General features: G+C 63.4%; 54 protein-coding genes, 1 other RNA gene and 1 pseudogene (1 of these 56 cut by a window edge). 36 read left to right on the plus strand and 20 right to left on the minus strand.

The annotated features are described in order from the left end of the window. On the plus strand, positions 1-1,472 hold the 3' portion of the coding sequence (locus RHIZ70P_RS07015) for a methyl-accepting chemotaxis protein (RefSeq protein WP_115669683.1). The gene continues 562 nt to the left of window position 1, outside the view; only the last 1,472 of its 2,034 coding nucleotides appear in the window; the start codon falls outside the window, past its left edge; the stop codon is at positions 1,470-1,472. Between the two features lie 167 nt (positions 1,473-1,639). After that, positions 1,640-2,884, plus strand: coding sequence for an SAM-dependent methyltransferase (locus RHIZ70P_RS07020; protein WP_115669684.1), 1,245 nt, complete (start codon positions 1,640-1,642; stop codon positions 2,882-2,884). Positions 2,885-2,893: 9 nt separating this feature from the next. On the opposite strand, the gene RHIZ70P_RS07025 is transcribed toward RHIZ70P_RS07020, so the two are convergent. From RHIZ70P_RS07025 to RHIZ70P_RS07040, 4 genes are all read right to left on the minus strand, one after another. Then, a complete protein-coding gene (locus tag RHIZ70P_RS07025) occupies positions 2,894-3,535 on the minus strand; it encodes an FMN-binding negative transcriptional regulator (RefSeq protein WP_115669685.1) in 642 nt (213 codons plus the stop codon). A gap of 204 nt (positions 3,536-3,739) precedes the next feature. After that, positions 3,740-3,898, minus strand: a non-coding RNA gene (gene ssrS / locus RHIZ70P_RS07030) — 6S RNA. A 79-nt stretch (positions 3,899-3,977) separates the two neighbouring features. Beyond that, on the minus strand, positions 3,978-4,364 hold the full coding sequence (locus RHIZ70P_RS07035; protein ID WP_115669686.1) for a cell division protein ZapA: 387 nt from the start codon (positions 4,362-4,364) through the stop codon (positions 3,978-3,980). A 62-nt stretch (positions 4,365-4,426) separates the two neighbouring features. Further along, positions 4,427-4,699 carry a DUF4164 domain-containing protein gene (locus RHIZ70P_RS07040; RefSeq protein ID WP_115669687.1) on the minus strand — a complete coding sequence of 91 codons (273 nt, stop codon included), beginning with the start codon at positions 4,697-4,699 and terminating at the stop codon, positions 4,427-4,429. A 337-nt stretch (positions 4,700-5,036) separates the two neighbouring features. On the opposite strand from RHIZ70P_RS07040, the gene tkt reads away from it, so the two are divergent. The 6 genes from tkt (at position 5,037) to RHIZ70P_RS07070 (ending at position 13,305) form a co-directional block, all read left to right on the plus strand. Continuing rightward, positions 5,037-7,019 carry a transketolase gene (tkt, locus tag RHIZ70P_RS07045; protein WP_115669688.1) on the plus strand — a complete coding sequence of 661 codons (1,983 nt, stop codon included), beginning with the start codon at positions 5,037-5,039 and terminating at the stop codon, positions 7,017-7,019. 84 nt (positions 7,020-7,103) lie between these two features. Then, positions 7,104-8,114: a type I glyceraldehyde-3-phosphate dehydrogenase gene (gene gap, locus RHIZ70P_RS07050; RefSeq protein WP_115669689.1), complete on the plus strand. Its 1,011-nt coding sequence runs from the start codon at positions 7,104-7,106 to the stop codon at positions 8,112-8,114. Positions 8,115-8,381: 267 nt separating this feature from the next. Continuing rightward, positions 8,382-10,202 carry a potassium/proton antiporter gene (locus RHIZ70P_RS07055; protein WP_115669961.1) on the plus strand — a complete coding sequence of 607 codons (1,821 nt, stop codon included), beginning with the start codon at positions 8,382-8,384 and terminating at the stop codon, positions 10,200-10,202. An 87-nt stretch (positions 10,203-10,289) separates the two neighbouring features. Then, positions 10,290-11,492, plus strand: coding sequence for a phosphoglycerate kinase (locus RHIZ70P_RS07060; RefSeq protein ID WP_115669690.1), 1,203 nt, complete (start codon positions 10,290-10,292; stop codon positions 11,490-11,492). Between the two features lie 249 nt (positions 11,493-11,741). Then, entirely contained in the window at positions 11,742-12,638 is an 897-nt protein-coding gene (locus tag RHIZ70P_RS07065) for a fructose bisphosphate aldolase (RefSeq protein WP_115669691.1), read from the plus strand. Between the two features lie 223 nt (positions 12,639-12,861). After that, entirely contained in the window at positions 12,862-13,305 is a 444-nt protein-coding gene (locus tag RHIZ70P_RS07070; RefSeq protein ID WP_115669692.1) for a PACE efflux transporter, read from the plus strand. 47 nt (positions 13,306-13,352) lie between these two features. Here RHIZ70P_RS07070 and RHIZ70P_RS22940 read toward each other — a convergent pair whose 3' ends face one another. Continuing rightward, a complete protein-coding gene (locus RHIZ70P_RS22940) occupies positions 13,353-13,508 on the minus strand; it encodes a hypothetical protein (protein WP_181903965.1) in 156 nt (51 codons plus the stop codon). 178 nt (positions 13,509-13,686) lie between these two features. On the opposite strand from RHIZ70P_RS22940, the gene RHIZ70P_RS07075 reads away from it, so the two are divergent. The 3 genes from RHIZ70P_RS07075 to RHIZ70P_RS07085 all read left to right on the plus strand — a co-directional run bounded on the left by RHIZ70P_RS07075 (position 13,687) and on the right by RHIZ70P_RS07085 (position 16,063). Beyond that, a complete protein-coding gene (locus RHIZ70P_RS07075; RefSeq protein WP_115669693.1) occupies positions 13,687-14,991 on the plus strand; it encodes an MFS transporter in 1,305 nt (434 codons plus the stop codon). Further along, a complete protein-coding gene (locus RHIZ70P_RS07080; protein ID WP_115669694.1) occupies positions 14,988-15,182 on the plus strand; it encodes a DUF1192 domain-containing protein in 195 nt (64 codons plus the stop codon). Before RHIZ70P_RS07075 ends, RHIZ70P_RS07080 begins: the two co-directional genes overlap by 4 nt. Before the next feature lie 365 nt (positions 15,183-15,547). Next, on the plus strand, positions 15,548-16,063 hold the full coding sequence (locus tag RHIZ70P_RS07085) for a DUF1465 family protein (RefSeq protein ID WP_115669695.1): 516 nt from the start codon (positions 15,548-15,550) through the stop codon (positions 16,061-16,063). Positions 16,064-16,212: 149 nt separating this feature from the next. Here RHIZ70P_RS07085 and rpmE read toward each other — a convergent pair whose 3' ends face one another. Then, complete coding sequence (rpmE, locus tag RHIZ70P_RS07090) at positions 16,213-16,434, minus strand: 50S ribosomal protein L31 (protein WP_115669696.1); 222 nt, start codon at positions 16,432-16,434, stop codon at positions 16,213-16,215. 177 nt (positions 16,435-16,611) lie between these two features. On the opposite strand from rpmE, the gene RHIZ70P_RS07095 reads away from it, so the two are divergent. Continuing rightward, on the plus strand, positions 16,612-18,426 hold the full coding sequence (locus RHIZ70P_RS07095; RefSeq protein WP_115669697.1) for an ABC transporter transmembrane domain-containing protein: 1,815 nt from the start codon (positions 16,612-16,614) through the stop codon (positions 18,424-18,426). A gap of 26 nt (positions 18,427-18,452) precedes the next feature. Here RHIZ70P_RS07095 and RHIZ70P_RS07100 read toward each other — a convergent pair whose 3' ends face one another. From RHIZ70P_RS07100 to RHIZ70P_RS07130, 7 genes are all read right to left on the minus strand, one after another. Further along, positions 18,453-20,096, minus strand: a complete 1,644-nt coding sequence (locus RHIZ70P_RS07100) for an FAD-binding dehydrogenase (protein ID WP_115669698.1) — start codon at positions 20,094-20,096, stop codon at positions 18,453-18,455. 98 nt (positions 20,097-20,194) lie between these two features. Continuing rightward, positions 20,195-21,226 carry a peptidoglycan -binding protein gene (locus RHIZ70P_RS07105; RefSeq protein ID WP_115669699.1) on the minus strand — a complete coding sequence of 344 codons (1,032 nt, stop codon included), beginning with the start codon at positions 21,224-21,226 and terminating at the stop codon, positions 20,195-20,197. Positions 21,227-21,228: 2 nt separating this feature from the next. Beyond that, positions 21,229-22,266, minus strand: a complete 1,038-nt coding sequence (locus RHIZ70P_RS07110; protein WP_115669700.1) for a flagellar motor protein MotA — start codon at positions 22,264-22,266, stop codon at positions 21,229-21,231. Positions 22,267-22,367: 101 nt separating this feature from the next. Continuing rightward, a complete protein-coding gene (locus RHIZ70P_RS07115; protein ID WP_115669701.1) occupies positions 22,368-23,168 on the minus strand; it encodes an inositol monophosphatase family protein in 801 nt (266 codons plus the stop codon). 146 nt (positions 23,169-23,314) lie between these two features. Then, on the minus strand, positions 23,315-24,583 hold the full coding sequence (locus RHIZ70P_RS07120; RefSeq protein WP_115669702.1) for an MgtC/SapB family protein: 1,269 nt from the start codon (positions 24,581-24,583) through the stop codon (positions 23,315-23,317). Positions 24,584-24,610: 27 nt separating this feature from the next. Further along, positions 24,611-25,771, minus strand: coding sequence for a tetratricopeptide repeat protein (locus RHIZ70P_RS07125; RefSeq protein WP_115669703.1), 1,161 nt, complete (start codon positions 25,769-25,771; stop codon positions 24,611-24,613). Between the two features lie 8 nt (positions 25,772-25,779). Next, the gene (locus tag RHIZ70P_RS07130; protein ID WP_115669704.1) at positions 25,780-26,433 is read right to left on the minus strand and encodes a thiamine phosphate synthase; all 654 of its coding nucleotides are present in this window, start codon (positions 26,431-26,433) and stop codon (positions 25,780-25,782) included. A gap of 105 nt (positions 26,434-26,538) precedes the next feature. Here RHIZ70P_RS07130 and RHIZ70P_RS07135 point away from each other — a divergent pair, with 105 nt between their 5' ends. Both RHIZ70P_RS07135 and RHIZ70P_RS07140 read left to right on the plus strand, forming a co-directional pair. Continuing rightward, a complete protein-coding gene (locus RHIZ70P_RS07135) occupies positions 26,539-27,309 on the plus strand; it encodes a sulfite exporter TauE/SafE family protein (RefSeq protein ID WP_115669705.1) in 771 nt (256 codons plus the stop codon). 76 nt (positions 27,310-27,385) lie between these two features. Then, positions 27,386-27,646 carry an ArsR/SmtB family transcription factor gene (locus RHIZ70P_RS07140; protein ID WP_115669706.1) on the plus strand — a complete coding sequence of 87 codons (261 nt, stop codon included), beginning with the start codon at positions 27,386-27,388 and terminating at the stop codon, positions 27,644-27,646. Between the two features lie 157 nt (positions 27,647-27,803). Here RHIZ70P_RS07140 and RHIZ70P_RS07145 read toward each other — a convergent pair whose 3' ends face one another. Then, positions 27,804-27,980 carry a YdcH family protein gene (locus tag RHIZ70P_RS07145; RefSeq protein ID WP_037172923.1) on the minus strand — a complete coding sequence of 59 codons (177 nt, stop codon included), beginning with the start codon at positions 27,978-27,980 and terminating at the stop codon, positions 27,804-27,806. A 237-nt stretch (positions 27,981-28,217) separates the two neighbouring features. On the opposite strand from RHIZ70P_RS07145, the gene RHIZ70P_RS07150 reads away from it, so the two are divergent. From RHIZ70P_RS07150 to RHIZ70P_RS07175, 6 genes are all read left to right on the plus strand, one after another. After that, on the plus strand, positions 28,218-28,421 hold the full coding sequence (locus tag RHIZ70P_RS07150) for a YdcH family protein (RefSeq protein ID WP_115669707.1): 204 nt from the start codon (positions 28,218-28,220) through the stop codon (positions 28,419-28,421). 19 nt (positions 28,422-28,440) lie between these two features. Next, positions 28,441-28,941, plus strand: a complete 501-nt coding sequence (purE, locus tag RHIZ70P_RS07155; RefSeq protein WP_115669708.1) for a 5-(carboxyamino)imidazole ribonucleotide mutase — start codon at positions 28,441-28,443, stop codon at positions 28,939-28,941. Further along, a complete protein-coding gene (locus RHIZ70P_RS07160) occupies positions 28,938-30,005 on the plus strand; it encodes a 5-(carboxyamino)imidazole ribonucleotide synthase (RefSeq protein WP_115669709.1) in 1,068 nt (355 codons plus the stop codon). Before purE ends, RHIZ70P_RS07160 begins: the two co-directional genes overlap by 4 nt. Before the next feature lie 177 nt (positions 30,006-30,182). Continuing rightward, on the plus strand, positions 30,183-30,308 hold the full coding sequence (ykgO, locus tag RHIZ70P_RS07165) for a type B 50S ribosomal protein L36 (protein ID WP_003497670.1): 126 nt from the start codon (positions 30,183-30,185) through the stop codon (positions 30,306-30,308). Positions 30,309-30,427: 119 nt separating this feature from the next. After that, positions 30,428-31,039 (plus strand): tetratricopeptide repeat protein, encoded by a 612-nt coding sequence (locus RHIZ70P_RS07170; protein WP_115669710.1) that lies wholly within the window; start codon positions 30,428-30,430, stop codon positions 31,037-31,039. Positions 31,040-31,119: 80 nt separating this feature from the next. Beyond that, positions 31,120-32,163 carry an alpha/beta fold hydrolase gene (locus RHIZ70P_RS07175; protein WP_181903982.1) on the plus strand — a complete coding sequence of 348 codons (1,044 nt, stop codon included), beginning with the start codon at positions 31,120-31,122 and terminating at the stop codon, positions 32,161-32,163. A gap of 82 nt (positions 32,164-32,245) precedes the next feature. On the opposite strand, the gene pyk is transcribed toward RHIZ70P_RS07175, so the two are convergent. Then, positions 32,246-33,685, minus strand: a complete 1,440-nt coding sequence (pyk, locus tag RHIZ70P_RS07180; protein WP_115669711.1) for a pyruvate kinase — start codon at positions 33,683-33,685, stop codon at positions 32,246-32,248. Further along, positions 33,685-34,098, minus strand: coding sequence for a DUF1036 domain-containing protein (locus RHIZ70P_RS07185; protein WP_115669963.1), 414 nt, complete (start codon positions 34,096-34,098; stop codon positions 33,685-33,687). The genes pyk and RHIZ70P_RS07185 overlap by 1 nt, the downstream gene beginning before the upstream one ends. Before the next feature lie 225 nt (positions 34,099-34,323). Here RHIZ70P_RS07185 and RHIZ70P_RS07190 point away from each other — a divergent pair, with 225 nt between their 5' ends. Both RHIZ70P_RS07190 and RHIZ70P_RS07195 read left to right on the plus strand, forming a co-directional pair. Continuing rightward, positions 34,324-35,160, plus strand: coding sequence for an N-formylglutamate amidohydrolase (locus RHIZ70P_RS07190; RefSeq protein ID WP_115669712.1), 837 nt, complete (start codon positions 34,324-34,326; stop codon positions 35,158-35,160). 186 nt (positions 35,161-35,346) lie between these two features. Further along, positions 35,347-35,613, plus strand: a complete 267-nt coding sequence (locus RHIZ70P_RS07195; protein WP_028736531.1) for a DUF2312 domain-containing protein — start codon at positions 35,347-35,349, stop codon at positions 35,611-35,613. Positions 35,614-35,726: 113 nt separating this feature from the next. On the opposite strand, the gene RHIZ70P_RS07200 is transcribed toward RHIZ70P_RS07195, so the two are convergent. After that, complete coding sequence (locus tag RHIZ70P_RS07200; RefSeq protein WP_235842168.1) at positions 35,727-37,583, minus strand: DUF882 domain-containing protein; 1,857 nt, start codon at positions 37,581-37,583, stop codon at positions 35,727-35,729. A 188-nt stretch (positions 37,584-37,771) separates the two neighbouring features. Beyond that, positions 37,772-39,322, minus strand: a complete 1,551-nt coding sequence (locus RHIZ70P_RS07205) for a sigma-54-dependent transcriptional regulator (RefSeq protein WP_115669713.1) — start codon at positions 39,320-39,322, stop codon at positions 37,772-37,774. Between the two features lie 238 nt (positions 39,323-39,560). On the opposite strand from RHIZ70P_RS07205, the gene RHIZ70P_RS07210 reads away from it, so the two are divergent. The 13 genes and pseudogenes from RHIZ70P_RS07210 to RHIZ70P_RS07270 all read left to right on the plus strand — a co-directional run bounded on the left by RHIZ70P_RS07210 (position 39,561) and on the right by RHIZ70P_RS07270 (position 52,056). Then, entirely contained in the window at positions 39,561-41,414 is a 1,854-nt protein-coding gene (locus RHIZ70P_RS07210) for a M3 family oligoendopeptidase (RefSeq protein ID WP_115669714.1), read from the plus strand. Positions 41,415-41,436: 22 nt separating this feature from the next. Next, positions 41,437-42,594: an aminodeoxychorismate synthase component I gene (locus tag RHIZ70P_RS07215; RefSeq protein ID WP_115669715.1), complete on the plus strand. Its 1,158-nt coding sequence runs from the start codon at positions 41,437-41,439 to the stop codon at positions 42,592-42,594. Then, positions 42,579-43,208, plus strand: a complete 630-nt coding sequence (locus RHIZ70P_RS07220) for an aminotransferase class IV family protein (RefSeq protein ID WP_115669716.1) — start codon at positions 42,579-42,581, stop codon at positions 43,206-43,208. Before RHIZ70P_RS07215 ends, RHIZ70P_RS07220 begins: the two co-directional genes overlap by 16 nt. Beyond that, positions 43,208-43,492: a YciI family protein gene (locus RHIZ70P_RS07225; protein WP_115669717.1), complete on the plus strand. Its 285-nt coding sequence runs from the start codon at positions 43,208-43,210 to the stop codon at positions 43,490-43,492. The genes RHIZ70P_RS07220 and RHIZ70P_RS07225 overlap by 1 nt, the downstream gene beginning before the upstream one ends. Before the next feature lie 68 nt (positions 43,493-43,560). Then, positions 43,561-43,743 (plus strand): annotated as a pseudogene (locus RHIZ70P_RS07230) (type II toxin-antitoxin system HicA family toxin). Positions 43,744-43,764: 21 nt separating this feature from the next. Continuing rightward, positions 43,765-44,163 carry a type II toxin-antitoxin system HicB family antitoxin gene (locus RHIZ70P_RS07235; RefSeq protein WP_115669718.1) on the plus strand — a complete coding sequence of 133 codons (399 nt, stop codon included), beginning with the start codon at positions 43,765-43,767 and terminating at the stop codon, positions 44,161-44,163. A gap of 19 nt (positions 44,164-44,182) precedes the next feature. After that, positions 44,183-45,082: a heme-dependent oxidative N-demethylase family protein gene (locus RHIZ70P_RS07240; RefSeq protein ID WP_115669719.1), complete on the plus strand. Its 900-nt coding sequence runs from the start codon at positions 44,183-44,185 to the stop codon at positions 45,080-45,082. A gap of 114 nt (positions 45,083-45,196) precedes the next feature. Then, complete coding sequence (locus tag RHIZ70P_RS07245) at positions 45,197-46,642, plus strand: homospermidine synthase (RefSeq protein ID WP_115669720.1); 1,446 nt, start codon at positions 45,197-45,199, stop codon at positions 46,640-46,642. Between the two features lie 209 nt (positions 46,643-46,851). Then, a complete protein-coding gene (locus tag RHIZ70P_RS07250) occupies positions 46,852-47,220 on the plus strand; it encodes a hypothetical protein (protein WP_115669721.1) in 369 nt (122 codons plus the stop codon). 214 nt (positions 47,221-47,434) lie between these two features. After that, positions 47,435-49,312 carry a 5'-nucleotidase C-terminal domain-containing protein gene (locus tag RHIZ70P_RS07255; RefSeq protein ID WP_115669722.1) on the plus strand — a complete coding sequence of 626 codons (1,878 nt, stop codon included), beginning with the start codon at positions 47,435-47,437 and terminating at the stop codon, positions 49,310-49,312. Between the two features lie 123 nt (positions 49,313-49,435). Beyond that, entirely contained in the window at positions 49,436-50,470 is a 1,035-nt protein-coding gene (gene hemH, locus RHIZ70P_RS07260) for a ferrochelatase (protein WP_115669965.1), read from the plus strand. 110 nt (positions 50,471-50,580) lie between these two features. Then, on the plus strand, positions 50,581-51,594 hold the full coding sequence (locus RHIZ70P_RS07265) for an SPFH domain-containing protein (RefSeq protein ID WP_115669723.1): 1,014 nt from the start codon (positions 50,581-50,583) through the stop codon (positions 51,592-51,594). 3 nt (positions 51,595-51,597) lie between these two features. After that, entirely contained in the window at positions 51,598-52,056 is a 459-nt protein-coding gene (locus RHIZ70P_RS07270) for an NfeD family protein (protein WP_115669724.1), read from the plus strand. On the opposite strand, the gene RHIZ70P_RS07275 is transcribed toward RHIZ70P_RS07270, so the two are convergent. Continuing rightward, a complete protein-coding gene (locus RHIZ70P_RS07275) occupies positions 52,057-53,052 on the minus strand; it encodes a KpsF/GutQ family sugar-phosphate isomerase (protein WP_115669725.1) in 996 nt (331 codons plus the stop codon). It abuts the gene before it with no gap. Positions 53,053-53,262: 210 nt separating this feature from the next. Here RHIZ70P_RS07275 and RHIZ70P_RS07280 point away from each other — a divergent pair, with 210 nt between their 5' ends. Next, complete coding sequence (locus RHIZ70P_RS07280) at positions 53,263-54,768, plus strand: outer membrane beta-barrel protein (protein ID WP_235842169.1); 1,506 nt, start codon at positions 53,263-53,265, stop codon at positions 54,766-54,768. Positions 54,769-54,838: 70 nt separating this feature from the next. On the opposite strand, the gene galU is transcribed toward RHIZ70P_RS07280, so the two are convergent. Beyond that, the gene (gene galU, locus RHIZ70P_RS07285) at positions 54,839-55,726 is read right to left on the minus strand and encodes a UTP--glucose-1-phosphate uridylyltransferase GalU (RefSeq protein WP_115669726.1); all 888 of its coding nucleotides are present in this window, start codon (positions 55,724-55,726) and stop codon (positions 54,839-54,841) included. Between the last annotated feature and the right edge of the window lie 92 nt (positions 55,727-55,818).

The following is a 55,818-nucleotide window of genomic DNA, read 5'->3' on the forward strand; positions in this document are numbered from 1 at the left end:
CCGCCGAGATCGACGGCATGGCCAATCAGATGGCCTGGGCAATCGGAATCACCGCCCTCGCCGTCCTGCTCGTCGCAACGGTCCTTGTGGTTTTCATCGCACGGCGCATCATGGGTCCGCTGCCGCAGCTGACGGCGGTCGCCGACGCCATGGCTTCGGGCCGCCTGGACGCCCCGGTGCCGCACAAGGATATGGGCAATGAGATCGGCGCCCTTGCCCGCGCCCTCGACGTCTTCCGCGACAGCGCCCTGCAGAAGATCGAACTCGAACGCCAGGCGGCGGAAAACGCTGCGCTCGGCGAGCAGGAACACAATGAACGCGAGGCCGCCAGGGCGCGCGAAGCGCTCGGCGTTCAGCAGGCCGTCGACGCTCTTGCGGGCGGCCTCCATCGCCTCAGCGAAGGCGACCTCACCGTCCGGCTCGAGCAGACCTTCGGAGGTGGCCTCGACCGACTGCGCACCGACTTCAACCACTCCGTCGAGAAGCTCAACGGCACGCTTGCCCAGTTGCGCACCGAAACGCACGGCATCGAGGCAAGCTCCGGCGAAATGCGCTCCGCCAGCGAAGATCTTTCGAAGCGCACCGAACAGCAGGCCGCCTCGCTCGAGGAGACCTCGGCCGCCCTGGACGAGATCACGGCAACCGTCCGCAGCGCCTCCGCCAAGGCCGACGAGGCCGCCGTGCTGACGAAGTCGACCCGCCAGAGCACCGAGACGTCAAGCCAGGTCGTGTCCCAGGCGGTCGAAGCCATGGGGCGCATCGAGGCCGCTTCCGCCGAAATCTCGAAGATCATCAACGTCATCGACGAAATCGCCTTCCAGACCAACCTCCTGGCGCTCAATGCCGGTGTCGAGGCGGCACGCGCCGGCGAGGCCGGCAAGGGTTTTGCCGTCGTCGCCCAGGAAGTGCGTGAACTCGCGCAGCGCTCGGCCAATGCCGCCAAGGACATCAAGGCGCTGATCACCAAGTCGGGCGACGAGGTCGCCGGCGGGGTGACGCTGGTGCGCAAGACCGGCACGGCGCTGGGCGAAATCGCCCAGCAGGTCGCGCAGATCAACGACTACATCGCGGCGATCGCCACGGCAGCGCGCGAACAGTCGGCCGGGCTGCAGGAGATCAACACCTCGATGAACCAGATGGACCAGTTCACCCAGAAGAACGCGGCGATGGTCGAGGAGACCACCGCGGTCACCCACCGCCTTGCCGACAGCGCGACGGCTCTTTCGGGCCTCGTGGGCCAGTTCCGCACCTCCGGCACGGGCACCGCGCCTGTCGTTCAGCCGCCCGTTCAGTCGAGCAGGCCGGCCGCACGCACCGTCGCTCAGGCGACACCAGCCGCGCTCCGTCCGGCCGGGAATGGCGCACGCGCCGTCCCCTCGCCGGCCCGCAGCATGATGGGCAGTCTGACCAAGGCCTTTTCCTCCGGCAGCGCGAATACGGCAACGGCGGCATCGGACTGGGAAGAATTCTGATCGACCGGCCATGCCGGGCCAGCAGTGAAGCGAACGCCGACGCCTCCCCCCGGACGCGTCGGCGTCTTGCGTTCGGCACCCCAAATCCCTCGGAATTTTTACAGGTGCGGTGCCGCACATTTGCGCTAAACTGGCCGCCTGATCGGTGGTAACGCCATGAGGTGCGCATGTTTCTGCTGTCGCATATGCTCAAGTCCTTCATCCGCAAGGGCCAGTTGACGGTTATCGATGCCGACGGGAAGCGGCATGTCTTCGGTGGCCGGGAACCTGGACCACAGGTGACCATGCAGCTGACCGACCCCAAGCTCTACCGATCGCTGGTGTTCAAGGCGGAACTGACCGCCGGCGAGGCCTATATGGACGGCACCATGCGTTTCGAGGAAGGCTCGACCCTGCGCGACTTCCTCAGGCTTTTCTCGGTCAACCGCCTGTCCCTCGGATCCTATCCGATCCAGAAGGTGCTGCGGGCCATCAAGATGCGCTTTCGCAAGAGCATGCAGTCGAACCGCAAGGGCGAGGCCCAGCGCCACGTCGCGCACCATTACGATCTCGGCAACGATTTCTACAAGCTCTTCCTCGACGACCACATGCTCTATTCCTGCGCCTATTTCCGCGAGGAGGGCGAAACGCTGGAACAGGCGCAGCGCAACAAGCTGCGCCTGCTGGCCGTCAAGCTGAATCTCAAACCGGGCATGAAGGTTCTCGACATCGGCTGCGGCTGGGGCGACCTGGCGCTTTACCTCGCCCAGCTGGAAAATGTCGAAGTGGTCGGGGTGACATTGTCGAAGGAACAGCATGCGCTGGCAACCCGCCGCGCCGAAGCTGCCGGCCTTGCCAATCGGGTTCGGTTCGAGCTCAAGGACTACCGCGATGTGAAGGAGAGCTTCGACCGCATCGTCTCGGTCGGCATGTTCGAGCATGTCGGCGTGCGGCACTATGACGAATTCTTCAAGAAACTGAATGCGCTGATGCCGGATGACGGCCTCGCCGTCATCCACTCGATCGGCCATATGAGCCCGCCCGGCATGACCAGCCCCTGGCTGCGCAAGTACATTTTCCCCGGCGGCTATTCGCCGGCCCTCTCGGAGGTCGTCGCCGTCACCGAGCAGAACAGCCTGTGGGTGACCGACATCGAGGTGCTGCGCCTTCACTACGCGACGACGCTGGCGCACTGGGGCCAGCGCTTCGAGGCGAACCGCGACAAGGTGGTGGCCATGTATGACGAGCGTTTCGCCCGCATGTGGGAGTTCTACCTGATCAGTTGCGAGATGGCGTTCCGCACCGGCAGCCAAATGGTCTTCCACCTGCAATTGTCGCGCAAGCGCGATGCAGCGCCGATCGTGCGCGACTACGTGACGGACGGCCAACGCGCCTATATCGCGCGGGAGAAGGAACTGGGGCTCGACGTCTGAGACTTGAGATTAGTCGAGCCCGCCGAAGGTCCTGACCAGTTCGACCATCGCGTTTGCTTCCGCGGTCGCCATGTCCGCCAGGCCTTTCGCCACACCCCGGCGATCCGGCTCGCCCCGGTTCTGGCTGACCTTCCACTTGCCGTCGATCGCGGTGATCTCGACCTCGATGCCGACAATGCCCTTCAATTGCGCGGTGATGAAATCGTCCGGCGCATCGCCGACGGCCCAGGGTATCATGCGCTTGCTCTCATGACCGTCGGTCAGCCGGTCGACCTGCGCCCGGATCCACTGGCTGTCCTCGATGACCCGGACCCTGCCCCTAACCTGGACGATGGCATAGTTCCAGGTGGGCACGACCTTGCCGGTCTCGCGCTTGGTCTCGTACCAGGACGGCGTGATGTAGTGATCGGCGCCCTGAAAGACGATCAGCGCCTCCGCGCCCTTGGAAAGCGCCCGCCATTGCGGATTGGCTCTCGCCATATGCGCCTGCAGCGTGCCCAGACCATGGCTCTCCTTCGCCAGCCGGAAGGGGATCGGATTGGCGATCAGCCCGTCCTCGCCGGACGAAATCAGCAGCCCGAGCGGATGATTGCGGATGAGGGCATGCTGAACGTCGAGGCGTTCCTCGCGAAAATGCGGCGGCTGATACATGGAAAGCGTCGGTCCTTAGATGCCTGCGATCCGCCGGCATTTGACGCGGCCGGATTTCTCCGGTCAACCCCAGACCGGTTTGCGGCGATTGGAGGGGCGGGCTCAAGACGCCTGGTCGTTGCCTTCAGCGTCGAACTGCGGCGAAACGGCTGCCTGCTGGCGCAAGTGTCCGCAAGCAGTCAGATTTCTGCGAGAAAAGGTAAAGTGCGATCCACGGCAACCGATGGAGTTTTACGATCCTGGGTGCCTACAAACGTAGGTGGGCGCCGTGTGTCCAAGCCCACGGGCCTGGCCAGGGACAGCTCCCTTTGGATCGAGTATGGCCCCAGGGATTGTGTTTCCTGTCGTGAGGCGCAGACCGCTAGTCAGATATAGATCCAATTCGCGCCGGGCGCCAGTGGCCGCATTCAAACATTCGCACATTGGCGCGAATACCGGTTGGTCAGTGCTCCGGCCGTGCTGCGGGTGCCGGCTTGGCGGTCAGCTTGCGGGTGATCCCGTTCAGCCGCTCGGTCAGTTCGCCCAGTGCCGTCGTCAACATTTCCTCGCGGCGCTGCGCGCCTTCCAGCGCCCCGTCGCGTCCCTCGCGAAAAGCGGAAAGCTCTTTCTCCATTGCCGCCACGCGACGATTGACCTCCGAAAGCTCGTCCATCACCATGATGCCGGACATCACCGTCAGCCTGAGATCGCCGATCTCGCCGAACTGGGCCTTCAGATGGCTGACATAGCGGTCGAACTGCGTGGCGAGATCGATCAGATGGCCTTCCTGGCCCTCCTCGCAGGCCATGCGGTAGGCTTTGCCGTCAATCGTAACCGTGACCTGTGCCATCAATCTTCCCAAGTGCAGCCGAGTGCTCGGCTTCGCAATGCCCTGATCCGAGCGCCCTGTTCCTAACGGTCAAGAACCGCCCGGATCGTTTCCATGGCCGTCACCAGCCGCCGCGAAACCTCGCGATTGACCTCTTCCAGCCGGTTAGCGCGGAATTCCGACTGGTCGAGTTCCTGCGCCAGCCGCGAACGGTCGGCATGCACGCGGCGAACCTCGCCCTCGACCTCGCCGCTCTCGCGCTGCACCTCGATGCGCATGTCGATGGCGTTCTCGAGCCCGGCAATCGCCTGCCTGAGCGCGCCGAGCGCCGCTTCGACCGAATTCCCTGTCGGCATGTTTCCGTTCCGGCTTTGCAGAGGAGGCCGCTCGAATCGACCCTGACGTCCCGCTGCGTTGATGGCGGACAGTAAGCCCCTCGATTGCCACCCGTCAATAAATGCGGGGCTTCGGGAGGTTGCCTAAGCTGTGGACGACCGCTGCCGCGATGCCCATTTTCGGGCGCGCGCGTGCAGTGCACACAGAATAGACAAAAGCATGAATTATCCGGCGACATAAGGTCAGAACAGCCGGCATTTATTGACTCGCCCGATCCACCTGCTATGGATCAGCCGCTTTCAGACGGACCGTGCCGAGTGCCGCCGTCCCTTGAGACCCGGAACAAGCGGAACAGCCATGATCTCTCCCGAAAAACACAACCGGATGGCCAATGCGATCCGATTCCTCGCCATGGATGCGGTGGAAAAAGCCAATTCCGGCCACCCCGGCATGCCGATGGGCTGCGCCGACGTCGCCACCGTTCTCTTCACCCGGTTCCTGAGCTTTGATCCGAAAACCCCGCTCTGGCCCGACCGCGACCGCTTCGTCCTGTCCGCCGGCCACGGCTCCATGCTCATCTATGCCCTGCTCTACCTGACGGGCTACGAGGACATGACCATCGAGGACATCAAGCAGTTCCGCCAGATGGGCGCCAAGACGGCCGGCCATCCGGAATATGGCCACGCCTCCGGCATCGAGACGACCACCGGCCCGCTCGGCCAGGGCATTGCCAATGCCGTCGGCATGGCGATCGCCGAGCGCAAGCTCGCAAACGAGTTCGGCTCGGAACTGATGAACCACCATACCTATGCGCTGGTCGGCGACGGCTGCCTCATGGAAGGCATCAGCCAGGAAGCGATCTCGCTCGCCGGCCACCTGAAGCTCAACAAGCTGATCGTGCTTTGGGACGACAACGGCATCTCGATCGACGGCGCGATCTCGCTCGCCGACTCGACCGACCAGCACGCCCGCTTCAAGGCCTCCGGCTGGAACACGCTGGCCGTCGATGGTCATGATCCGGAAGCGATTGCCGCCGCCATCGAGACCGCCAAGAGGTCTGACAAGCCTACCCTGATCGCGTGCAAGACGGTCATCGGCTTCGGTTCGCCGAACAAGGCCGGCACCCACAAGGTGCACGGCTCGCCGCTCGGCGCCGATGAGATTGCCGCCACCCGCAAGGCGCTCGGCTGGGCCGAGGAAGCCTTCGTGGTTCCCGCCGACGTGCTCGACGCCTGGCGGCTTGCCGGCCTGCGCTCGACCAAGACGCGCATGGACTGGGAAGCGCGCCTCGCCGCCAGCCCAGCCGACAAGAAGGCCGAATTCACCCGCCGCTTCGCCGGCGACCTGCCGGGCAATTTCGCCGCCGCCGTCGACTCCTACAAGAAGAAGCTCGCCGAAACCAAGCCGACGGTCGCCACCCGCAAGGCTTCCGAGGATGCGCTGGAAGTCATCAACGGCGTTCTGGCCGAAACGCTCGGCGGCTCGGCCGACCTGACCGGCTCCAACAACACCAAGACGAGCCAGACCAAGTCGATCACCCCGGACGATTTCTCCGGCCGTTACATTCACTACGGCATCCGCGAGCACGGCATGGCGGCCGCCATGAACGGGATCGCGCTGCATGGCGGCCTGATCCCCTATTCCGGCGGCTTCCTGATCTTCTCGGACTATTGCCGTCCGTCGATCCGCCTCGCCGCGCTGATGGGCATCCGCGTCATCCACGTGCTGACGCATGACTCGATCGGCCTTGGCGAAGACGGCCCGACCCACCAGCCGGTCGAGCACATGGCGGCCCTTCGTGCCATCCCGAACCTCTTGATGTTCCGTCCGGCCGACGCGACCGAGACGGTCGAGTGCTGGCAGATCGCATTGGAAAACAAGCATCGTCCATCGGGCCTTGCCTTGACCCGCCAGAACCTGGTGGCCGCCCGCACCGACTATGAGGAGAAGAACCTCTGCAGCTTCGGCGCCTATGAACTGGTTTCGGCCAGCGACGCCAAGGTATCGATCTTCGCCTCCGGCTCGGAAGTCGAGATCGCGCTGAAGGCCCAGCAGATGCTGGCCCAGAAGGGCATTTCCGCCCGGGTCGTTTCCGTTCCCTGCTTCGAACTGTTCTTCGAGCAGCCGGAAGCCTATCGCCAGGCGATGATCGGTTCCGCTACCGTCAATATCGCCGTCGAAGCCGGCATCCGCCAGGGCTGGGATAGTTTCATCGGCTCGAACGGCACCTTCATCGGCATGAAGTCCTTCGGCGCATCCGCCCCTGCCAAGGAACTCTACAAGCATTTCGGCATCACCCCGGAAGCGGTCGTCGCCGCCGCCGAGGCAAAGCTCGCCTGATAGGTCAAATTGTCGCATGGGCGTTTCCGGACGCCCATTCTTCCCATAATCTGAAGTTCTGATTTGAAACGCGGGAGTGAACCAATGACTGTGAAAGTTGCCATTAACGGCTTCGGCCGCATCGGCCGCAACGTGCTGCGCGCCATCGTCGAATCCGGTCGTACCGACATCGAAGTCGTCGCCATCAACGACCTGGGCCCGGTCGAGACCAATGCCCATCTGCTGCGTTACGACAGCATTCACGGCAAGTTCCCGGCCGACGTAAAGGTCGAAGGCGACACCATCATCGTGGCCGGCGGCAAGCCGATCAAGGTGACGGCGATCAAGGATCCGTCGACGCTGCCGCATGGCGAAATGGGCGTCGACATCGCCATGGAATGCACCGGCATCTTCACCTCTCGCGACAAGGCTGCCATGCACCTTCAGGCTGGCGCCAAGCGCGTCATCGTCTCGGCACCGGCCGACGGCGCCGACCTGACGGTCGTCTACGGCGTCAACCACGACAAGCTGACCAAGGATCACCTGGTCATCTCCAACGCCTCCTGCACCACCAACTGCCTGGTTCCGGTGGTCAAGGTCCTCAATGACGCGATCGGCATCGATCACGGCTTCATGACCACGATCCACTCCTACACCGGCGACCAGCCGACGCTCGACACCATGCACAAGGACCTCTACCGCGCCCGTGCAGCCGCCCTGTCGATGATCCCGACCTCGACCGGTGCAGCCAAGGCCGTCGGCCTGGTCCTGCCGGAACTCAAGGGCAAGCTGGACGGCACCTCGATCCGCGTGCCGACTCCGAACGTCTCGGTCGTCGACTTCAAGTTCGTCGCCAAGCGGAACACCACCGTTCAGGAAGTCAACGACGCCATCAAGGCTGCCTCGAACGGCGCGCTGAAGGGCATCCTCGGCTACACGGAGGAGCCGCTGGTCTCGCGCGACTTCAACCATGACAGCCATTCGTCGATCTTCGCCATCGACCAGACCAAGGTTCTCGAAGGCAACTTCGTCCGCATCCTGACCTGGTACGATAACGAATGGGGCTTCTCCAACCGCATGTCGGATACCGCGGTCGCCATGGCCAAGCTCATCTGATCGCATAAGAATTAGCGCTCGCTTTAAAAAGGCGGACCGGAAACTCCGGCCCGCCTTTTAAATTTTTAAGTTCCGCCCTACTCTGATCACGATTGGAGACGATTGGTTTTTCATCTCGTCTTCCGGCAGTCCTGCCAGATCATTCCACCCCCGTCACCGGCCTTGAGCGCGGGACGAAAGCACCGCCGACACCGCGTCGAGCCGCGCCCGTGGTATGACCTGATCAGGCGTGCCGGACGACGGTGCGGTTGATGAGAGGGGCAAGTGGTGGACGAATTTTACGCTATTACGCTGGTCGCTACGGCGCTCGTTCTCCTGGCCGCATTCTCCAGCCTGATCGCCTTTCGCTTCGGCGCCCCCTTGCTTCTTCTGTTCCTGGTGATCGGCCTCGTGACCGGTGTCGATGGCCTTGGCATCGAATTCTCCGACAATGCCTTTGCCTATGCTCTCGGCTCGATCGCGCTTGCCGTCATCCTGTTCGATTCGGGCTACGGCACGTCCTTGCAGTCCTTCAAGCTCTCGGCATTCCCCGCCCTGACGCTCGCCACGGCCGGCGTGCTGATCACCGCCGGCATGTTCGGCCTGATGGCCCATCTCCTGCTCGATTTTTCCGTGATCGAGGGGCTGTTGCTCGGCTCCATCGTCGCCTCGACCGATGCCGCGGCGGTATTCTTCCTGCTGCGCATCGGCGGGATCAACATCCGCGACCGGGTTCGCTCCACGCTCGAAGTCGAATCCGGCACCAACGATCCCATGGCGATCTTCCTGACCATGGCGCTCGTCCAGTTGCTGGCGAACGGCGATGGCGCCTCGGGCTTCGACATGGAACTTCTGCGCCTGTTCGTCGAGCAGATGGGTCTCGGCCTTGGTCTCGGCCTGATCGGCGGGGCGCTGATCGTCTTCATCCTGAAGCGCATCTCGGTGGAGCGTGGCCTCGCCCCGATCTTCATGCTGGCCATGGCCATGCTGATTTTCGCCTATACCGGTGCGGTCGGCGGCAGCGGCTTCCTCGCGGTTTACGTCGCCGGCATCTATGCCGGCAGCCAGAAGATACCGGCCAGCGGCGCCATCAGGCGCTTCCAGGACGGCATGACATGGCTGGCACAGATCGTCATGTTCCTGGTCCTCGGCCTGCTGGCCACGCCGTCTCAGTTTCCTTCGATCCTGCTGCCGGCCATCCTGCTGGGGCTCTTCCTTGTCTTCGTCGCCCGGCCGCTCGCCGTCTGGGTCTGTCTCCTCCCCTTCGACTTCACCCAGCGCGAAACCGGCTTCATCGCCTGGGTCGGCCTGCGCGGTGCCGTCTCGATCCTTCTCGCCATCCTGCCGATCCTCGGCAAGCTCGAGGACGGCCAGCTCTACTTCAACATGGCCTTCCTCGTGGTGATGATCTCGCTCGTCCTGCAGGGCTGGACCATCAAGCCGGTGGCGCGCAAGCTCGGCCTCATCATCCCCCCGCGCATCGGCGCGATCGACAAGCTGGAACTTGACCTGCCGGGGACCGCCCATCACGAACTTCTCGCCTACCGCGTCGTCGCCGACAGCCCGGTCCTGCGCGGCGAGCGCATTCCGCGCTGGGCCATGCCGTCGCTGGTCATCCGCGACGGCAAGTCGATGCGCTACCAATATGCCGGACGCCTGCGCGAAAGCGATCAGGTCTACCTGTTCATCGCCCCGGGCTATTCCAAGCTGCTCGACCGCCTGTTCGCCAGCAAGGCGCCGGTGGAAGAGGATGACAGCGAGTTCTTCGGCACCTTCGCCATCGCCCCCTCGACCCGGGTCGACGACCTCGACCAGGCCTATGGACCGCTCACCATCAATGATGCCGACCGCGCCAAGACGGTGGCCGAGCTGATCTCGCAACGCCTCGGCGGACAGGCCGACTATGCCGACCGCGTGCGCCTCGGGACAATCGTGCTGATCGTCCGCGATCTCGACGAGACGGGACATATCGCCTCGGTCGGCGTATCGCTCGAGCCCGTGGCCCCGGCCACCAACCTGCCGATCTTCCTCAACATTCGCGAGCTGGCCCATGCGCTCCGCGACTATATGCGCAGGAAACGCGCCAAGGCCGGCGAAGGCAAAAAATGATCCGGTCGCCTTGCGCAGCCGTTCAGGCGGTGTAAGGTCCGACCCCGTCAGCCCCATTCCAGCAACACCTTAACGACGGGTATCCTCATGCCGGCTTTCAAGACACTCGACGATCTCACCGACATCGCGGGCAAGCGCGTGCTTGTGCGCGTCGACCTCAATGTTCCGGTCTCCGACGGCAAGGTCAGCGACACGACCCGTATCGAACGCGTTGCGCCGACCATCAAGGAACTATCCGACAAGGGCGCCAAGGTCATCCTTCTCGCCCATTTCGGCCGCCCCAAGGGAGAGCCGGTCGCCGACCAGTCGCTGTCGCTGATTGCGCCCTCCGTCGAGGAAGTGCTGGACCACAAGGTTGCCTTTGCTTCCGATTGCATCGGGGCGCCCGCCGCCGACGCCATCGCCGGGATGGAAAACGGCGACATCCTGCTTCTGGAAAACACCCGTTTCCACAAGGGCGAGGAAAAGAACGAAGCAGGCTTCGTCGCGGAGCTCGCGAAGAGCGGCGACATCTTCGTCAACGACGCCTTCTCCGCCGCCCACCGGGCGCACGCCTCGACCGAGGGCCTAGCCCACCACATGCCGGCCTATGCCGGCCGTACCATGCAGGCCGAACTCGAAGCGCTGGAAAAGGGCCTCGGCAAGCCGGTCCGCCCCGTTGTCGCCATTGTCGGCGGCGCCAAGGTCTCGACCAAGATCGACCTTCTGTCCAACCTGGTGAAGAAGGTCGACGCGCTGGTGATCGGCGGCGGCATGGCCAACACCTTCCTGGCGGCAAAGGGCATCAATGTCGGCAAATCGCTGTGCGAACATGACCTCGCCGAGACCGCCAAGCAGATCATGGCCAATGCCGAAGCCGCCGGCTGCGCCATCGTGCTTCCGGTCGACGGCGTCGTCGCCCGCGAATTCAAGGCGGGTGCTGCCAACGAGACCGTGGCGATCGACGCCATCCCGGCCGATGCCATGGTGCTCGACGTCGGTCAGAAGTCGATCGAGGCGATCAACGAGTGGATCTCCAAGGCTGAAACACTGGTTTGGAACGGCCCGCTCGGCGCCTTCGAGATCGCCCCCTTCGACACCGCCACCGTGGCTGCCGCCAAGCACGCCGCGGAGCGCACCCGCGCCGGCAAACTGGTCTCGGTCGCCGGCGGCGGCGATACGGTCTCCGCATTGAACCATGCCGGCGTGGCCGACGACTTCTCCTACGTCTCGACCGCCGGTGGCGCTTTCCTCGAATGGATGGAAGGCAAGGAACTGCCGGGCGTGGCCGTCCTGATCGCCGAAAAGTGACTTCTTTGCGATGGCGGGCTTCGCGGCCCGCCATCGTTAGGCATCGACGGATATTTCCAAGACTTTCAAACGATTAAATCAATTTCAATCGTTTCAACATTTTAAGCCGCCATTTTCCTGTCGCGAAACATCTGTTATCCGCCTCATCTATATCCGGGGATTGATCAGTTCGGCGTTGCCGACTGGTCGCAAAGTCAACGAACATAGCTGAGCGCGGACCGCGCGGATTTTTTGGGATAGGAGTGAGATATGGTGGACGCGAAGATGTTGAACAAGATCAGCTCGGCGCCTGGTTTCATTGCGGCGCTGGATCAGAGCGGCGGTTCGACACCCAAAGCGTTGAGCCTCTACGGCGTTTCCGAGTCCGACTACCAGGGTGACGAGGAGATGTTCCGCCTGATGCACGCCATGCGCGTTCGCATCATGAGCGCGCCCGCCTTTACCGGCGACAAGGTTATCGGCGCCATCCTGTTCGAGCGGACCATGGACGGCGACGTCGACGGTCAGGCTGTTCCGTCCTATCTCTGGGAAAAACGTGGCGTCGTGCCCTTCCTCAAGATCGACAAGGGCCTCGACGCCGAAGAGAACGGCGTTCAGATGATGAAGCCGATGCCCGATCTTGACGCGCTTCTGATCCGTGGCCGGAACAAGGGAATTTTCGGAACCAAGATGCGCTCGGTGATCGTGCATGCAGACAGGGCCGGGATTGCCGCCGTCGTTAAGCAGCAGTTCGAGGTTGCGCGCCAGATCATCGGCCAGGGCCTGATGCCGATCATCGAGCCTGAAGTCTCGATCAAGAGCCCGACGAAGGTTGAGGCCGAAGCCATTCTGCGCGACGAGATTGCCCAGCAGCTCGACAAGCTTCCGGCAGGCGAAACCGTGATGCTGAAACTGACGATCCCGACGAACGCCGATTTCTACGCACCTCTGGTCGCTCACAAATCGGTCGTCCGCGTCGTCGCCCTTTCCGGCGGCTACAGCCGTGCCGATGCCTGCGAAAAGCTGAGCCACAATCATGGCATGATCGCCAGCTTCTCACGCGCGCTGACGGAAAACCTGCGCGTCACGATGAGCGATGCCGAGTTCAACGCGAGCCTCGCCGAAACGATCGACGAGATCTACGCCGCAAGCGTCAACAAGGCCTGATCAGGTCCGGAAGGCATCTAAAGGCGGCCTGACCGGCGCCTTTTCATGCCGGTTTCTTGAGCCCCGTCGGCGACGCTGGCGGGGCTTTTTCGTGGCAGCCCGGCCAGCAGCGTCCCTTGCCTTCACCGTTCGGCAGACTATATTGGCGGATGCTGAGGACGACCTCTCCCCACAATGGGCATTTGACCGGGACGACCCGACCTATCCCAGTGGGAGACCAGACATGCGTACGACCCGCGACCGTATCAGGCACGCCATCAGCTTCGAACTCCTCGCGCTGGGCATCGTCGTGCCTCTTGGCGCCTTTGTCTTTTCCTTGCCGCTCTCCGATATCGGCGTGGTCAGCGTCGGCAGCGCGACGATCGCCATGCTGTGGAACTACGTCTACAATATCGGCTTCGACCGCGCGATGGAGCGTCTTGCCGGCAGCACGCTCAAGACGGTTCCCATCCGCGTGCTGCACGCCGTGCTGTTCGAGGCCGGCCTGCTGCTCGTCCTCGCCCCCTTCATAGCCTGGTATCTCGGCGTCGGCCTGTGGCACGCGGTGGTGATGGATCTCTCGTTCGCGCTCTTCTACATGGTCTACGCTTTCGTCTTCAACTGGGGCTATGACCGCCTGTTCCCGATCCCGGAATGGCAGGCGCCGCAAGGACGGGTCGCGAACTGACGATCAGATGAACCAAGCCGTCCGGCGGCCAGCCGCGCCTTCCGGCGTCATGGACGGATGAGCAGGGTGATCGACCAGATGACAAAGGCAATCACGGCGATCTTCCAGAAATCGCTGCGTTTCCTCAGGCCCGGAAGTCCGAGAGGCCGGATCACCTGCACCATCATGGCGAGGATGAGGAGAAGGCCGATCACTTTGGTCATGGATGAATCCTGGCACGCCTGTTTCGGCCCTTGTCACAACGGCGACACTTTTGCCCGCCAGAAAGTTTTCCCGCAAGGGCCCTTGCCCATTCAGGGATCGGTAGGAACCTTGCCTTAATCTGTGACGTTTCAGGAACCTGTTTCCACAGCCTCCCCAACTCCTTTCGATTGCCAGGCCATGCGAAGAAATCTCCTGCCAGTCATGGCGCTCCTTCTCGGCACGCTGTTCCTGTTCCTCGGCAACGGCCTGCACGGGCTGCTTCTGCCGGTGCGCGGTTCGGCGGAGGGCTATTCCAACGAGATCCTCGGCCTGCTCGGCACATCCTGGGCGACGGGTTTCGTCGCCGGCTGCCTGATTGCGCCAAAACTCGTCATGCGGGTCGGCCATGTCCGGGCCTTCTCCAGCTTCATCTCGCTGATTGCCATCATCGCGCTTTTGAGCGGCATCCTGGTCGATCAGTACTGGTGGGTGGCCCTGCGCGCCGTTACCGGCTTCTGCATCGCCGGGACCTCGATGATTATCGAGAGTTGGCTGAACGAACGCGCCACCAACGAGAGCCGCGGCACGATCTTCTCCTTCTATATCTCCGTCACGTTGATCGGCGTGGTCGGCGGACAGATGCTGGTCGGCATCGTCGATCCTTCGACCACCATCCTGTTCATGATCTGCGGCATTCTGTACTGCCTCGCCATGCTGCCGACCACGGTATCGACCGCCGCGACGCCCCAGCCCCTGACCTCCGTCAGTCTCAACCTGCCGCGCCTCTATCGCAATTCTCCCGTCTCCTTCGTCGGCATCCTGATGGTCGGTATCGCCAATGGCGCCTATGGCACGCTCGGCGCCGTGTTCGGCGCCCGTGCCGGCCTTTCGCCCAACATGATCGCCATCATGCTGTCGATCACCATCTTTGTCGGCGCGCTCGCGCAGTTTCCGGCGGGCAAGGCATCCGATCGCATCGATCGGCGCTACGTGCTGGCAGCACTTTCGGCCATCGCCGCGCTGGCCGCCCTCCTGCTGATTATCCTGCGGCCGCAGGACGCCATGATGATGATTGTCCTCGTCGCGATCTATGGCGCCGCCGCCAATGCCCTCTACCCGATCGCGGTTGCCCATGCGAACGACTTCGCCAGTTCCGACGAATTCGTCCAGGTATCCGGCGGCCTCCTTCTGCTTTACGGAATCGGCACCATCATCGGCCCGACCATCGGCGGTCCGGTGATGACGGTGCTCGGCCCCCACGCCCTGTTCGCCGTCACCGCCGTCGCCCATGTCTTGTTGACGGCCTACGCGCTCTACCGGAGCCGCCTTCGTGCCGCCATACCGGCTGCAGAACGCGAGAACGTGCCGAACATGCCGGTATCCGCCTCGCCGATGAGCACCCCGGAAAGCCTCAGTCTCGACCCGCGCGCGGCACCCCTGCCACCCCATACCGAGACGCCCGATTCGGACGAAACGCATCCAACGGGAGAACGGAAAGCATGATCTTCGATGAGGAAAGGCCGAAAAAGCCGGTCGGCCATGACATCGGCTGCGATCTTTCCGCCATGTCGGCGGAAGAACTACTGGCGCGTATCGATCTCCTCCGCGGGGAAATCGAACGGCTGGAGGCCGAACGTGGGCGCAAGGAAGCGGGAAAACGAGCCGCCGACAGTTTCTTCAAACCCAGAGTATAGCCAAGGTATCTTCGCGAAAAGCCGGTCGATTGCGAGAACAGATCGTATTTTCCGCTTCACGTTTACCGAGCGTTAAGCCTTCTATGCGATTGTCAATCATCCGGTTCTGCCGGGTTCAGGCAGTTTCTCCTCGTGATGAAGGTCTGAGTTTTTCTCCCTGTTTTACCTTGAGAGCCGCTTTTGCGGCTCTTTTTTTGTGCCGTTTTAATTCCTATATTCAAAATTGTGGGAATTAACCCTTCTTTAATAAACGGCTTGCGCATTTGGGGTATTGGTAGCATCGTACGGCCATGAAAAGCGGCAGGAACAAGACAGCTTCCACGCCGTTACCCAGTTAAAGTGATGCGTAATTCAAGGGTGAACCGATGTCTGAACTCGGACTGAACACTGTCAGCTTTGCCGGCCGCGCCGCTGCATCGACGCAGTTCAAGGCGACGTATGCCGAGGGGATGGGCCTTGTCGAGGAAACCGCCGCCTATCTCGATGGTCCCGGCCGCTCCGCCGCCAAGGTTTTGCCGCGCATGGCCTCGGTGCTCTATGCGGCCGAATCGATGCGTCTGACGACCCGGCTGATGCAGATGGCGTCCTGGCTGCTGCTGCAGCGCGCCGTCAACAATGGCGAGATGAGCCGTGACCAGGTTCTCTCGGAAAAGAGCAAGGTTCGTCTCGATGACTTCAACGTCGACCGCCAGGCTCCGGGCTGGAACGACCTGCCGGAAGCCTTCCGCGACCTGGTCGAACGCTCGCTGCGCCTGCAGAACCGCATCGCCCTGCTCGACCGCGAAATCTATCGCCCGGCTGACACGCCGGTCGTGCCGGACAACGAGAACAGCGTCCAGGCCCAGCTCGATTTGCTGCGCACGGCGTTCAATCTCAACTGACGTCCCTATTCGTATCGGCACTTAATCGCCCGGCATGCCAACGCATTGCCGGGCATTTCTTTGTTCGCCGGCGACCCGTACAGGCAGAAATCAGGCAACAAAAAAGCCCGGCGAGCCGGGCTTTGATGAAAACGTCGATCGAGGATCGATCAGAGGCCGAGGCCGCCGAAACGCTTGTTGAACTTCGAGACGCGGCCGCCGCGATCCAGCATCTGCTGGTTGCCGCCGGTCCAGGCCGGATGCGAGCGCGGGTCGATTTCGAGGTTCATGACAGCGCCTTCCGAACCCCAGGTGGAACGGGTCTCGTACTCGGTGCCGTCGGTCATGACGACCTTGATGACGTGGTAGTCGGGATGGATATCAGCCTTCATTGCGATTTTCCTGCTGTGCCGGAGGGTCCAAATGTCGCGATTGCGTCATGGAGACCTATTCAATAAACCAAGCCGATGTCCGAACAGGCCACGGCTTCCCAATTCGATGCGGTGCCTATACATGAAGGGCGCAAGGATAACAAGTGCCCTGACACGAAAGCCCGCAAGCGGGGGGAGATGAGAAAATTGTCCGCAGCCACCGAAGCAGAACAGTCGAAGCGTCGCTCACTCAAGCCTCTGTCGCGCCTCCTGCCCTACGTCATGCGCTATCGCAAACTCGTCGCCGGCGCCGTCTTCTTCCTCGGTCTGGCGGCCGCCACCACCCTTGCCTTGCCTCTCGCCGTCCGGCGCATGATTGACCACGGTTTCAGCGCTGCGGACAGCGGCTTCATCAACAATTATTTCGGCATGATGGCCATTCTGGCCGTCATCCTCGCGCTTGCCAGCGCCATGCGTTACTATTTCGTCATCACCATCGGCGAACGCGTCGTCTCGGATCTTCGCCGCGACGTCTTTGCCCATGTGACGAAGCTGTCGCCCGCCTTCTTCGACGTCAACCAGTCCGGCGAGATCGTCTCCCGGCTGACCGCCGACACGACCCAGATCAAGTCCGCCGTCGGCGCCACCGCCTCGCTGGCGCTGCGCAACTCCATCCTCTGTCTCGGCGCCATGGCGATGATGATCGCCACCAGCCCGCGGCTCTCCATCCTGGTGCTCGCCGCCATCCCGATCATCGTCTTCCCGCTCGTCGCCTTCGGCCGCTCTGTGCGCCGCCGCTCGCGCGCCGCGCAGGATACGCTGGCTGAAGCCTCCGCCTTTGCCGGCGAAACGATCGGCGCGGCCCGCACCGTTCAGGCCTTCAACGCCGAGGGCATCGCCACCGAGCGCTACGGCGCCGCCGTCGAGCAAGCCTATGAAGCGGCACGCGCCGCGATCAAGTCGCGCGCACTTCTGACCGGCGTGGCGATCACGCTGGTCTTCGGCAGCATCGTCGCCGTTCTGTGGTTCGGTGCCCAGAGCGTGCTTGCCGGAACCCTGTCGGCCGGCACGCTCGGCCAATTCCTGCTCTATTCGCTGATCGCGGCAGGATCGATGGGAACGCTTTCCGAGGTTTGGGGCGAGCTTTCCCAGGCATCCGGCGCGGCGGAGCGGCTGGGCGAACTGCTGCAGGAAGTTTCTCAGGTCGCCGCCCCTACAAATCCGGTGCCACTGCCCGTCCCGCCACTCGGCCGCGTCAGCTTCGCCGACGTGCACTTCGCCTATCCCTCGAGCATTTCCAGGTCCGCCCTCAAGGGCCTGAGCTTCCGCGTCGAGCCAGGCGAAACGGTGGCGATCGTCGGTCCGTCCGGCGCGGGAAAGAGCACCGTCTTCTCCCTGATCCTGCGCTTCTACGATCCGGTCAGCGGTACCGTGCGGATCGACGACGTCGATATTCGCGAGGCCGATCCCCAGAAGGTGCGCGCCCGTATCGCCATCGTGCCGCAGGACGTCACGATCTTTGCGGCAACGATCCACGACAACATCGCATTCGGATCAACAGGGGCGACGCGCGCCATGGTCGAGGCGGCGGCGGAGGCAGCCCAGGCGACCGAATTCATCCAGCGCTTGGAAAACGGCTTCGACACGCAGGTCGGCGAACGCGGCATCACCCTGTCCGGCGGCCAGCGCCAGCGCATCGCGATTGCCCGCGCGCTCCTGCGCAACGCTCCGCTTCTGCTGCTCGACGAGGCGACCTCCGCGCTCGACGCCGAAAGCGAAACCCTGGTGCAGAAGGCGCTCGACGGCCTGATGAAGGACCGCACGACGATCGTCATCGCCCACCGCCTGGCGACCGTGCTGAAAGCCGACCGCATCCTCGTGCTCGATGACGGCCACATCGCCGAGGAAGGCACGCATCACAGCCTAATCCGCGAGGGCGGTCTTTACGCCAAGCTGGCTCGCCTGCAATTCGAGACCGGCGGCAGCGATTTCACCGCACCCGCCAGCGAATAGCCGAGGAGCGGATCCGTCGTGGGCCGTCAGGCCCCGACGGAACGTCCGGCAATCCGGCCGGAGAACAGGCATCCACCGAGGAACGTGCCCTCCAGCGCGTTATAGCCATGCACCCCGCCCCCGCCGAAACCCGCCACCTCGCCTGCCGCATAAAGGCCGGGCACCGGCTTGTTGGTATCGTCGAGCACGCGTGAGGACAGATCGGTGTGCAGGCCGCCAAGCGTCTTGCGCGTCAGGATGTGGAGACGGACGGCGATCAGCGGCCCGGCATTGCGATCGAGCAGCCGGTGCGGCTTGGCCGTGCGCATCAGCCGGTCTCCCAGAAAGCGGCGCGCGCCGCGAATGGCCGTGATCTGGGCATCCTTGTTGAAGGCATTGACGATCGCGCGATCGCGGGCCTCGATCTGGCGGCGCAGGTGATGAATGCCGACCCGGTGTTCCCCGGTCATCTCGTTCATCCCGACCACCAGATCCTCCAGCGTGTCGCGGACCACGAAGTCCTCTCCCTTGTCCATGAATGCCTGGACTGGGCCGGGCGGGTTCCGGCCCAGCCGCTTCAGCAGCAGGGGAATGTCCTTGCCGGTCAGGTCGGGGTTCTGCTCGGAGCCCGAAAGCGCGAATTCGCGCTTGATGATCGCCTTGTTGAGGACAAACCAGCTATATTCGTCGCCTCGGGCGCGGATCGCCTTCAGCGTGGCCAAGGTATCGAAACCCGGCAGGGCGGGTGGCGGAAAACGGTTGCCGTCGGCGTCACACCAGAAGGACGAAGGGCCGGGCAGGATGCGGATACCGTGGTTCGGCCAGATCGGATCGAAGTTCCTGAGGCCTTCGGTGTAGTGCCACATCCGGTCGCTGTTGATGATGTCGGCGCCGGCCGCCCGCGAAATGGCCAGCATCCGCCCGTCGACATATTGCGGCACGCCCGCGACCATCGATCGTGGCGCGGGGCCGAGCCGCTCGACCGGCCAGTTCTTCCGAACCAGATCGTGATTGCCGCCGATCCCTCCGGAGGTGACGATGACCGCGCCGGCCGATATTTCGAAGTCTCCAGTCACCGCGCGCGATGTGGCTGCACCCCGCGGCGCGGAATCGACCGCCAATACGCTGCCGCTTGCCCCTGTCACTGTGCCGTTGCGCCTTGTGAGCTGGTCGACCTGATGGCGGAACCGGAACACCAGCCGTCCCGCCCGCTCGGCCTTGCGCGCCCTGCGGATGAAGGGCTCCAGCACGGCCGGGCCGGTCCCCCAGGTGATATGGAAGCGGGGAACCGAATTGCCGTGGCCGTCCGCCTGGGCGCCGCCTCGTTCCGCCCAGCCGACAACGGGAAAAAAGCGCATGCCCTGCCGGTGCAGCCAGTCGCGCTTTTCGCCTGCGGCAAATTCGAGATAGGCCTCGGCCCAATGACGCGGCCAGTAGTCCTCGGGGCGATCAAAGCCCGCCGAACCGAACCAATCCTGCCGGGCCAGTTCGAAACTGTCGCGAATGCCGAGACGTCTTTGCTCCGGGCTGTCGACGAGAAACAGGCCACCCAGGGACCAGAACGCCTGCCCTCCGAGGTTCTGCTCGCCTTCCTGATCGAGGACGCAAACCTTCAGCCCCCTGTCGGTTGCTTCGCATGCCGCCACCAGCCCCGCGAGCCCGGCACCGACGATCAGTACATCGCATTCCATCCGTTTCTCTCCCCCGTCGCATCCCCCGCAATCTTACTTTTACGGGCACGTCAAGGGCCGCACAACCCAGCACTTCTGCTAGTAGCCATGCGAAATGGTCAGCGCTCGGTCAATTTGAGCTCGATGCGACGGTTCTGGGCGCGGGCTTCGACACTATCGCCCTCGGCGATCGGCTGATATTCGCCAAAACCGGCAGCGGCCAGGCGATTGGCCGGAACGCCTTTGGAAATCAGGTATTTGACAACCGATATGGCGCGCGCGGACGACAGTTCCCAGTTATCGACATAGCGCCCGGAGCCGCTGAGGGGCACGTTGTCTGTATGGCCGTCGACGCGCAATACCCAGTTGATTTCCGGCGGGATTTCCTTGGCCAGATCGAGCAGCGCCCCTGCAAGCTTCGCCATCTCGACTTCGCCCTCAGGGTTGAGCACGTTGCCACCCGAGGGGAACAGGACCTCCGACTGGAACACGAAGCGGTCGCCGACGATGCGAATGTTCTCCCGGTCGGAGAGAATTTCACGAAGGCGGCCGAAGAAGTCCGAACGGTAGCGGTTGAGTTCCTGGACGCGCTGGGCGAGCGCGACGTTCAGCCGCCGCCCGAGGTCGGCGATCTTGGTCTGCGAGTTCTGGTCACGCGCCTCCGAGGCCTGAAGGGCCTCCTCCACCGCCGCGATCTGGGCGCGCAGCGCGGCAATCTGCTGGTTGAGCAGTTCGATCTGGCTCATCGCCCGTTCGCTCACCTGCTTTTCGGCATCGAGTTCCTGGGTCAGGCGACCGAGTTTCTGGTTGGCGGCATCCGTCGAGCCCGAGCCCTGGTCGAGCAATTGCTGCAGGCGGCTGCGCTCGCTCTCCGACACCGACAGCGACGACTGGAGCGACGCCAGCGTATCTTCCAGATCCTGCTTGCCGCTCTTTTCCAGCGCCAGCAATTGCGTCAGTTCGGCGATCTGGCTGTTCAGGCGGTTGAGCACCTCGTCCTTGCCGGTGATCTCGCGGCTGAGGATGAACTGCGCCAGCACGAAGACGGTCAGCAGGAACATGATCGCCAGAAGCAGCGTCGACAGGGCGTCGACGAAACCCGGCCAATAGTCTACGCCCCTGTCGCGGCGGCGGTTGCGGCCGAGCGCCATGGCTACTTGCCCCCGCCCATCTTCTCGTTCAGCTTTTCGAGCGTCTTGCGCATGGCGCGGGCATCATCCTGCTGCGCCTCGATCCAGTCGCGCAGCATCTGCTGCTCGTTGCGCATGTTCTTGACCAGGCCCTGAATACCCTCGGCAAGACCGGCAATGGCCGCGACCGAACGATCGCTGCCGCCGGCATTTTCCCGGCTGGCGAGTTTGGCCAACTGGTCCACCAGCCGCTTGACGTCCTCCGCCGGCACCCCGGTCAGCCCGCCTGCCGGCGCGGCGATGTCGGAATCGACGTCGGTCACCGAAGACAGCCAGTTTTCCAGTTCCGTATAGAAGCGGTTCTGCGCACGGCCCGCCTGCAGGTCGAGGAAGCCGAGAATGAGCGAGCCGGACAGGCCGAGCAGCGAGGACGAAAACGCCGTCCCCATGCCCGACAGCGGCCCGGTCAAGCCTGTCTTCATCGCCTGCAGCACGTCGGCACTGTCGCCTGCCCCCGGATCGAGCGACTGGATCACCTCGCTGATCGAGGCGATCGTGCCCAAAAGCCCCCAGAACGTGCCGAGCAGGCCGAGGAAAACGAGTAGACCGATGAGATAGCGCGAGGTGTCGCGTGATTCGTCCAGGCGGGTGGCGATCGAATCGAGGATGGAGCGCAGCGCCGTGGTCGAGATCGCCATCGAACGCCGACCGCCGATCAGCGCACGCATCGGTGCGAGCAGCCGCGGATCGCGTCCGACCTTGTCGGCATGGCCGGCGGCGCGGAACGAATTGAACCAGTTAACCTCGGGCTTCAGTGCCAGAACATGGTTGAACACCAGCACGATGCCGACCGCCAGAACGCCGAGGATCAGGCCATTCAGCCCCGGATTGGTCATGAAGGCCGCATGAGCCTGCCGGTAGAGGATGGCAGCGATGAAACCCACGATGATCAGGAAGATCAGCATCGTGGTGAAGAACGGCATCGGGCTGGAGAGCTTGTGGCCATACTCACCGGGGGCGGCTTCCGCCGCCTCCAAATCCGCCAGCTTAACTTTCGCCATGTCGTCTCCAGCCTCCGGTCATCGTGCGCCGGAGGCTAGTAGAAAATTGCGACGAATTGAAGCTAAAAGCCGCCGATCCCTGACGACGGCTGTGTAAAGTCTCAGGCTTTCGGAATTGGCCGGGCAATGACCTCGATCAGTGCCTTGCGGATATATTCGTTGCCGGCGACGACGGTGCCGGTGTGGAACATGTCCTGTCCGTCATGCATGTCGCTGACGAAGCCGCCCGCTTCGCGGATCAGCAACAGGCCGGCGGCGATGTCCCACGGGTTGAGTTCGGCTTCCCAGAAACCGTCGAGACGGCCGGCCGCAACATAGGCCAGGTCGAGAGCGGCCGCACCCATGCGTCGAACGCCGGCAACTTCACCCATGACGTGGCGCAGTTCCACGAGGAACTTGCCGTGCGCCGCGCGGCCAAGATGCGGAATGCCGCAGCCGACGACGCAGTCGGACAGAACCTTGCGGGCCGCAACCCGGATGCGGCGATCGTTGAGGAAGGCGCCGCCGCCCTTTTCGGCCGTATAGAGTTCGTCGGTCGCCGGGTTGAAGATGACGCCGGCGACGATCTCGCCATTGCGCTCGAGCGCGATCGACACGGCGAATTGCGGAATGCCGTGCAGGAAGTTGGTGGTGCCGTCGAGCGGATCGACGATCCAGCGATGGGCGCCGTCAGTTCCCTTGATCTCTTCGCTTTCCTCACCGAGAAAGCCATAGGTCGGGCGCGACTTCAGCAATTCGTCACGAACCAGCCTTTCGGCCTTGATGTCGGCCTGGGAGACGAAATCGCTCGGCCCCTTGACCGAGACCTGCAGGTTCTGCACCTCGCCGAAATCGCGCGCCAGGGACTTGCCCGCCTTGAGCGCGGCCTGGACCATGACATTGAGGAGAGCTGAACGGGCCATTATCGTTTCCTTGAAAGTGCGTCATGTCGCCTGGCGACGGCGGCAGGCGCGGCGCGTTGGATCGCGGCGGCGGTTGGGGCGGTTCAAGACCACAAAAACGGCCGGAATTCAAGGGGCATCCGCCAGCCATGGCCAAGCGATTGTCATCAGGCGGCGACGCCCAGCCCCCAGACAATGAGGCCCGCCCCGACCGACAGCACCGTTGCAGCCGTTAGATGCAGCAGAAATCTCAGGCTGCCGAAAATGCCCGCATAGACCGCCTTGGCCGCCATGTTGCACACGACCGCCACGCCGATCGCCTGCGCCGCGAGGTTGACGTCGATCGAGGGAAGCAGGCCCGCGACCGTGACAGTCGCCGCATCGACATCGGCCAAGGCGGAAAGGGCCGAGGCGATGATGAGACCGCCGCCGCCGAACTGCTGGGTCGCAGCGCGGGCAAGGAAGGCAACGGCCGCCAGCAGGAGTGCCATCTTCGCCACGGCGGCAAGTTCGAACGGATTGCCCGGAACGGCCTGGGGGCCTGCCGCTTGCTGGCGCCGGGCCAGCAACAGCGCATAGACCACCAGCACGGACGCGGCGGCGAGAAGCGGTGCGAGAAGCGCGGGCAACAGCGGCGCGGCCAGCGTCCCGATCAACAGAGCGGTGCGCAACAGCGAGACCGCCCCGGCGCTGATCGCGCCGGCGCCCAGCGTGAGAGCCGCCTCCTCCGTGCGGCTGCGGCGCGCGAAGGCGACGGTCGTGGCGGTCGAGGACACCAGGCCGCCGATCGCACCAGCAAGCACGTCGCCGCGCTCAGAGCCGAACAATCGGACCGCGACATAACCGGCAAAGGAAATCGAGGCGAGCATGATGACAAGCAGGACGATACTTTTCGGAGACACCCCGCCAAAGGGACCAACCGGCGCTTCCGGGATGATCGGCAGCAGCACGAAGGTCATGGCCAGCAGGATGACGGCCGATCGCAGTTCGACCCATTGCAGCCGGCGGATCGCCTGATGAAGGAATTCGCGGCTGACGAGAATGCCGATCAGCGCGGCGCCGCCGGCCGAGGCGAGCGCCATGTCGCCGAGTACGGCGAGCGCTCCGAGCCCGAAGGTGAGGATGGCGGCAATCACCGAGGTGACACTGAAGGACTTTTCGGCGATCGCCTCGCGGATTTCGAAAATCGCCATGACGGTCGCTATGGCGATCAGGAAGCCGGTAAGCGTTATGCCAGGATAGCCCGACGCGATGCCAATGCTTCTTTCGAGGAGACCTGCGACCCCGCCGGCCATGCCGAACATGGTGAAGGTGCGGATGCCGGCCGTGCGTGCGCCTTCAGGTTCGTCGCGTTCGCGCCAGTGGCGCTCGACGCCGACTGCCGCACCGATGGCGATGGCCAGACCGAGGCGCTGGAAAAGTTCGACATTGTCCACGTCCGCCCCTCCGCCTTCGCGTCCCTGTCAGCTGCGGCGAAACTTGTTTGCCGCGTCGATCGCCTGTTTCTGCTCTTCGTCGGTCAGGCCGAGGTAGAAATCCTCGAGCGCCGGATCCTTGAGGCCTGCCCGGCGCGACAGCACATACCACTTGGCGGCCTCGACCGGATCGGGTCGTGTACCGAGCGCATTGATATAGAGGTGCGAGAGACGGTTCTGGGCCACGACATTGCCGCGATTGGCGGAAATCTTCAACCAGCGGAAGCCTTCCTCGTAGTCCCGATCGCCGGCGATGCCGTTGACCAGCCAGATGCCGATATCGAGCTGGGCGGTATCGAAACCGGCTCGCGCCGCCCGGTCGAGCCAGTAGCGGGCCTTCTTGCGCTTGTCTTCGGGAAGGTCCTTCAGCGATTCGTAGATCTGCGCCACTGCATATTGGGCATCGGCAATCCCCTGTTCAGCGGCCTTCTCGTAATACGGCAAGGCCGCGGACAGGCCCTTCTGTCCGGGATTGTCGGCCACGAGCGTCTGCGCCCAGTTGAACTGCGCCGAGCCGTTTCCGGCATCGGCCGCCTTGCGCATGTATTCGTCAGCCTTGGCCTTGTCGCGCGGGACAGTGCGGCCCTCCATCAGCAGAAGGGCATATTTGAACATCGCCGCCGGATCACCTCCGGCCGCCGCCTGACCGTACCAGAAGGCGGCGCCCTTGAGGTCCTTCTTGATGCCGAGGCCCCTGTCCATCAACTCGGCAAGCAGGGTCTGCGCCGCCGGATCGCCGAGTTGGGCTCGAGGAAGAGCCTTGTCGACCGCCGTCAGGAAGAAACCGCGCTGGAAAGCGCCATAGGCCTCGTCGACCGGCCCCTTGTATTCGGGCTCAGGCGGCAGTGCTGGAAGGGGAGCGCCCATTCGGGCGTAGATATTGATGCCTTGCGGCTCTTCTTCTCCGTTGGTGGCAGGCAACTTGGCGTCCGCCTCGGAGCCAGGGCGGGCGCTGCGATCGAGCGTCCCCGCCGAAGCTGCCGGCTGGTCACCGCGCTCGAGCACGCGTACGTCGGACAGCGCCAGGGGCCGCATCGGCGAACGATCGAGCATTTGCTGGGCACAAGCTGCGCGTGGCATGGCGATGCCCGCCAGAAGGCAGGCAGCGACAGCAAGCAGCATGGGCCGGTGAGGAAGACGTGAGCGCATGATGCGTATCAATCTTCAAACCGTGGCGCTTTTTCGTCAAGCTCGGCATTGATGCGCGCAACGATGGTGGCGGCCATGGCCGGATCGGCAAAAACCGCCTCGCGCAAGGCGACGAATTCGACGCCGGCTTGCGCGACGACGAGCGCCGAGGCCGGATCCTGTCCGCCCATGACGATGCTCGGGATCGCGATCATCGAGGACCACCATTCGCCAAGCGCGACGTTCTTCGAATGGGCCTCGGGCTTGATGTCGCCGTCGAGCTTGCCGAAGAAGATGTAGTCGGGCTGGAGTTCGCCGATCTCCAAGGCATGGTGGCGGTCCATGGCATTGCCGCCACCGACGATCATCTTCGGCACATGCTTCTCGATCGCCTCGGCAAGGGCGGCGGCATTGCCGGTAATGTGCAGCCCGTCCGCCTTGGCGCGGCCGGCCACCCGGCTGTTGTCGGCGACAAGGGCGGCAGCACCGGCATCCTGGATCAGCGGCACGAGCAATTCCGCATGCTTCTGGAAGACGGTGTCGTCGAGACCATATTGCGGGATGATCACCGAGGCGACGTCGCCGCCCTTCAGGGCGTCGCCCACCACCCGCGCCTTTGCCTCGGCATCGGCGATGTCGGGTACGATCAGGACGAGACGGCAACGATCTTCGGGACTGGTCATGACTGGATCCGTGTTCCGGGACGGCGCGGCATTCTTGACGGGCCTCCCTCGTATTGGCTGAGTAAATCCGATAGACCGGTCCATCGAAAGGATCAACCGAAACAAATGAATCTTGATCTGCTGTTCTATGCCGCGGCCATTCCGGCGGTCGTTCTCGTCGGACTGTCGAAAGGCGGGCTTGGCGGCGCCTTCGCGCTGATCGGGGTACCACTGCTGGCCATGGTCGTGCCCCCGATGCAGGCGGCGGCGATCTTCCTGCCAATCCTCCTGGTCATGGATGCGGTTGCGCTCTGGGCCTGGCGGCGGCACAACAACCGCCCGACCCTTCTGGCCATTCTGCCCGGCGGCATTTTCGGCATCGCGATCGGCTGGGCGACGTCGGCCTATGTTTCGGTCAATGTCATGCGACTGCTGCTCGGCGGCATTTCCGTGCTGTTCGCGCTGCGCTATTTCATCGACGCGGCCCGCGCCTCGCAAAGGGCTGAACCTCTTGCCGCGCCGGAGCGGCCGGTCGCCGCGACGCTTTGGGGCACGCTGTCGGGCTATGCAAGCTTCGTCGCCCATGCCGGCGGCCCGCCCTTCCAGATCTATACCCTGCCGCTCCGGCTCGATCCGCTGGCCTATACAGGCACCAGCACGCGCTTCTTCGCCATCATGAACGCCGTCAAGGTCATTCCCTATTTCGCTCTCGGCGAACTCGGCTCGGACAACCTGTACCTTTCGGCCACCCTGCTGCCGGTCGCGCTGGTCTCGACCCTGATCGGAGCGCGACTGGTCCACCACCTGAGGCCGGCTGTCTTCTACCCGCTGATGTACGGCATGGTGCTGATCGCCGGCGGCAAGCTGCTTTATGACGGCATCACCGGGCTCGGATAGCACGCCCGGCCCGCAAGGTTTTGCTGCGCCGCACAGTGCGCTTGCCGGAACCCGCGGTTTGACGTAGCTTCACTTCATGTCGAACATGGATCCCTTCGTCGCGATCGCCGACCCGCACCGCCGGCACCTGCTGGAGGAATTGCGCCGTGCCCCGAAGACGGTAAACGACCTGGCGAGCGGCCTGCCGATCAGCCGGCCCGCGGTATCCCAGCACCTCAAGGCGCTGCTCGACTGCAATCTGGTCACGGTCGCATCGGAAGGCACGAAGCGGATCTACTCCATCAACCGACCGGGCTTCGACCGCCTCAATCTCTGGCTCGACCAGTTCTGGTCCTGAGCGTTCCTCCCACGTACGGATGCAGGATTGGACACCGGACAAAAAGAAGCCCCGAAAACCGCGCTGGTTTCCGGGGCATTGATCTATGATCGATTATTCTGCCTTGCCGGCCCGGATCTGCCCTTCAGGCGATCCCCGGCCGGCGCCTATGGGAAAATCAGTGTCTGGTCGACGCCCTGAGGCGCTCCATTTCGTCCTTGATACGCAACTTGAGGCGCTTCAGCTCGGCGATATGCTGGTCGTTGATGGAGGGAGACGTAAGAGCAGTATGGAGCTTTTCCTCAAGAGCGCCGTGCTTCTTTTCGAGCGATTCAAGATGAGCCTGCATGGTCATTTGACACGTCCTTCCTTTTGCCTACCTCCAGCCCTCACAACGCTGGAGTTTCAGACTTTGCGAAAGTAATGTGACACGAACAATGGGTTTTGTCGAAGGCGAAATGAGGGAGAAAGCGCGGCAAATTCGCCGGCAAGGATAACTTCCCGTTACCGGTATTTGATGATAGGAGCTTGCGCGAATCTTTGACGCATCCGACAAAAAGGATGGGTTGAATGCGAGAATGGGGACACGATAATGGCCGATCAGGAACAGGCGGACATTCGGCTGGCGCTCGCGCGGCTCCGGCAGGAGCACGAGGACTACGACGTCGCCATCAATGCCATGATCACCAACGGCTGCGACGCCTTGAGAATCCAGCGGATGAAGAAGAAGAAGCTGGGCATCAAGGACAAGATGACCTCGCTCGAAGACCAGATCATTCCCGACATCATCGCGTGAACAGGCAAGGAACGCCCCGATGAACGAAGAACGCCCGCCTGTCGCCATCATCATGGGAAGCCAGTCCGACTGGGAGACCATGAAGAACGCCGCCGACACGCTGGACGTTCTCGGCGTCGGCTACGAGGCGCGCATCATCTCGGCGCACCGTACCCCTGACCGCCTTGTGGCCTTTGCCAAGGGCGCCCGCGACGAAGGCTTCCAGGTCGTCATCGCCGGAGCCGGCGGCGCAGCCCACCTTCCGGGCATGGCCGCCGCCATGACGCCGCTTCCGGTGTTCGGCGTGCCGGTCCAGTCGAAGGCGCTCTCCGGCCAGGACAGCCTGCTGTCCATCGTCCAGATGCCGGCCGGCATTCCCGTCGGCACGCTTGCCATCGGCAAGGCCGGCGCCGTCAACGCAGCACTGCTCGCCGCCGCCGTGCTTGCGCTCCACGACGAGGATCTCGCCGATCGGCTCGACGAATGGCGCGCCCGCCAGAGTGCCGCCGTTGCCGAATATCCGCTGGACGAAACCCCATGAGCGCTCAGACCATCGGCATCATAGGCGGTGGACAGCTCGGACGCATGCTGGCCATGGCCGCCGCGCGGCTGAACTTTCGCACCGTGATCCTCGAGCCGCAGGCCGACTGCCCGGCAGCCCAGGTCGCCAACAGCCAGATCACGGCGCCTTACGGCGACCCGGTCGCACTGGCCGAACTCGCCGCCGCCTGCGACATCGTCACCTATGAATTCGAAAACGTACCCGTAGAAGCGGCCGCGACGCTTGCCCGCAATGTGCCCGTCTTTCCGCCGCCGCGGGCGCTGGAAGTGGCCCAGGACCGGCTGACGGAAAAGCGCTTCCTCAACGATTGCGGCATACCGACCGCCCGCTTTCACGCGGTCGATAACCAGGCCGACCTCGAACAAGCCCTCGCCGACTTTGGTGGTCAGGGTGTTCTGAAGACCCGGCGGCTCGGTTACGACGGTAAGGGCCAGCGGGTTTTTCGCTCCCTGGCCGACCGCGCGGAAGGCGCCTTTGCCGAGCTCGGCAATGTCCCGCTGATTCTCGAGAGCTTCGTGCCCTTCGAGCGCGAGATTTCGATCATCGCCGCCCGGGCGATCGACGGAACGGTGAAGGCCTACGATCCGGCCGAGAACGTCCACCGCGACGGCATTCTCGACACCTCGACGCTTCCGGCCCGAATCGGTGAAGCCACGGCAAGCGCTGCGCGCGAATCGGCGGAAAAGCTTCTGGCCGCCCTCGATTACGTCGGCGTGGTCGGCATCGAGTTCTTCGTTCTGCCTGATGGCAGCCTGGTCGCCAACGAGATCGCCCCGCGCGTTCACAATTCCGGCCATTGGACCGAGGCGGCCTGCGCTATTTCGCAGTTCGAACAGCATATTCGCGCGATTGCCGGGCTGCCGCTCGGCGATCCGTCCCGGCACTCCGATTGCGTGATGACCAACCTGATCGGCGACGATATGGACGATGTTCCCGCCTGGCTGGCCAAGCCCGGCGTGCTCGTCCATCTCTATGGCAAGACCGAGGCCAGGCCGGGCCGCAAGATGGGCCACGTCACGGAGCTCACGCGTTCTACGGGCTGAAAAACCCGGAAAAATCCGGGCTTTCGCCACCAAATCCGGGTGGAGCCGGTTGACACGACCGGTCATGACGGAGTATCTGCCACCAACCCTTTAAGAGCGCGCCCCCGTAGCGCGCTTTTGATTGTCAGAGACAGTGGCGGGTGAACCATTCGCCGATAACCTTTGCGGACCAGTAAAATGAAGATCAAGAACTCGCTGAAAGCGCTCAAGGCCCGTCATCGCGACAACCGTCTGGTTCGCCGCAAGGGCCGCGTCTACATCATCAACAAGCAGAACCCGCGTTTCAAGGCCCGTCAGGGCTGAGGCATGGGCGCCGCTTCTGGAGCGGCGCTGCTTTTCGCCTGACCGGGCCTTGCCGCCCGAATTGGTCGATGGCGAAAAATTGAGTTTGAAAGCCGGCGCAAGCGGATTACCTTATCCGCATGCGCCGTTTTCATTTATACGCCCCGCTCATTGCCGCTGTCCTGTTCTCGATGGCCTTCGGACAGCCGTCCCTTGCGCAGGCCGATGCGAATGAAAGCGTCTCCCTCGACGCTCCGGCCGATGGCAAGACGGCAAAGGGCGTCGACGCCTTGATCGCCGAACTCGGACGCGAGCGCGATCCGGAAGCCGCAAACCGTCTGACCGAAGAGATCATGGCGAACTGGAATGCTTCCGGCAGCGCCACCGTCGACCTCGTCATGCAATGGGCCCTGACCGCCGCGACCGAGAAACGCAACGCCGCCGCGCTAGATTTTCTCGATCAGGCCATCGTGTTGAAACCCGACTTCGTCGGCGCCTGGAACCAGCGGGCAACGCTTCACTACACGATGGGCAACTACAAGAAGGCGGTGTCCGACATTAATCGCGTGCTGGAACTGGAGCCGCGCCATTTCGGTGCTCTCGCCGGCCTTGCGGCGATCCTCAGCGAACGTGGCAGCGAAGAGATGGCGCTGAAGGCCTGGGAGCGCTATCTGGCGGTCTACCCTGCCGACCGGCAGGCCCAGGAGGTCGTGACCAAGCTCTCGGAAAAACTGGCCGGCAGCCGCACATGATCACGTGCACTGTCGCACGCCTGCCGCCCCGCCACTGACATTCCGCCATGGCCTCCTTCCCGTTGAACCCGTCTCGCACCATGCTGCTGACCGCACTCGCCTCACTTACCGTTCTCACCGCGGCCGCAGCCGGCGTGACTGCGCTTCGTGCCCGCGCCATCGAGGCCGATGCCCCGCGAATCGGCACGTTGACCGATATTGGCGGCCTTGCCATGCACGCGCTCCATGTCCCGCCCGGCGCCGACGCCGACCTGCCACCGATCGTCTTCATCCATGGCGCGAGCGGCAATCTGCGCGACCAGGCGGCCGCCTTTCGCGATCCGCTCACAGGCCGGGCCGAACTCCTGTTCGTCGATCGGCCGGGACATGGCTATTCCGAGCGCGGCGGGCCGCAAAACGCCTTTCCCGACGGCCAGGCCCACGCCATTGCACGCCTGATGGAGAAGCGCGGCATCGATCGCGCCATCATCGTCGGCCATTCCTTCGGCGGCGCGATCGCCGCGAGCTTCGGCGTGCTTTATCCGGAAAAGACCGCCGGACTGCTGTTCCTTGCCGCGGCCACCCATCCCTGGCCGGGCGGCGTCGACTGGTACTACAATCTGGCATCGACACCGGTGCTCGGACCGCTCTTCTGCCACACCGTCGCGCTCCATGCCGGCATGGCGCGGCTCGACGCGGCGACCCGCGGCGTCTTTGCCCCCAATCCGCGCCCTGAGACCTATGTCGGCGACACGGCCCCTGCCCTGGTGCTGCGCCCCGCCGCCTTCTGCGCCAACGCCACCGACGTCGCCAATCTGCACGGCTATGTCTCGGGCTTTGCCGAACGCTATCGCGAGATCAAGGCGCCGACGGTCATCGTCACCGGCGACAGCGACGACATTGTGCTGGAGGAGATCCATTCTCGCGGACTGGCGCGCGACATCGAGGGGTCGGAACTGGTGTGGGTCGAGGGCCTCGGCCACAAACCGGACTATGCGGCACGGGACCTCGCCATCGCCGCGATCGAGAAGATAGCCGGTCGCCCGCGAGACCTCCAGGCCATGGCGCGGGAACTGGAGCCGAAGCTCGCCGCCACCCGTGTTGCTCCGCCGCCCAGCCGTCCGGGACTGCAGGCCGGCCAGTAGGCACGTCCTGCAAGGCGGCCACAGCACCAACGGAAAAGCCGCCCGGAGGCGGCTCTCGCAAATTCGATGGCAATGTCGACCGTCAGATACCCGACAGGCCGTCCGAACCGATATAGGCGATGCGCAGCATGTTGGTGGCACCCGGCGTTCCGAGCGGCACGCCGGCCGAAATGATGACGCGGTCGCCCGGTTTTCCGAAGCCTTCGGCGACGACGATGCGGCAGGCGCGGTTGACCATGTCGTCGAGATCGGTCGGCTCCTCGGAGACGACGCAATGCAGACCCCAGACGACCGACAGGCGACGCGCCGTCTGGATGACCGGCGAAAGGGCGATGATCGGCACTTCCGGACGCTCGCGCGCGGCGCGAAGCCCGGTATTGCCCGACGACGTGTAGCAGACGATCGACGTCAGCTTCAGCGTCTCGGCGATCTGACGGGCGGCGAGCGAGATGGCGTCCGCGCCGGTCGCTTCCGGCTGGGCGCGCTGGGCGTAGATGATGCCGGGATAATGGGGCTCGCGCTCGACCGTGCGGGCGATCGACGCCATGGTGGAGACGGCCTCCACCGGATACTGGCCGGATGCCGATTCGGCCGACAGCATGACGGCATCGGCGCCTTCGAACACGGCGGTGGCGACGTCGGAAACTTCGGCGCGGGTCGGCACCGGCGCCGAGATCATCGATTCGAGCATCTGCGTGGCGACGACAACCGGCTTGCCGGCGCGGCGGCAGGCACGGATCAGCTGCTTCTGCAGGCCCGGAACGGCTTCCAGCGGCATTTCCACGCCAAGGTCGCCACGCGCCACCATCAGGGCGTCGGAGAGTTCGATGATTTCGTCGATGCGCTCGATCGCCTGCGGCTTTTCGATCTTCGACATGAGGCCGACGCGGCCACGGGCGATCTTGCGTACCTCGGCCAGGTCTTCCGGCCGCTGGATGAAGGAGAGCGCCACCCAGTCGACCTCGTCCGTCGCCAGCACGGCATCGAGGTCCGCGTGGTCCTTTGGGGTGAGGACGCCGACGGCGAGCAGCGTATCGGGCAGGCTCACACCCTTGCGGTCGGAGATCTTGGTGCCGGAGACGACGGTGGTGACGATGCTCTTGCCGTCGCACTTCTCGGCCCGCAGGTGAAGCTTGCCGTCGTCGATCAGCAAACGGTGGCCCGGCTTCACCGAGGTGAGGATTTCCGGATGGGGGAGGAAGACGCGGGTGTTGTCGCCCGGTACGTCCTTGTCGTCCAGGGTGAAGGTCTGGCCCGGCACCAGTTCCACCGTGGTCTCGGCAAACTTGCCGACACGCAGCTTCGGCCCCTGAAGATCGGCGAGGATGCCGATCGGCCGGCCGCATTCGGCCTCGACTGAACGGATCTTGGCGATCAGGCTGCGCATCACATCGTGGCTGGCATGGCTCATGTTGATGCGGAACAGGTCCGCCCCCGCCTCATGCAGCTTGCGGATCATCGCTTCGTCGGACGACGCCGGGCCGAGCGTTGCGAGGATCTTCACTTTGCGATTACGCTTCATCAGTTCTGGCTTTCCTGCGTGCCGGGCGTGTCGGAAAGCTGGACCATCCAGCTGCCCTGTCGGCCCGTGTCGTATTCCTTGAATCCCATCTGCTGGTAGCCCCGCGCGAAGCAGTCCTGCACGCCGACGATCTTGAACTCGTTCTCGGCGGCGCACATGTTGATGTCGCCCGTCCAGCGTCCGCCGCGGGCAGCATCCTCGGCATAGAGATAGTAGTAGCGTGATTGCAATTCGCCCTCGATCAGCGTCGCGCAGGTCGAGGCCGGAACCTGCCACCAGCCTTCCGTGATCCAGCCTTCGGCCGCACGGTAGCCGATTGCCACGCCGACGAGGTTCTGGGTGCCGTTACACACACGGAACTCGGCATGGGCCACCCCGGCTGCAAACAGCGGTGCAACGAGGGCACTGGCGATGAGAAATTGTCTGAGATGACGCGCGCTCCCGAGGGCGCTTGGAATTCTATCTTGCTTCAGCACGGTTTCCGCTGGAACTCCATGTTTGTGCGTCGACTGCTTTCTTGCGATGATGGTCCAGGAAAGTCAACGCAATTCTAATCGATTATATTTTTGACATAAACCATCGACCGCGATCTTGGCACAAACGTGACCGGGACGAAAGCTTGCGCTCGTCTTTCCCCCATGTCATCAAGCCGCGACAACCATTCGCGGCTTTTCTTCATGCAAGACAACGATGCCTTTGAAATCCTGGATGGGCACGCCGAGCGGGGGCTCGTGCTTCTGGCCGACCATGCAACCAACCATCTGCCGAAGCGCTACGACAGTCTGGGCCTGCCCGACACAGCCTTTGCCCGCCACATCGCCTACGACATCGGCATTGAGGCCCTGACCCGCCTGCTCTCCGCGAGGCTCGGCGTGCCCGCCGTGATGAGCCGCTTTTCGCGCCTGTTGATCGATCCGAACCGCGGCGAGGACGATCCGACGTTGATCATGAAGATCTCCGACGGCGCGATCATTCCCGGCAATCACCCGATCAGCCCCGAGGAATGGAACCACCGCATCGGCACCTTCCACCGGCCCTATCACAATGCCGTCAGCCGGACGATCGCAGCGGTCGGCGCCGCCTCGGGAAAGGCGCCGCTGGTCCTGTCGCTGCATTCCTATACGCCTGCCTGGAAAGGCGTTGCCCGCCCCTGGCATGCCGCGGTGCTGTGGGACAGCGATCAACGCGTCGTGGAGCCCCTGCTTCATCACCTGCGGGCACCCGGCGACATTCTGGTCGGCGACAACGAACCCTATGACGGGGCCCTGAAGGGCGACACGATGTATCGCCATTGCATGATGACGGGAACGCCGCACGCGCTGCTGGAAATAAGACAGGATCTGATCGGCGACGATGCGGGCGTTGCCGCCTGGGCCGAGCGGCTCGCACCCATCTTCGACAACCTCAATGCCGACCCGGCGCTGCACCGCTACGAGGTCCACGCCTCCCGCACGGGCCCCTACCCGATCGACTGAAGAAACCCTCGGCGGATGAACGGGAATTCGCCGCAATTGCCTGCGCAATTCGCCTGGCGCCTGCCTGCCGTGCGACGCGGGACCGAAGAGTGACCGCTCGCGTGCAACTTGGGTCTTGACGCGAGCCCCGCTTCGCGGCAGTTCAGCCCCACGAAATGAGATTACCGCTATTCAAGGAGAATGCCCATGTCTGATGCTGCACACGGCGTCGCCCGCGACCAGCTCCGCGCCTTCGTCGAGCGCATCGAGCGTCTCGAAGAGGAAAAGAAGACCATCGCCGACGACATCAAGGATGTCTACGGCGAAGCCAAGTCCATGGGCTTCGACACCAAGATCCTCAAAAAGGTAATTGCACTGCGCAAGAAGGACGAGCAGGAACGCATGGAGGAGGATCTGATCCTCGACACCTATCTGCACGCCCTCGGCATGATCGAGACCCCGCCGGAGGAATAATCCGACGCCGCACATTTCTGAACTTTGAAAAGCCCGCCTGACGACCTGTCAGGCGGGCTTTCGCTGTTCTGTCGACGAGAAACTCTGTCGATCTGTATAGGGGCGCGACGACCTTACGGTGCGCCGAAGCGGCTCGGATCGACCGACACGGCACCCTGCTGGAAGCCGACCGGCACCGCCGCCGTGGGCGCGCTCAGCGAGCGGCTGACAACCCGCGGTGCCTTGGCCGCCTTGTCGACCTTTTCGAAGCGGTCCTGGTTCAAAGCCCAATAGGAGATCATGTCCTCGGTGAGGCGACCGCCGGTCATAGCCATGCGCGCAGCCTCGGCCTCGGCCTGGCTCGGACGCTTGCCCTTGGCCGGCAGGCCAGCCGCGATCCCGTTTGCGTCGGCCGTCTTCGGCATGTCGAAGCCGTCGCCGAATTCGCCTTCGCCCGCTGCGGGCTTGGCTTTCGGAGCGATGGCCGCGACCTGAACGGCCGGAGTTTCGTCCATCGTTTCGTCAACCGGGCCGTCCGTCTGGACCGGCAAGGCGGCACTCGATACCGGCGCCTCCGGACGCGATCCCGGCAGCGGCATGTTGTTCTCTTCCAGCGCTGCCGCAGCTTCCGGCGAAAGGATCGCCTGCTCGATTTCGTCGACCTCGGCCTCCGGTTCGCTCTCCGCGCCGGCCAGCAATGCCTCGGCCACGGCGGGCCGTGCAACCGGCACCGGAACCAGCGCCGGCTCTTCTTCGACCGCGCCGGCAAGAGCGGGATCGACCGAGGCGGTCAAGAGTTCGGGAGCTTGTGCATCACCCTGCATGCCACGCGGCCCCAGAAGGGTCGGAACCGGAATCTTCATCGCCTGCAGATCCGCAAAGCCTTCCTCTGCCGTAGGCGTACCCGATGTGACACGCGAAAGCGCATCTTCAGCCGGGTTCCGGGCCGGCGAATACAGTGCCACGGCAAGGCTCGTGTCAGCCGCCGTCAGCGACGGTCGGGCGGCCGGCACCGGCGCGTTGAGCGCAACGGTCGGCTCCGGCATCGTCAGTTCCGCCTGACGCGGCGGCGGTGCGGCGGTGGCCACCATCACCGGCTCAGCCGCCGTCACGACGGGCTGCGGCGCGACCGAAGGCCGTTCGCTCGGCAGGACCACATCTTCTTCCTCGTCCTCGTCGCCGCCACCGAACAGCATGGCGAGCAGGTTCTTGCGCTTGCCACCGACCGACTTTTCTTCGGCGATCATGATCTGCTTGGAGTTTACCCGCTTCTTGTATTCGGCCAGCGCCTGCTGGTAGCCGGGCAGAGGCTTGCCATCGGAGGGGATGTGGACGGTCTTGCCGTCGGGGAACAGGCGAACCAGTTCCTGACGCGACATGCGCGGCCAGGCGCGCACACCGGCAACATCCATGTGGACGAAGGGAGAGCCGGAATTGGGATAGTAACCCACGCCACCGACCTGCATCTTCATGCCGATCTCGCGCAGCTTCTTCAGCGGCACGCCCGGAATGTAGAAATCCATCGCGGTGCCCTGCATGTGCTGGCTTTCCTTCGCCACGCCCTTGGAGCGCGAGCGCAGCATGGCATTGGTAGCCGGCGACCGGTAGCCCGAAACGACCGTGATATAGCCCGACGCGCCGGAGCGACGATAGACTTCCCACACGAGGTCGAACAGCCGCGGGTCCATCTTGGTGGGTTCGTTGCGGCGCCAGTCGCGCACGAGGTAGCTCAACTGCTTCAGGCCCTTGGCATCGTAGCGACCATTGCGCTTGAAGACGACGGCCGCCTTTTCGCCTGTGTGGACGAAATGGATCTTGAGCGTGCGGGTTTCAGCGGAGGCGCTGGGCGCCATGTAGAGGAAGAGGATGGCACTGACGAGGAGACATGCGAAGACCGACAGGGCCGTCCGGGCGAAGGACCGTGCATACGCAGCCGGATGACTGCGCCCGTTTCCGCCGAAAGGCGCGCTGCGATCATGCGTTATCAGCAATTCAATCCCCGTCCGAAAGACTACGTCCCGCGTCAACCTAAATGACTGCCAAATGCGGTAACACCATGGCAAATTTGCCACACGCACACAAGCAATCCATATATAGTGAACGTATGCCTAACAAGTGATTAGCTGCTGATAAGAGAACACCTTTACCCGACAGTTAACAATGGGGCTACTTTACGGCATCATGCCGCGTGTTTTTGCGGATCGTCGGGGTCAATTCCATAGTCCTTGAGCTTGCGGTAGAGGGTCGAACGACCGATTCCGAGCTTGCGCGCGACCTGGCTCATCTGCCCGCGATAGAACTTGAGAGCGAATCGGATCAGCTCCTCCTCGATCTCGGCGAGTTTGCGGACGTTGCCGGCATCGTCTGTGCTGATGATGACGTTCGCAGCGATATCACCGGCTGGCGCGGACCTTCCGGTCGGCGCCGGTTCGACCGGCGATTCGGAGGCGTGACCGTGACTGGCCACATCGAAGACGGGCGCCGTGGCGGCTGGCGCGACTTCGTATCCGCCGCGCTCTGCAACAGGCGCCGCCGATGGACGGTCGGATAGCCTTTGCGCCAGGATCTGCGGGAAGTCGGACTCGCCAAGCACCGGCCCTTCGGCCAGGACGACCGCCCGGAACACCGCATTTTCCAGTTGGCGCGTATTGCCCGGCCAGTCATAGCCGGTCAGAAGGCCGAGCGCCGCCGCATCGATGCCCAACGGCTTTGCCAGGCGTTGCTCCGCCGAGAACCGCTCGACGAAGGCGCGCGCCAGATGCGGAATATCCTCCTTGCGGCGGCGCAGTGCGGCGATGGTGATCGGAAAGACGTTGAGGCGATAGTAGAGATCCTCCCGGAACCGCCCCGCCTTGACCTCCTCGATCAGATCCTTGTTGGTGGCGAAGATCAGCCGGACATTGACCTTGCGGGACCGCTTGCCGTTGAGCCCGTCGATCTCCCCGTTGTGGACGACCGAAAGCAGCCGGGTCTGCACGTGGGCGGGCAATTCACTGATTTCCTCGATAAACAGCGTGCCGCCTTCCGCCTCGGAAAACTTGCCGGGCACCTGGCCCCCACCGGCCGGGTCGGATGCGTCCGGACCAAACAGCACACCTTCGATCAGGGCATGAGGAACGGCGGCGCAATTGACGGCGACAAAGGCCCGCGCCGAGCGCTCGCTCGTCGCATGAATGGCACGCGCCATCATTTCCTTGCCGACGCCGGCCTCCCCTTCGAGCATGACCGGAATGACGGACTGGGCGGCCCGCCGGCCGAGTTCCACCGCGCGCGCCATGGCCGAACTCGCCGCGACGATGTCGCCGAAACCGACCGTACCGGAGCGCGTGCGGCGAACGGATCTGCCCTGCGAACCGTTGCGGTTGAACCGGATGGCGCTGTTGATTGCAGCGCATATGCGCTCGCTCGAGCATGGCTTGACGAGAAAATCGAAGGCGCCGGCCCGCATGGCCTCCACCGCGCGATGGGTGGCGCCCTCGGACGTCTGGACGATCACCGGAACGCTCGCATGCAGGTCGCCGAGCGACTGGAGGAAGCCGTTGCCGACACGCTCAGGCGTGGAAAGGTCGGCCAACACCACGGCGATCTCGTTTCGATGCCGGCGAAACACCTCAAGCCCGGCCTGATCGCTATCGGCAAGATGAACGACATGTCCAAGCCCCTCGATCGCCGCCTTGAGTGCGCGGCGCTGCGCCGCATCGTCATCGATTACAAGGATATGAGCGGTCAACGTCGAGCTCCCGGATTCATTCTGGCGCTTCAGGCGGAATGCGGATTGCAAACCATGGCTCGGGCAAACCTGCCAGAAAGGACTGAACATCCAGTTTTGAGTAAAGCTCGCATTTTATCAATCTGATAGCACCCATCGGGCATGACAAAGCCGGCACCGGCGGGAACGCACGCTTGCCCCATCGGGCGGGACTGACTACATCTCCTCGACGACCCGTAGGGAAAAGAGAAGGACCACCATGCCGAGAGATTTTGAGCCCGTCCGCACCCTGTCCGCAGCCACTCCGAGCGCCGCGGTGCAGCCCGAGCTGGGCGACCTTCCGCTGTGGAACCTCTCGCATCTCTATCCGTCGCAAACCTCCGAGGCCTTTCGCGGCGATCTTGAAAAGGCCGCCAGCGATGCCGTCGCCTTCGAGGCGAAATGGAAAGGCAAGCTCACGCAAGCCGCCTCACTGACCGGCGACCGGGGACTGGCCGCGGCGCTGCGTGAGCTTGAGGCGCTGGAAGACCTGCTCGGCCGGATCGCCTCCTATGCCGGCCTCACCTACTATTCCGACATGACCAATGCGGAAAACGGCAAGTTCTTCGGCGACGTCCAGGCCAGGCTCACAGACATTTCGGCCCATCTCCTGTTTTTCTCGCTGGAGCTGAACCGGATCGACGACGCCATCGTGGACGCCGGGATGCAGAGCGATCCGGCGCTCGCCCACTACCGCCCGTGGATCGTCGACCTGCGCAAGGACAAGCCATTCCAACTTGAAGACAGGATCGAGCAACTCTTTCTCGAGAAATCGATGACGGGCGCGGCCGCCTTCAACCGGCTGTTCGACGAGACTCTCGCCTCGCTGCGCTTCAGGGTCGGCGAGCAGGAACTGCCGCTCGAAGCCACCCTCAATATGCTGCAGGATGCCGACCCCGCGCTTCGCGAGCAGGCGGCCAAGGCGCTGTCGCAGACCTTCAAGGACAATATCCGTATCTTCGTGCTGGTCACCAACACGCTCGCCAAGGACAAGGAAATCTCCGACCGCTGGCGCGGCTTCGAGGACATTGCCGACAGCCGCCACCTGGCGAACCGCGTCGAACGCGATGTGGTCGACGCGCTGGCCGCGGCCGTGCGTGAGGCCTATCCGCGCCTGTCGCACCGCTATTATGCGATGAAGGCGAAATGGCTCGGCATGGAACAGATGAATTACTGGGATCGCAACGCGCCGCTCAAGGAGACCCCTGACCGGCTCATCCCGTGGAACGAGGCCAAGGATACGGTTCTGTCAGCCTACGGCGCCTTCGCCCCGGAAATGGCCGAGATTGCCGGCCGCTTCTTCGACGAACAGTGGATCGACGCACCGGCACGGCCCGGCAAGGCGCCGGGTGCGTTTGCCCACCCGACGGTGCCCTCGGCCCATCCTTACGTGCTCTTGAACTACCTCGGCAAGCCGCGCGACGTGATGACGCTCGCCCATGAACTCGGCCACGGCGTGCACCAGGTTCTCGCCGGGGCGCAAGGGCCGTTGATGTGCCAGACGCCGCTGACACTCGCCGAGACGGCTTCCGTGTTCGGTGAGATGCTGACCTTCCGCACCCTGCTCGACCGCACGGCCGACAGCAAAGAACGCAAGGCCATGCTCGCCCAGAAGGTCGAGGACATGATCAACACGGTCGTGCGCCAGATCGCCTTCTACGAATTCGAGCGCAAGGTGCATACCGCCCGCAAGGAAGGCGAGCTGACGGCGGAGAAGATCGGCGAGCTGTGGCTCTCGGTACAGCAGGACAGCCTCGGCCCGGCGATCCGGATTTCGGAAGGCTATGAGAGCTGGTGGGCCTATATCCCCCACTTCATCCATTCACCCTTCTACGTCTACGCCTATGCCTTCGGCGACTGCCTGGTGAACTCGCTCTACGCCGTCTACCAGAATGCCGAAGAGGGCTTCCAGCAGAAGTATTTCGAGCTCTTGAAGGCCGGCGGCACGAAGCACCATTCGGAACTGCTCGCTCCCTTCGGCCTCGACGCCACCGATCCGTCGTTCTGGGCCAAGGGCCTGTCGATGATAGAAGGCCTGATCGACGAGCTGGAGGCGCTTGATAAGACCTCCTGAACCGGAGACCGCTTAAGCCCCAATGGCTGACCATGCCCCCTATGCCCTGTTCCGCGACGACAAGCGCGGAGAAAGCCTGTTGTTTGCCGATCCGCGCGAAATCGTCGTTGCGCGGACGGCCGGCGAGGTGCTGCCCGCCTTCGAGAGGCTGGAGGTGGCGCGACGATCGGGCAAATGGCTGGCGGGTTACGTCTCTTATGAAGCGGGGTATGTGTTCGAGGACAAGCTGAGGCCGCTCGTCGAAGATGGTCGCGAGACGCCGCTGATCGCGATGGGCATTTTCGATGGCCCTGCGCCGGCCGGACATCCCCTTGCAGCACCGGCCGAGGCGGAAGACGCCCCCTTCATCACCGAGCCGCATGCCGGATGGGATTTCGCCGCCTACCGCCAGCGCTTCGAGCGTCTGCACGATCATCTGCGCCGGGGCGATTGCTACCAGGCGAACCTCACCATGCCGATCGAGGCACAGTGGCGCGGCGATGCGCGGGCCGCCTTCTGGTCGCTCGTCGCCCACCAGCCGGTGCATTACGGCGCGCTGATCGATCTCGCAGGCCCGGTGATCCTGTCGCGCTCGCCGGAACTGTTCTTCAAGGTTGACGGCGACGGCTGGATCGAGACCCATCCGATGAAGGGCACGGCACCCCGCGGGGCAATGCCGGGCGAAGACGAGGCAATCATCGCTGCCATGCTCGCCGACGACAAGACCCAAGCGGAAAACCGCATGATCGTCGACCTGCTGCGCAATGATATCTCTGCGATCAGCGAGGTGGGGACGCTGACGGTGCCAAAGCTGTTCGAGATCGAAACCTATCCAACGGTTCATCAGATGGTGAGCCACGTCCGTGCACGGCTTCTCGACGGCATTGGTCTGCCGGAAATCTTCCGCGCCCTGTTCCCCTGCGGCTCCGTGACCGGAGCGCCGAAAATGTGGGCAATGCGCATTCTCGCCGAACTCGAAACCGGTCCGCGCGATGTCTATTGCGGCGCCATCGGCTATTGCGACCCTTCCGGGCCCATGCGCTTTTCGGTGGCCATACGAACTCTGACACTGTTCAAAGACCACCGCGCAGTCTTCAATGTCGGCGGCGGCATCGTCTTCGATTCGAAGGCGGAAGCGGAATACGAGGAATGCCTGTTGAAGGCGCGCTTTGCGGTAGGGGATCAATGGATTTCTCGCTGATCGAAACCATGCGCTGGCAGCCGGAAGAAGGCTTTCTCCGGATCGACCAGCATCTGCGTCGGCTCTCGCGCTCCGCCGACGCGCTCGGATTTCGCCAGCCGCAGGATGCGCTGGCCAGGCTGAACGCAGCCGTCGAGGGCGACCAGCCTCTCCGTGTGCGCCTGACCATGAGCTTTCGCGGCAAGATCGACGTCACGGTGGCGCCGTTCGCTCTACAGTCCGAAGACACGGTCTGGCGGCTCCGCATCGCCGAAACCCGGCTGAAATCCGACGACAGCCTGTACCGCCACAAGACCTCGCGCCGCGAACCCTATGAGGCGGCGCGCGCCGAGTTCAAGCTTGAGGACGCCGACGAGGTTCTGCTGCTGAACGAACGCGGCGAGGTCTGCGAAGGCACCATCACCAATCTCTTCGCCGAGGTCGAGGAAGGCCGGTTCGTGACACCAGCCCTGTCGAGCGGCCTGTTACCAGGCGTCTTGCGCGCAGAACTGATCCGCGAACGCAAAGCCAGGAGCGAGGTCCTGCGGCCCGAGGACCTGCATTTCAGAAAACTCTATGTCGGCAATTCGCTGCGCGGCCTGATCCGCGCCGAACTGGTGGAAGGCGACGCCTGATGTTCATTCTCTCCCTCACCTATGTGAAGCCGCCGGAAGAGGCAGACCGCCTGATGGAACCGCACATGGAGTGGGTGAAACAGGGCTACGATACCGGCATGTTCCTCGCCTCCGGCCGCAAGATACCCCGCACCGGCGGCGTGATCCTTGCCAGGGGCGAGCGCGCAGACATCGAAGCCTTCGTCGCCGCCGATCCGTTTTCGGTTCACGGCGTGGCTGACTATGAGATTACCGAAGTCGCCCTGACGCGGACGGCGGACGGATTGGATCGCTTGAAAGAATAAGGGCGCACCACAGGGGCGATTGAATCTCAGCAAACGTGCGCATATATACACACATCAAGGGTGTGCGGATGGAGAAGGACTCGCGCAAGATCATCCAGCGGCTCAAAGCCGAAGGCTATGAACTGGTTGCGGTTTCCTGATCCCATCACAAATTTCGCAAGAACGGCAAGACGATCATCGTCCCGCACCCTAAGAAGGATCTGCCTCTAGGCACTGCGCGCGCCATCGCAAAGCAGGCAGGCTGGATCTGAAGTTAGGAAGGACTGGTCGCAATGCGATATTATGTAGCTCTTGTTCACAAGGATCCGGAAAGCGCATTTGGCATCAGCTTCCCGGACCTGCCGTCCGTTTTTTCCGCGGCGGATGACGAGGAAGAGATCGTTCCCAATGCGGTAGATGCCCTGCGGCTTTGGGCCGCGGACGAGGAATTGCCCGTCCCCTCCTCGCATGCCGACATTCTGGCAAGGGCCGACGTCCGGCAGGAACTGAAGGCGGGAGGCTTCCTGATCCGTGTTCCCCTGATCGAGGACGACACCCGAACGGTTCGCGCCAACATCACCATGGAAGCAGGCACTCTTGCGGCAATCGACATGGCGGCCAAGGAGCGCGGATTGACGCGTTCGGCATTCCTGGCAAGCTGTGCCCGCAAAGAGATAGAGCGCTCGGCGTGACCAGGATCGACAAAATCAAATGACCTCACCCACCTACACCCCCTATGCCAGCGACGCCACCAGACCCTTCGCCATCGGTCTTTCCGCGCTCGATCCTCGCCGCTGGATCGAACCTGATGACGATCTCGGGCGCTATCTCGACGAAAAGCGGCGCCTCGAAGAGGAGCATTTCGACGACATCTTCCGCGCCGCGCCGGAAAGCCTCGACGCCCAGCAGGAATGTCTCGATCTTCTGGTAGGCCACCTCGAGCAATCCCACGGCGACCGCTACAACCGCTCAGGCCCGACCATGACCATGGCCGGCCATGCCGTGGACCTCGCCGACGAAAGCCGCCCGCCGCTCCTGCGCGCCGGATCCCTCGTCCAAGACGACCTGGTCATTTTGCGCAAGAAGCCCGACGGATGGACGATCATCGCCGCCCATCTCGCCTTCCCCTCCTCCTGGTCGCTGGCGGAAAAATTCATGCGGCCGATGGCACAGGTCCACGCGCATGTGCCGGGTTTTGAGGGCGGCACGCGCAACGACACCATCATCAACCGGGTGTTCGACAATCTCCAGCCGGACCTGCCGGCCGAGCGTTTCAACTGGTCGATCAACTGGCGCTATGCGCTCTATCACCCGGTCAGCATCCGTCCATCCAGTGATCCAGCCTCCCACGGCATCGATCCCCGCCAGGCCTTTGTCCGCGTCGAACGCCAGACCCTGCGCAAGCTGCCGGCCACCGGCGACATCGTCTTCACCATCCGCATCTATCTCGACCCCGTGGCCGTCTTCGAGCGCCACCCCGACGGGGCCCGGATGGCCGAAGGTCTGGCTCGCCAACTGGAGGCGATGACCGCCGACCAGATCGACTACAAGGGGCTGGCAGAAAGGCGGGACGACCTGCTACGCTGCCTTCGCTCCGGCGTTTACGCATGAAAAATCAGTCCGGAACGTTCGTCGCAGCTGAAAAGCGCCCTTTATTGTGTCAGGCTTTTATGATCTAGAACCGCCGGTATCAGCGGGCCCGGCCCGCATTGCAAGGAGAAGGAAATGACCAAGCAAACCTATCCGGTGTACGGCGAGATCACCGGCCCGATCGTCATGATCGGCTTTGGTTCGATCGGCCGCGGCACGCTGCCCCTGATCGAACGCCATTTCAAGTTCGACAAGAGCCGGATGGTGGTCATCGATCCCCGCAATGACGAAGCCGAGCTGCTCGCCAAGCATGGCGTGAAGCACATCCAGGCGCACGTCACCAAGGACAATTACAAGCAGCTGCTGAAGCCGCTTCTGACCGAAGGCGCCGGCCAGGGCTTCCTGGTCAATCTGTCGGTCGATACCGGCTCGGTCGACCTGATGAAGTTCTGCCGCAAGCTCGACGTTCTCTACATCGACACTGTCGTCGAGCCGTGGCTCGGCTTCTATTTCGACAAGAACATGAAGAATTCCGAGCGCACCAACTACGCGCTGCGCGAAACCCTTCGCGCCGAAAAGAACAAGAACCCGGGCGGCACCACCGCCGTTTCCACCTGCGGCGCAAATCCGGGCATGGTTTCCTGGTTCGTCAAGCAGGCGCTCGTCAACCTCGCCAATGAAACCGGCCTAAAGTTCGAGGAGCCGGCCGCCGACGATCGCGAAGGCTGGGCCAAGCTGATGAAGAAGCTGGGCGTCAAGGGCGTCCACATCGCCGAGCGCGACACCCAGCGCACCAAGAACCCGAAGCCGCTCAACGTGTTCTGGAACACCTGGTCAGTCGAAGGCTTCATTTCGGAAGGGCTGCAGCCCGCCGAACTCGGCTGGGGCACCCATGAGAACTGGATGCCGAAGAACGCCAAGAAGCACAAGAAGGGCTGCAAGGCCGCGATCTATCTGGAGCAGCCCGGCGCCAACACCCGCGTGCGCACCTGGTGCCCGACGCCCGGTCCGCAATACGGCTTCCTGGTCACCCACAACGAGTCGATCTCGATCGCCGACTACTACACGGTTCGTGACAAGGACGGCGAAGTGACCTACCGCCCGACCTGCCACTACGCCTATCATCCGGCCAATGACGCCGTGCTCTCGCTGCACGAAATGTTCGGCAATGGCGGCAATGCTCAGCCCGTGTTGCATGTTCTCGACGAGAACGAGCTGGTCGACGGCGTCGACGAACTCGGCGTGCTGCTCTACGGCCACGAGAAGAACGCCTACTGGTACGGCTCGCGCCTGTCGCTGGAAGAAACCCGCCGCATCGCCCCTTACCAGAACGCCACCGGCCTGCAGGTCAGCTCTGCCGTTCTCGCCGGCATGGTCTGGGCCATCGAGAACCCGAAGGCCGGCATCGTCGAGGCCGACGAGGTCGACTACAAGCGCTGCCTCGAAGTCCAGTCGCAATATCTCGGCCCGGTCGAAGGCCACTACACCGACTGGACCCCGCTCGATGGCCGCCCGGGCCTCTTCCCCGAAGACATCGACACCAAGGATCCCTGGCAGTTCAGGAACATTCTCGTTCGCTGATCTGAAAACGCTTTACCGACGATCTCGCCCGCCGCCCAAAGCGGCGGGCTTTCTGTTGCCAAATATCAATAAGTTGCTGCTAAACCTGTATATCCCGGCGACAGACCGCCTTGTGGTCTTGCTTTCACCATCCCTTCGCGGCATGGTTCGGCAAAATCGGCCAGGCGTTCCGAGGTCGCCGGCCGAAGGCGATTAGGCAGGAGACGGCGATGAAGATCAGGTCCATTGTAATTCTGTTGGCATGCACGGCAACGCTTGCCGCCTGCTCCTCGACTGGTCCGCGGCAACCCCTTCCTCCGGTTCGCCAGGCGCCGACCGTTGATGGCGCCTGGGTCGACACGAACGGCTTCGTATCGACTTTTGCCGGCGGAAGGCTGGAAACGCGCACGACCGACGGAAGCGACAAGGTCATGGCAACGGGTTCGTATACGATGCAGTCCTCGAGCGTGGTGGATATCACGCTGTACTCGAATATCAAGCAGACAACCACACGCGCCACTTGCGCTATGGTGACGCCGAGCCAATTAAACTGCACCTCCGAAAGCGGCTCGCAGTTCTCGCTCGCCCGCCGCGGCTAAAGCCTTTCGCCCCACTCACCCGACGACAAACCGGTCGATGCCCGCATCGGCCGGTTTGTCGTTTCGGGCACTCCCGGCTGAGCAATGCAGTTCGGAATTTCGCTTGCAGTCCCGGCCGCATGATGAAAACATCGCCGCCACCAGGGACCTTTTTCGCGCTGCACACATGCCCAACGGCGTCTTGCGGCTCTATTGCCAAAACAGGAGATAAGCCATGTTGAAACACCTGCGATCCGGCCTTTTAAGCGCCTCGGTGCTCGCCCTTTCCGCCAGCGGCGCACTTGCCGATTTCGAGCTGAACATCCTGCACATCAACGATTTCCACTCGCGCATCGAAGCCATCAACAAATATGATTCCACCTGCTCGGCGGAAGAGGCCGGCAAGAACGAATGCTTCGGCGGCATCGCCCGCGTCAAGACGGCGATCGACAGCCGCCGGGCGGAATTGAAGGACGCCAATCTGCTCGTGCTCGACGCCGGCGACCAGTTCCAGGGTTCGCTGTTCTACACCACCTACAAGAGCGCCCCGATCGCCGAATTCATGAACGGCATCGGCTTCGACGCCATGGCGATCGGCAACCACGAATTCGACGACGGCCCGGAGGAACTGGCCCGCTTCATCGAGGCGCTGAAGTTCCCGCTGATCTCCGGCAATGTGCTGGCCGGCCTCAACACGCCGATCGCCGACAAGTACAAGCCGTACATCATCAAGGAATTCGGCGCAGAGAAGGTCGCCGTCGTCTCGGTCCTCGCAACCGACACCGACGAAACCTCGTCGCCCGGCGAAGACGTGCTCTTCGTTGACGAGATCGGCTACCTGAAGGACGCCGTCAAGGAGCTCGAAGCGGCGGGCGTCAACAAGATCGTGCTCTTGTCGCATGTCGGCTATGTCAAGGATCAGGAGATTGCCAAGGCGGTCGACGGCATTGACGTCATCGTCGGCGGCCATAGCCACACGCTTCTGTCCTCGACCGACGAGAAGGCCGCCGGTCCCTATCCGACGCTGGTCAAGAACCAGGCCGGCAAGGACGTGCCGATCGTCACCGCCTATGCCTATTCCAAGTATCTCGGCGACCTCAAGGTGGTGTTCGACGACGCCGGCGCGGTCAAGACCGCCGAAGGCGCCCCGAAGCTCCTCGACGCCTCGGTAACACCGGATGAAGCCTTCACCGCCAAGGTCGCCGAACTCGGTGCCCCGATCGAAGAGGTGAAGCAGAAGGTGATCGGCGAGTCAGCGGATGTCATCGACGGCTCGCGCGAAGTCTGCCGCGCGGCCGAATGCTCCATGGGCAACCTCGTCGCCGACGCCATGGTCGACCGCGTCAAGGATCAGGGCGTCACGATCGCCATCCAGAACGGCGGCGGCCTGCGTGCCTCCATCGATGCCGGCACCGTGACCATGGGCGAGGCATTGACCGTGCTGCCCTTCCAGAACACGCTCGCCACCTTCAAGCTCAAGGGATCGGACATTGTTACCGCCCTGGAAAACGGCCTCAGCCAGATCGAGGAAGGCGCCGGTCGCTTCCCGCAGGTCTCTGGCCTGAAGTACGCGTTCGACAAGTCGAAGCCGGCCGGCAGCCGCGTCGTCTCGGTCGAGGTGAAGGAAAGTGACAGCTTCGTCGCCCTGGATCCGGAAAAGCTGTACGGCGTCGCCACCAACAACTATATGCGCGCCGGCGGTGACGGCTACAAGATCTTCGCCTCGGCCGGCCAGAACGCCTATGACTTCGGCCCCGGACTGGAAACCGTGCTCGCCGACTTCATCGCCAAGAACAGCCCCTACAAGCCTTATACCGACGGCCGCATCACCGAGGTCGCCGGCGCAGCCCCCGCCCCTGCCGCAGCGGAAGCCCCGGCTGCGACGACCGAAGCCCCGGCCGCCGCAACGCCAGCCACGGCCACCCCGGCCGCCGCCGAAGCCGTTGCGACTGCAGCGAAGAAGTACACTGTCGCGCTCGGTGACAGCCTGTGGAAGATCGCTGTCGCAACCTATGGCGACGGCATGCTGTGGACGAAGATCGCCGAAGCCAACAAGCTGAAGAACCCGAACCGGATCGGCGTCGGCGAAGAACTGGAGCTGCCGGCGAAGTAAGGCGGTTTGCCGCAGGTTCACGACCGGTCCGGGGTTTCCCGGGCCGGTTTTTGCTTTTATGAGATGATCTTCGAGACGCCATCCAACGTAATGGATCTCGACAGAAACCATCAGGACATCGACATGACCGCTGATACCTCCCACCTGCCTTCCGACCATCCGCCCGTCCGCTTCGGCAAGGTCGGCGTGCTGCTCGTCAATCTCGGCACACCGGACGGCACCGACTACACGTCGATGCGGCGCTACCTGAAGGAATTCCTGATGGACAAGCGCGTGATCGAATGGTCGCCGTGGAAATGGTATCCGATCCTGTTCGGCATCGTCCTCAACACGCGTCCGCAGAAGGTCGGCAAGGCCTATGAGGAGATCTGGAACAAGGACAAAGACGAGAGCTATCTGCGGACCTATACGCGCAGCCAGGCCGAGTTGATGTCGGAAGCGCTGAAGGAATATCCGCACGTCATCGTCGATTGGGCGATGCGCTACGGCCAGCCGTCGATCGCCTCGAAGATCGACGCACTGCACGCCGCCGGCTGTGAAAAGATCTTGATCTTCCCGCTCTATCCGCAATATGCGGCCTCTACGACCGCCACCGTCAACGACAAGGCCTTCGAGCACCTGATGAAGATGCGCTGGCAGCCGGCCATCCGCACGGTGCCGCGCTATCATGACGACCCGACCTATATCGACGCGCTGGCCATCTCGGTCGAGAAAAAGCTGGCAACGCTCGACTGGGAGCCGGAGATCCTGATCACCTCGTTCCACGGCATCCCGCAGTCCTATTTCAAGCAGGGCGACCCCTATCATTGCCACTGCATGAAGACCGGCCGCCTGCTGCGCGAACGCCTCGGCCTGCCGAAGGAGAAGTTCATGGTGACCTTCCAGTCCCGCTTCGGGCCGGAGGAATGGCTCCAGCCCTATACAGACAAGACCATGGAGAAGCTTGCCAAGGACGGCGTCAAGCGCATCGCCATCATGAACCCCGGCTTCGTTTCCGACTGCCTGGAGACGCTCGAGGAAATCGCCGGCGAGGCGGGCGAGATCTTCCACCACAATGGCGGCGAGAAGTTTGTCCACATCCCCTGCCTCAATGACAGCCCGGAGGGCATGAGCGTCCTGGAGAAGGTCGTGCGCCGCGAACTGCAGGGCTGGGTCTAAGCGACACTGCCAAGACGCTTCGGCCTTGCAATGCCCTCGTCGCCGTCCGATGTTAGAACCATGCGGACGGCGCCTCGAACCGGCGCCGGCCACAGCCAGGAGGGCAGGTCATGGAATTTACAGGTCCCGATATCGTCGTCATCGCGCTCGTCGCGCTCGTCGTTCTCGTTCTCTTCGCCGGCATCAAGACCGTGCCGCAGGGTTTTCGCTACACGATCGAGCGCTTCGGTCGCTACACGCGCACGCTTGAACCCGGCCTCAACCTGATCGTGCCCTTCATCGAGCGCATCGGCTCCAAGCTCAATGTCATGGAACAGGTGCTCGACGTCCCCACCCAGGAAGTCATCACCAAGGACAATGCCAGCGTCTCGGCCGATGCGGTCGCCTTCTACCAGATCCTCAACGCCGCCCAGGCCGCTTACCAGGTTGCCGATCTCCAGAATGCCATCCTGAACCTGACCATGACCAATATCCGCTCGGTCATGGGCTCGATGGATCTCGACGAACTGCTGTCCAACCGCGAAGTGATCAACGACCGTCTGTTGCGCGTCGTCGACGAGGCGGTCGGTCCCTGGGGCATCAAGGTCACCCGCGTCGAGATCAAGGATATCCAGCCGCCCAAGGACCTGGTCGATGCCATGGGCAGGCAGATGAAGGCCGAGCGTGAGAAGCGCGCCCAGGTGCTGGAAGCCGAAGGTTTCCGCAACGCGCAGATCCTGCGCGCCGAGGGCGCCAAGCAATCGGCCATCCTTCAGGCGGAGGGCCAGCGCGAAGCCGCCTATCGCGAGGCGGAGGCCCGCGAGCGACTGGCCGAGGCCGAAGCCAAGGCGACACACATGGTATCCGAGGCGATTGCCGCCGGCGATCTCAACGCGATCAACTACTTCGTCGCCCAGAAATACACCGAGGCCATGAGCGCGATCGGTACAGCGCCCAATTCCAAGATCGTGCTGATGCCGATGGAGGCCTCGAGCCTGATCGGCTCGCTCGGCGGTATCGGCGCGATCGCCCGCGAGGTGTTCGCAGATCAGCCCGCAGCACCGCGCGCACGACCGGCAACGCCCGTCGTGCCGGCCCGCACGACACCGGTGGTCAACCCCTTCGCGCCCAATCAGGAGAACTGAGCGATGCTGAGCCGCATGGTCGCCGAACTGGGTCCGTGGAGTTGGTGGCTGCTCGGCCTCTTGCTGCTGGGCGCGGAACTGCTGCTGCCCGGCGTCTTCCTGGTGTGGATCGGCATTGGTGCGCTGGCGACCGGGGTGATTTCGCTTTTGCTGTGGGAAAGCGCCGCCTGGGGCTGGCAGATCCAGGTGCTGGTCTTTGCCGGGCTGGCGGTCGTCGCCACCCTGCTCGGACGCAGATACCTGTCCAAATCGGATCTGGTAACCGATGAACCGCTGCTCAACCAGCGCGGCGCGAGCCTGGTCGGCCGCACCGCAACCCTGCAGGATCCGATTGCCGAGGGCCACGGACGCATCCGCCTCGACGACACCTACTGGCCGGTTCTCGGGCCGGACATTTCGGCCGGCACCAAGGTCCGGATCGTTTCCTGGAATGGTCGGGATTTGATCGTAGAGGCCGCCTGATCAGGCGACGCCGATCCTCAAGAGGTCATGGAAGTGGACGATGCCGAGCGGCGTACCGTCCTCCTCGGTGACGAACAGCGCCGAGATGTTGTGCTGGTTGAGAAGGCCCATGGCGGCCGTGGCCAGCATTGTCGAGTTGACCGTCTTCGGATTGCGCGTCATCACATCGTCGACCAATGTCTCGCCGAGGTTGACGCTCAGGTGACGGGCAATATCGCCATCCGTGACGATGCCGCACAAGAGGCCGGCCTCGTCCACCACGCCGACGCAGCCGAAACGCTTCATCGACAGGACCGTGATCGCTTCCGGCATGCCGGTACCGACCGGAACGAGCGGAATGCTGTCTCCGGTATGCATGATGTCGGAGACGTGGCTGAGCATGGCCCCGAGCTTGCCGCCCGGATGGAAGGTGCGGAAATCATGGGCCGTGAAACCACGCGCTTCGAGCAGGGCGATGGCGAGCGCGTCGCCCATGGCGAGCTGCATGATGGTCGAGGTGGTCGGCGCCAGGCCGTGCGGACAGGCTTCCTGTTCCTTCGGCAGCAGAAGCACGATGTCGGCTTCGCGCGCCAGCGTCGAGGTCGCGCCGGCCGTAAGGGCGATCAGCGGAATGGAGAAACGGCGCGAATAGGAGAGGATGCCGTGCAACTCGGTGCTCTCGCCGCTCCACGACATGGCAAGGATCACGTCGTCACGGGCGATCATGCCCAAGTCGCCGTGATTGGCCTCGACGGGATGGACGAAGAAGGACGGCGTGCCGGTCGAGGCGAAGGTCGCCGCGATCTTCGTACCGATGTGGCCGCTCTTGCCGACGCCGGTGACGATCACGCGGCCGGAAATGCTGCCGATCACCTTGATCGCATTGCAGAAGGGGCCGGCCAGGTTCTCGGTCAGCGACCGTTCCAGGGCGTCCAGTCCATTCCGCTCGGTTGAAACCACCCGGAGAGCCGATTCGATGGCTCCGGCTTCGACGAGATTTACAGCGCGCTTGATCATGGCGTTTCCTTAATGCTTTTGCCCGTCCATGTCCACAGAATGACGTAGACACCCGCCCCACCCGGGCATCTCATGCACAGCCTAGAGGCGAAGAACCGCTCGTTCCGGCCGAAATCCCTGTTTTTGAGACAGGCTCGCTTTCGCAACCAAACATTAACCACAAGGCTTTACGTTTAGGTAAGCATTTCAGTATTGCCGGGCGAAGTCCAGATGGTTGAGAACGTAAAGACCGAAGCGGAATCTTCAGGCCGCAAGATGTCCGTCCTGTCGGCCGGCCTTCTGGCCTGTGGCGTTCTCGGCCTCGTCCCGCCAGCCCTGGCACAGACTGCGACGCAGTCCACCACATGGACGTCGCCATCCAGCCGCGCTGCTGCCAGTCCGCAGGCCCCAACGGCGACCGGGACCACCGTCGACCCGACCACCACCGCTACGACAGCCGGCATGGCCGGCACGGCAGACATAATCGGCACGGACCCCGCACTGACCCCGGAGGATCCGGACGCCAAGACCCAACCACTCGACCTTGGCCGCCAGAACCTGCGCGAAACGACGCTGGACGACCCGACGGCATTGCGAACGCGCCGCGACACGGACGGCGAAGGTGTGCGACTGGGTACCATGGTGCTTCGCCCCTCGATCAGCGAGAAGCTAGTGCATGAGCGGACCAGCAGCGGCGGCGAGAAGGAAAACCGCACCTTCTCGGAGACGGGCCTCAAGGGAACGCTGACCACCGACTGGTCCCGCCATGAGTTGACCATTGGCGCGGAGGGCTATTGGCAGAAGAACCTCTCCGGCGACGGCGCCACCGATCCGCGCGCCAACATCAATGCCGACCTGCGTCTCGACCTCGCCGACGATACGGTCGCCCATATCAAGGGCGGATACGCCTTCAGCCGCGAGGACAGCGACGATCCGAACGCCATCTCCGGCGCCTCGGTCCAGTCCGGCATCCATCAGTATAACGGCGGCCTCTCCGTTGAGCATGATTTCGGCCGGCTGCGCGGCACGATCGCCGCCGACATCACCCGCTTCCAGTATTCCGATGCGGAACTCTCCGACGGCACCACCCTGTCGCTCAGCGATCGCGATCGCCTGACCGGCGAGCTGCGCGGGCGCATCGGTTATGAAATCTCCCCGGCGCTGACGCCTTTCGTCGAGGTGGCGATCGGCAAGGTCACCTATGACGAGAAGCAGGACACGTCCGGCTACGCCCGCTCCGCCGACACCTATGCCGCCAGGGGCGGCATTGCCGCCGATTTTGGCGACAAGCTGAAGGGCGAATTGGGCATAGGCTACGAGCGCCAGCGTTTTGACGACAGCCGCCTCGATGATCTCGCAGCGCTCACCGTCGACGGCAATGTCACATGGTCGCCACATCAGGGCACCGATGTCGACCTTGGGCTGTCGACGACGATCGATCCCTCGACCACCGCGGGCCTCAACGGCTCGGTGATCTATGCCCTCAATTCCGAGGTTCAGCATCAGCTGCGCAGCAATCTCGTCTTGCGGCTTGCCAATGCCGTGGAATGGACCCGATATCCGGACAGCGCGGCAACCCAAGACTCCACGACTTACACCACGGGCGCCGGCCTCACCTGGAGCATCAACCGCTATCTCGACCTGACGACCGATGTCGAATACGAACGCACGACGCGGAGCGGATCGGACGGCAGCAATGTACTGACCTCCTCGATCGGACTGACCGCCAAGCGCTGACCGCAACCGCGGGCATAAAAAAGCCGCGCCCTTTCCGGACGCGGCTTTGTCATTTGAAGGCCGATCGTCCTTACTTCAGGGCGGCCAGCAAAGCCTTCAGCGGTTCTTCGATCATCGGCCGGATATCGGCGCGCTCGATGGCGAAGGAGACATTGGCGAGGATGAAACCGTCCTTGGCGCCGCAATCGAAGGTCTGACCCTTGAAGTGGTAGCCGGCGAACGCCTGTTCCCTGGCGAGCTTTAGCATGCCGTCGGTGAGCTGGATCTCGTTGCCGGCGCCACGCTCCTGGGTCTCGAGAATGGCAAAGATTTCCGGCTGCAGGATGTAGCGGCCGTTGATAAAGAAATTGGAGGGTGCGGTTCCCTTGGCAGGCTTCTCGACCATCTCGGTAATCTTGAAGCCGCCCTCAAGCGCCTCGCCCACGCCGACGATACCGTATTTATGGGTCTGGTCGGGCGCACATTCCTCGACCGCGACGATATTGCCGCCGGCCTTGTCGTAAAGCTCCACCATGCCCTTGAGGCAGCCTTTTTCGCCGCGCATGATCATGTCGGGCAGAAGCAGCGCGAAGGGTTCGCGGCCGACGATGTCGCGAGCGCACCAGACGGCATGGCCGAGCCCGAGGGGCTCCTGCTGACGGGTGAAGCTTGCCGAGCCCGCTTTCGGCAACAGGCCGGAGAGCAGCGTCAACTCGGCATTCTTGTTGCGCGCCTTCAGCGTCTGTTCCAGTTCGTACTGGATGTCGAAATAGTCCTCGATGACACCCTTGCCGCGCCCGGTGACGAAGACGAAATGCTCGATACCGGCCTCCGCGGCCTCATCGACCACGTATTGGATGACGGGCTTGTCGACGACCGTCAGCATTTCCTTCGGCACAGCCTTGGTGGCCGGAAGAAAGCGCGTGCCCAGACCGGCAACGGGGAAAACGGCTTTGCGGAGTCTATTTCGTTGAACCACTCATTCCTCCTCGAGGATTCTGCCTGGGCGCCTTCAATACGCACCCGCCCACTACTATATATTCTCTACCATTTCGCAAAGGTTTCACGAGG

The organism is Paenirhizobium selenitireducens ATCC BAA-1503, from assembly GCF_900492185.1.
In the GTDB taxonomy this organism is placed as follows: Bacteria; Pseudomonadota; Alphaproteobacteria; order Rhizobiales; family Rhizobiaceae; genus Allorhizobium; species Allorhizobium selenitireducens_A.

Coding starts and splice junctions, on each gene's coding strand:
- RHIZ70P_RS07020 (WP_115669684.1), top strand. CDS start 1,640: ATGTTTCTGCTGTCGCATATGCTCAAGTCCTTCATCCGCAAGGGCCAG.
- RHIZ70P_RS07025 (WP_115669685.1), bottom strand. CDS start 3,535: ATGTATCAGCCGCCGCATTTTCGCGAGGAACGCCTCGACGTTCAGCAT.
- RHIZ70P_RS07035 (WP_115669686.1), bottom strand. CDS start 4,364: ATGGCACAGGTCACGGTTACGATTGACGGCAAAGCCTACCGCATGGCC.
- RHIZ70P_RS07040 (WP_115669687.1), bottom strand. CDS start 4,699: ATGCCGACAGGGAATTCGGTCGAAGCGGCGCTCGGCGCGCTCAGGCAG.
- tkt (WP_115669688.1), top strand. CDS start 5,037: ATGATCTCTCCCGAAAAACACAACCGGATGGCCAATGCGATCCGATTC.
- gap (WP_115669689.1), top strand. CDS start 7,104: ATGACTGTGAAAGTTGCCATTAACGGCTTCGGCCGCATCGGCCGCAAC.
- RHIZ70P_RS07060 (WP_115669690.1), top strand. CDS start 10,290: ATGCCGGCTTTCAAGACACTCGACGATCTCACCGACATCGCGGGCAAG.
- RHIZ70P_RS07065 (WP_115669691.1), top strand. CDS start 11,742: ATGGTGGACGCGAAGATGTTGAACAAGATCAGCTCGGCGCCTGGTTTC.
- RHIZ70P_RS07070 (WP_115669692.1), top strand. CDS start 12,862: ATGCGTACGACCCGCGACCGTATCAGGCACGCCATCAGCTTCGAACTC.
- RHIZ70P_RS22940 (WP_181903965.1), bottom strand. CDS start 13,508: ATGACCAAAGTGATCGGCCTTCTCCTCATCCTCGCCATGATGGTGCAG.
- RHIZ70P_RS07075 (WP_115669693.1), top strand. CDS start 13,687: ATGCGAAGAAATCTCCTGCCAGTCATGGCGCTCCTTCTCGGCACGCTG.
- RHIZ70P_RS07080 (WP_115669694.1), top strand. CDS start 14,988: ATGATCTTCGATGAGGAAAGGCCGAAAAAGCCGGTCGGCCATGACATC.
- RHIZ70P_RS07085 (WP_115669695.1), top strand. CDS start 15,548: ATGTCTGAACTCGGACTGAACACTGTCAGCTTTGCCGGCCGCGCCGCT.
- rpmE (WP_115669696.1), bottom strand. CDS start 16,434: ATGAAGGCTGATATCCATCCCGACTACCACGTCATCAAGGTCGTCATG.
- RHIZ70P_RS07095 (WP_115669697.1), top strand. CDS start 16,612: ATGAGAAAATTGTCCGCAGCCACCGAAGCAGAACAGTCGAAGCGTCGC.
- RHIZ70P_RS07100 (WP_115669698.1), bottom strand. CDS start 20,096: ATGGAATGCGATGTACTGATCGTCGGTGCCGGGCTCGCGGGGCTGGTG.
- RHIZ70P_RS07105 (WP_115669699.1), bottom strand. CDS start 21,226: ATGGCGCTCGGCCGCAACCGCCGCCGCGACAGGGGCGTAGACTATTGG.
- RHIZ70P_RS07110 (WP_115669700.1), bottom strand. CDS start 22,266: ATGGCGAAAGTTAAGCTGGCGGATTTGGAGGCGGCGGAAGCCGCCCCC.
- RHIZ70P_RS07115 (WP_115669701.1), bottom strand. CDS start 23,168: ATGGCCCGTTCAGCTCTCCTCAATGTCATGGTCCAGGCCGCGCTCAAG.
- RHIZ70P_RS07125 (WP_115669703.1), bottom strand. CDS start 25,771: ATGCGCTCACGTCTTCCTCACCGGCCCATGCTGCTTGCTGTCGCTGCC.
- RHIZ70P_RS07130 (WP_115669704.1), bottom strand. CDS start 26,433: ATGACCAGTCCCGAAGATCGTTGCCGTCTCGTCCTGATCGTACCCGAC.
- RHIZ70P_RS07135 (WP_115669705.1), top strand. CDS start 26,539: ATGAATCTTGATCTGCTGTTCTATGCCGCGGCCATTCCGGCGGTCGTT.
- RHIZ70P_RS07140 (WP_115669706.1), top strand. CDS start 27,386: ATGTCGAACATGGATCCCTTCGTCGCGATCGCCGACCCGCACCGCCGG.
- RHIZ70P_RS07145 (WP_037172923.1), bottom strand. CDS start 27,980: ATGACCATGCAGGCTCATCTTGAATCGCTCGAAAAGAAGCACGGCGCT.
- RHIZ70P_RS07150 (WP_115669707.1), top strand. CDS start 28,218: ATGGCCGATCAGGAACAGGCGGACATTCGGCTGGCGCTCGCGCGGCTC.
- purE (WP_115669708.1), top strand. CDS start 28,441: ATGAACGAAGAACGCCCGCCTGTCGCCATCATCATGGGAAGCCAGTCC.
- RHIZ70P_RS07160 (WP_115669709.1), top strand. CDS start 28,938: ATGAGCGCTCAGACCATCGGCATCATAGGCGGTGGACAGCTCGGACGC.
- ykgO (WP_003497670.1), top strand. CDS start 30,183: ATGAAGATCAAGAACTCGCTGAAAGCGCTCAAGGCCCGTCATCGCGAC.
- RHIZ70P_RS07170 (WP_115669710.1), top strand. CDS start 30,428: ATGCGCCGTTTTCATTTATACGCCCCGCTCATTGCCGCTGTCCTGTTC.
- RHIZ70P_RS07175 (WP_181903982.1), top strand. CDS start 31,120: ATGCTGCTGACCGCACTCGCCTCACTTACCGTTCTCACCGCGGCCGCA.
- pyk (WP_115669711.1), bottom strand. CDS start 33,685: ATGAAGCGTAATCGCAAAGTGAAGATCCTCGCAACGCTCGGCCCGGCG.
- RHIZ70P_RS07190 (WP_115669712.1), top strand. CDS start 34,324: ATGTCATCAAGCCGCGACAACCATTCGCGGCTTTTCTTCATGCAAGAC.
- RHIZ70P_RS07195 (WP_028736531.1), top strand. CDS start 35,347: ATGTCTGATGCTGCACACGGCGTCGCCCGCGACCAGCTCCGCGCCTTC.
- RHIZ70P_RS07210 (WP_115669714.1), top strand. CDS start 39,561: ATGCCGAGAGATTTTGAGCCCGTCCGCACCCTGTCCGCAGCCACTCCG.
- RHIZ70P_RS07215 (WP_115669715.1), top strand. CDS start 41,437: ATGGCTGACCATGCCCCCTATGCCCTGTTCCGCGACGACAAGCGCGGA.
- RHIZ70P_RS07220 (WP_115669716.1), top strand. CDS start 42,579: ATGGATTTCTCGCTGATCGAAACCATGCGCTGGCAGCCGGAAGAAGGC.
- RHIZ70P_RS07225 (WP_115669717.1), top strand. CDS start 43,208: ATGTTCATTCTCTCCCTCACCTATGTGAAGCCGCCGGAAGAGGCAGAC.
- RHIZ70P_RS07235 (WP_115669718.1), top strand. CDS start 43,765: ATGCGATATTATGTAGCTCTTGTTCACAAGGATCCGGAAAGCGCATTT.
- RHIZ70P_RS07240 (WP_115669719.1), top strand. CDS start 44,183: ATGACCTCACCCACCTACACCCCCTATGCCAGCGACGCCACCAGACCC.
- RHIZ70P_RS07245 (WP_115669720.1), top strand. CDS start 45,197: ATGACCAAGCAAACCTATCCGGTGTACGGCGAGATCACCGGCCCGATC.
- RHIZ70P_RS07250 (WP_115669721.1), top strand. CDS start 46,852: ATGAAGATCAGGTCCATTGTAATTCTGTTGGCATGCACGGCAACGCTT.
- RHIZ70P_RS07255 (WP_115669722.1), top strand. CDS start 47,435: ATGTTGAAACACCTGCGATCCGGCCTTTTAAGCGCCTCGGTGCTCGCC.
- hemH (WP_115669965.1), top strand. CDS start 49,436: ATGACCGCTGATACCTCCCACCTGCCTTCCGACCATCCGCCCGTCCGC.
- RHIZ70P_RS07265 (WP_115669723.1), top strand. CDS start 50,581: ATGGAATTTACAGGTCCCGATATCGTCGTCATCGCGCTCGTCGCGCTC.
- RHIZ70P_RS07270 (WP_115669724.1), top strand. CDS start 51,598: ATGCTGAGCCGCATGGTCGCCGAACTGGGTCCGTGGAGTTGGTGGCTG.
- RHIZ70P_RS07275 (WP_115669725.1), bottom strand. CDS start 53,052: ATGATCAAGCGCGCTGTAAATCTCGTCGAAGCCGGAGCCATCGAATCG.
- RHIZ70P_RS07280 (WP_235842169.1), top strand. CDS start 53,263: ATGGTTGAGAACGTAAAGACCGAAGCGGAATCTTCAGGCCGCAAGATG.